The 55,935-nt window shown below is 72.0% G+C and carries 53 protein-coding genes (1 of these 53 running past the window's edge); 23 read left to right on the forward strand and 30 right to left on the reverse strand.

Annotated elements, in window-relative coordinates:
* Positions 1–315, forward strand: partial view of a heparan-alpha-glucosaminide N-acetyltransferase domain-containing protein gene (locus tag P2F65_RS14165; protein WP_275808936.1) — the 3' portion only. The gene continues 933 nt to the left of window position 1, outside the view; 315 of the gene's 1,248 nt are visible here — the last part of the coding sequence; its start codon lies beyond the left edge, outside the window; the stop codon is at positions 313–315.
* A 37-nt stretch (positions 316–352) separates the two neighbouring features.
* Here P2F65_RS14165 and P2F65_RS14170 read toward each other — a convergent pair whose 3' ends face one another.
* From P2F65_RS14170 to dapB, 3 genes are all read right to left on the reverse strand, one after another.
* Complete coding sequence (locus P2F65_RS14170; RefSeq protein WP_275808939.1) at positions 353–1,369, reverse strand: hypothetical protein; 1,017 nt, start codon at positions 1,367–1,369, stop codon at positions 353–355.
* Between the two features lie 130 nt (positions 1,370–1,499).
* Entirely contained in the window at positions 1,500–1,865 is a 366-nt protein-coding gene (locus P2F65_RS14175) for a hypothetical protein (protein WP_275808942.1), read from the reverse strand.
* Positions 1,865–2,656 carry a 4-hydroxy-tetrahydrodipicolinate reductase gene (dapB, locus tag P2F65_RS14180; protein WP_275808945.1) on the reverse strand — a complete coding sequence of 264 codons (792 nt, stop codon included), beginning with the start codon at positions 2,654–2,656 and terminating at the stop codon, positions 1,865–1,867. Before dapB ends, P2F65_RS14175 begins: the two co-directional genes overlap by 1 nt.
* Here dapB and P2F65_RS14185 point away from each other — a divergent pair.
* Positions 2,655–3,116, forward strand: a complete 462-nt coding sequence (locus P2F65_RS14185; protein WP_275808948.1) for an isoprenylcysteine carboxylmethyltransferase family protein — start codon at positions 2,655–2,657, stop codon at positions 3,114–3,116. The two genes, dapB and P2F65_RS14185, sit on opposite strands and share 2 nt — an antisense overlap.
* Positions 3,117–3,192: 76 nt before the next feature.
* Here P2F65_RS14185 and P2F65_RS14190 read toward each other — a convergent pair whose 3' ends face one another.
* The 4 genes from P2F65_RS14190 to rpsO form a co-directional block, all read right to left on the reverse strand.
* A complete protein-coding gene (locus P2F65_RS14190) occupies positions 3,193–5,733 on the reverse strand; it encodes an ExeM/NucH family extracellular endonuclease (RefSeq protein WP_275808951.1) in 2,541 nt (846 codons plus the stop codon).
* A gap of 162 nt (positions 5,734–5,895) precedes the next feature.
* Positions 5,896–7,119: an FAD-dependent oxidoreductase gene (locus P2F65_RS14195; protein ID WP_275808954.1), complete on the reverse strand. Its 1,224-nt coding sequence runs from the start codon at positions 7,117–7,119 to the stop codon at positions 5,896–5,898.
* 107 nt (positions 7,120–7,226) lie between these two features.
* Positions 7,227–9,668: a polyribonucleotide nucleotidyltransferase gene (locus tag P2F65_RS14200; RefSeq protein ID WP_275808957.1), complete on the reverse strand. Its 2,442-nt coding sequence runs from the start codon at positions 9,666–9,668 to the stop codon at positions 7,227–7,229.
* A gap of 178 nt (positions 9,669–9,846) precedes the next feature.
* Positions 9,847–10,116 (reverse strand): 30S ribosomal protein S15, encoded by a 270-nt coding sequence (rpsO, locus tag P2F65_RS14205; RefSeq protein ID WP_275808962.1) that lies wholly within the window; start codon positions 10,114–10,116, stop codon positions 9,847–9,849.
* 204 nt (positions 10,117–10,320) lie between these two features.
* Here rpsO and P2F65_RS14210 point away from each other — a divergent pair, with 204 nt between their 5' ends.
* Positions 10,321–11,781: a hypothetical protein gene (locus P2F65_RS14210; protein WP_275808965.1), complete on the forward strand. Its 1,461-nt coding sequence runs from the start codon at positions 10,321–10,323 to the stop codon at positions 11,779–11,781.
* Between the two features lie 36 nt (positions 11,782–11,817).
* Here P2F65_RS14210 and P2F65_RS14215 read toward each other — a convergent pair whose 3' ends face one another.
* The 8 genes from P2F65_RS14215 to P2F65_RS14250 form a co-directional block, all read right to left on the reverse strand.
* Entirely contained in the window at positions 11,818–12,375 is a 558-nt protein-coding gene (locus P2F65_RS14215) for a helix-turn-helix transcriptional regulator (protein ID WP_275808968.1), read from the reverse strand.
* A 179-nt stretch (positions 12,376–12,554) separates the two neighbouring features.
* Complete coding sequence (locus P2F65_RS14220) at positions 12,555–13,139, reverse strand: GNAT family protein (RefSeq protein WP_275808970.1); 585 nt, start codon at positions 13,137–13,139, stop codon at positions 12,555–12,557.
* A gap of 17 nt (positions 13,140–13,156) precedes the next feature.
* Positions 13,157–14,554, reverse strand: coding sequence for a dihydrolipoyl dehydrogenase (gene lpdA / locus P2F65_RS14225; protein ID WP_275808974.1), 1,398 nt, complete (start codon positions 14,552–14,554; stop codon positions 13,157–13,159).
* A gap of 42 nt (positions 14,555–14,596) precedes the next feature.
* On the reverse strand, positions 14,597–16,585 hold the full coding sequence (mrdA, locus tag P2F65_RS14230; RefSeq protein ID WP_275808976.1) for a penicillin-binding protein 2: 1,989 nt from the start codon (positions 16,583–16,585) through the stop codon (positions 14,597–14,599).
* On the reverse strand, positions 16,582–17,079 hold the full coding sequence (locus P2F65_RS14235) for a rod shape-determining protein MreD (RefSeq protein ID WP_275808979.1): 498 nt from the start codon (positions 17,077–17,079) through the stop codon (positions 16,582–16,584). The genes mrdA and P2F65_RS14235 overlap by 4 nt, the downstream gene beginning before the upstream one ends.
* Positions 17,076–17,918, reverse strand: a complete 843-nt coding sequence (gene mreC / locus P2F65_RS14240; protein ID WP_275808981.1) for a rod shape-determining protein MreC — start codon at positions 17,916–17,918, stop codon at positions 17,076–17,078. The genes P2F65_RS14235 and mreC overlap by 4 nt, the downstream gene beginning before the upstream one ends.
* A 4-nt stretch (positions 17,919–17,922) precedes the next feature.
* Positions 17,923–18,948, reverse strand: a complete 1,026-nt coding sequence (locus P2F65_RS14245; RefSeq protein ID WP_345803711.1) for a rod shape-determining protein — start codon at positions 18,946–18,948, stop codon at positions 17,923–17,925.
* Positions 18,949–19,071: 123 nt separating this feature from the next.
* Complete coding sequence (locus tag P2F65_RS14250) at positions 19,072–19,530, reverse strand: SRPBCC family protein (RefSeq protein ID WP_275808984.1); 459 nt, start codon at positions 19,528–19,530, stop codon at positions 19,072–19,074.
* Positions 19,531–19,710: 180 nt separating this feature from the next.
* On the opposite strand from P2F65_RS14250, the gene P2F65_RS14255 reads away from it, so the two are divergent.
* Positions 19,711–20,472 carry an SDR family NAD(P)-dependent oxidoreductase gene (locus P2F65_RS14255; RefSeq protein ID WP_275808986.1) on the forward strand — a complete coding sequence of 254 codons (762 nt, stop codon included), beginning with the start codon at positions 19,711–19,713 and terminating at the stop codon, positions 20,470–20,472.
* A 43-nt stretch (positions 20,473–20,515) separates the two neighbouring features.
* Here P2F65_RS14255 and P2F65_RS14260 read toward each other — a convergent pair whose 3' ends face one another.
* Entirely contained in the window at positions 20,516–21,781 is a 1,266-nt protein-coding gene (locus P2F65_RS14260; RefSeq protein WP_275808989.1) for an MFS transporter, read from the reverse strand.
* Positions 21,782–21,867: 86 nt separating this feature from the next.
* On the opposite strand from P2F65_RS14260, the gene P2F65_RS14265 reads away from it, so the two are divergent.
* The gene (locus tag P2F65_RS14265) at positions 21,868–22,389 is read left to right on the forward strand and encodes a MarR family transcriptional regulator (protein ID WP_275808992.1); all 522 of its coding nucleotides are present in this window, start codon (positions 21,868–21,870) and stop codon (positions 22,387–22,389) included.
* Positions 22,390–22,556: 167 nt separating this feature from the next.
* On the opposite strand, the gene ndk is transcribed toward P2F65_RS14265, so the two are convergent.
* Genes ndk through P2F65_RS14280 form a run of 3 tightly spaced genes read right to left on the reverse strand, consistent with a single transcriptional unit; the run spans position 22,557 to position 23,676 of the window.
* Positions 22,557–22,985, reverse strand: a complete 429-nt coding sequence (gene ndk / locus P2F65_RS14270) for a nucleoside-diphosphate kinase (protein ID WP_275808995.1) — start codon at positions 22,983–22,985, stop codon at positions 22,557–22,559.
* A 5-nt stretch (positions 22,986–22,990) separates the two neighbouring features.
* A complete protein-coding gene (locus P2F65_RS14275) occupies positions 22,991–23,407 on the reverse strand; it encodes a DUF4233 domain-containing protein (protein WP_275808998.1) in 417 nt (138 codons plus the stop codon).
* Positions 23,404–23,676 carry a hypothetical protein gene (locus P2F65_RS14280; protein ID WP_275809001.1) on the reverse strand — a complete coding sequence of 91 codons (273 nt, stop codon included), beginning with the start codon at positions 23,674–23,676 and terminating at the stop codon, positions 23,404–23,406. Before P2F65_RS14280 ends, P2F65_RS14275 begins: the two co-directional genes overlap by 4 nt.
* Positions 23,677–23,747: 71 nt before the next feature.
* Between P2F65_RS14280 and P2F65_RS14285 the strand changes: the two genes are divergently transcribed.
* The 4 genes from P2F65_RS14285 to P2F65_RS14300 all read left to right on the forward strand — a co-directional run bounded on the left by P2F65_RS14285 (position 23,748) and on the right by P2F65_RS14300 (position 25,860).
* Positions 23,748–24,371 (forward strand): cation transporter, encoded by a 624-nt coding sequence (locus P2F65_RS14285; protein ID WP_275809003.1) that lies wholly within the window; start codon positions 23,748–23,750, stop codon positions 24,369–24,371.
* On the forward strand, positions 24,368–25,411 hold the full coding sequence (locus P2F65_RS14290) for a zinc-dependent alcohol dehydrogenase family protein (protein WP_275809006.1): 1,044 nt from the start codon (positions 24,368–24,370) through the stop codon (positions 25,409–25,411). Before P2F65_RS14285 ends, P2F65_RS14290 begins: the two co-directional genes overlap by 4 nt.
* A 112-nt stretch (positions 25,412–25,523) precedes the next feature.
* Positions 25,524–25,661: a hypothetical protein gene (locus P2F65_RS14295; protein WP_275809009.1), complete on the forward strand. Its 138-nt coding sequence runs from the start codon at positions 25,524–25,526 to the stop codon at positions 25,659–25,661.
* Between the two features lie 58 nt (positions 25,662–25,719).
* Positions 25,720–25,860 (forward strand): hypothetical protein, encoded by a 141-nt coding sequence (locus P2F65_RS14300; RefSeq protein ID WP_275809012.1) that lies wholly within the window; start codon positions 25,720–25,722, stop codon positions 25,858–25,860.
* A gap of 45 nt (positions 25,861–25,905) precedes the next feature.
* Here P2F65_RS14300 and P2F65_RS14305 read toward each other — a convergent pair whose 3' ends face one another.
* Both P2F65_RS14305 and ileS read right to left on the reverse strand, forming a co-directional pair.
* Positions 25,906–27,309, reverse strand: coding sequence for a folylpolyglutamate synthase/dihydrofolate synthase family protein (locus P2F65_RS14305; protein WP_275809014.1), 1,404 nt, complete (start codon positions 27,307–27,309; stop codon positions 25,906–25,908).
* Positions 27,309–30,584, reverse strand: coding sequence for an isoleucine--tRNA ligase (gene ileS, locus P2F65_RS14310; RefSeq protein ID WP_275809017.1), 3,276 nt, complete (start codon positions 30,582–30,584; stop codon positions 27,309–27,311). The genes P2F65_RS14305 and ileS overlap by 1 nt, the downstream gene beginning before the upstream one ends.
* 278 nt (positions 30,585–30,862) lie before the next feature.
* Here ileS and P2F65_RS14315 point away from each other — a divergent pair, with 278 nt between their 5' ends.
* Complete coding sequence (locus tag P2F65_RS14315; protein ID WP_275809019.1) at positions 30,863–32,221, forward strand: FAD-linked oxidase C-terminal domain-containing protein; 1,359 nt, start codon at positions 30,863–30,865, stop codon at positions 32,219–32,221.
* Here the strand turns inward: P2F65_RS14315 and P2F65_RS14320 are convergent.
* Positions 32,209–34,788: a cation-transporting P-type ATPase gene (locus P2F65_RS14320; RefSeq protein WP_275809021.1), complete on the reverse strand. Its 2,580-nt coding sequence runs from the start codon at positions 34,786–34,788 to the stop codon at positions 32,209–32,211. The two genes, P2F65_RS14315 and P2F65_RS14320, sit on opposite strands and share 13 nt — an antisense overlap.
* Before the next feature lie 102 nt (positions 34,789–34,890).
* Between P2F65_RS14320 and P2F65_RS14325 the strand changes: the two genes are divergently transcribed.
* Entirely contained in the window at positions 34,891–35,430 is a 540-nt protein-coding gene (locus P2F65_RS14325; RefSeq protein WP_275809024.1) for an NUDIX hydrolase family protein, read from the forward strand.
* 25 nt (positions 35,431–35,455) lie between these two features.
* Here the strand turns inward: P2F65_RS14325 and P2F65_RS14330 are convergent, their stop codons facing one another.
* A complete protein-coding gene (locus P2F65_RS14330) occupies positions 35,456–36,211 on the reverse strand; it encodes a lysophospholipid acyltransferase family protein (protein WP_275809027.1) in 756 nt (251 codons plus the stop codon).
* Positions 36,212–36,275: 64 nt separating this feature from the next.
* Between P2F65_RS14330 and valS the strand changes: the two genes are divergently transcribed.
* Positions 36,276–38,933 (forward strand): valine--tRNA ligase, encoded by a 2,658-nt coding sequence (valS, locus tag P2F65_RS14335; RefSeq protein ID WP_275809030.1) that lies wholly within the window; start codon positions 36,276–36,278, stop codon positions 38,931–38,933.
* On the opposite strand, the gene P2F65_RS14340 is transcribed toward valS, so the two are convergent.
* Positions 38,864–39,571: a hypothetical protein gene (locus P2F65_RS14340; protein WP_275809033.1), complete on the reverse strand. Its 708-nt coding sequence runs from the start codon at positions 39,569–39,571 to the stop codon at positions 38,864–38,866. The two genes, valS and P2F65_RS14340, sit on opposite strands and share 70 nt — an antisense overlap.
* A 136-nt stretch (positions 39,572–39,707) precedes the next feature.
* On the opposite strand from P2F65_RS14340, the gene P2F65_RS14345 reads away from it, so the two are divergent.
* The 5 genes from P2F65_RS14345 to P2F65_RS14365 are packed head-to-tail and all read left to right on the forward strand — an operon-like array spanning position 39,708 to position 43,840.
* Positions 39,708–40,406: a DUF4129 domain-containing protein gene (locus P2F65_RS14345; RefSeq protein WP_275809036.1), complete on the forward strand. Its 699-nt coding sequence runs from the start codon at positions 39,708–39,710 to the stop codon at positions 40,404–40,406.
* Positions 40,403–40,909, forward strand: coding sequence for a hypothetical protein (locus tag P2F65_RS14350; RefSeq protein WP_275809038.1), 507 nt, complete (start codon positions 40,403–40,405; stop codon positions 40,907–40,909). The genes P2F65_RS14345 and P2F65_RS14350 overlap by 4 nt, the downstream gene beginning before the upstream one ends.
* The gene (locus P2F65_RS14355) at positions 40,906–41,934 is read left to right on the forward strand and encodes a MoxR family ATPase (protein ID WP_275809041.1); all 1,029 of its coding nucleotides are present in this window, start codon (positions 40,906–40,908) and stop codon (positions 41,932–41,934) included. The genes P2F65_RS14350 and P2F65_RS14355 overlap by 4 nt, the downstream gene beginning before the upstream one ends.
* Positions 41,931–43,319 carry a DUF58 domain-containing protein gene (locus P2F65_RS14360; RefSeq protein ID WP_275809044.1) on the forward strand — a complete coding sequence of 463 codons (1,389 nt, stop codon included), beginning with the start codon at positions 41,931–41,933 and terminating at the stop codon, positions 43,317–43,319. The genes P2F65_RS14355 and P2F65_RS14360 overlap by 4 nt, the downstream gene beginning before the upstream one ends.
* A complete protein-coding gene (locus tag P2F65_RS14365; protein ID WP_275809046.1) occupies positions 43,319–43,840 on the forward strand; it encodes a hypothetical protein in 522 nt (173 codons plus the stop codon). The genes P2F65_RS14360 and P2F65_RS14365 overlap by 1 nt, the downstream gene beginning before the upstream one ends.
* A 77-nt stretch (positions 43,841–43,917) precedes the next feature.
* Here P2F65_RS14365 and clpX read toward each other — a convergent pair whose 3' ends face one another.
* Complete coding sequence (gene clpX / locus P2F65_RS14370; RefSeq protein WP_275809048.1) at positions 43,918–45,201, reverse strand: ATP-dependent Clp protease ATP-binding subunit ClpX; 1,284 nt, start codon at positions 45,199–45,201, stop codon at positions 43,918–43,920.
* A gap of 312 nt (positions 45,202–45,513) precedes the next feature.
* Between clpX and P2F65_RS14375 the strand changes: the two genes are divergently transcribed.
* Both P2F65_RS14375 and P2F65_RS14380 read left to right on the forward strand, forming a co-directional pair.
* Positions 45,514–46,584 carry a TerC family protein gene (locus P2F65_RS14375; RefSeq protein WP_275809050.1) on the forward strand — a complete coding sequence of 357 codons (1,071 nt, stop codon included), beginning with the start codon at positions 45,514–45,516 and terminating at the stop codon, positions 46,582–46,584.
* 227 nt (positions 46,585–46,811) lie between these two features.
* A complete protein-coding gene (locus tag P2F65_RS14380) occupies positions 46,812–47,237 on the forward strand; it encodes a hypothetical protein (protein WP_275809053.1) in 426 nt (141 codons plus the stop codon).
* Positions 47,238–47,306: 69 nt separating this feature from the next.
* Here the strand turns inward: P2F65_RS14380 and P2F65_RS14385 are convergent, their stop codons facing one another.
* The 3 genes from P2F65_RS14385 to P2F65_RS14395 form a co-directional block, all read right to left on the reverse strand.
* Positions 47,307–47,948: an ATP-dependent Clp protease proteolytic subunit gene (locus P2F65_RS14385; protein WP_275810675.1), complete on the reverse strand. Its 642-nt coding sequence runs from the start codon at positions 47,946–47,948 to the stop codon at positions 47,307–47,309.
* Positions 47,949–48,016: 68 nt separating this feature from the next.
* Complete coding sequence (locus P2F65_RS14390; protein ID WP_275809056.1) at positions 48,017–48,631, reverse strand: ATP-dependent Clp protease proteolytic subunit; 615 nt, start codon at positions 48,629–48,631, stop codon at positions 48,017–48,019.
* 177 nt (positions 48,632–48,808) lie between these two features.
* A complete protein-coding gene (locus P2F65_RS14395; protein ID WP_345803712.1) occupies positions 48,809–50,140 on the reverse strand; it encodes an MFS transporter in 1,332 nt (443 codons plus the stop codon).
* A gap of 17 nt (positions 50,141–50,157) precedes the next feature.
* Between P2F65_RS14395 and P2F65_RS14400 the strand changes: the two genes are divergently transcribed.
* On the forward strand, positions 50,158–51,246 hold the full coding sequence (locus P2F65_RS14400; RefSeq protein ID WP_275809062.1) for a LacI family DNA-binding transcriptional regulator: 1,089 nt from the start codon (positions 50,158–50,160) through the stop codon (positions 51,244–51,246).
* Between the two features lie 7 nt (positions 51,247–51,253).
* Here the strand turns inward: P2F65_RS14400 and P2F65_RS14405 are convergent, their stop codons facing one another.
* Positions 51,254–51,676, reverse strand: a complete 423-nt coding sequence (locus P2F65_RS14405) for a hypothetical protein (RefSeq protein ID WP_275809065.1) — start codon at positions 51,674–51,676, stop codon at positions 51,254–51,256.
* 162 nt (positions 51,677–51,838) lie between these two features.
* Positions 51,839–53,206: a trigger factor gene (tig, locus tag P2F65_RS14410; protein ID WP_275809067.1), complete on the reverse strand. Its 1,368-nt coding sequence runs from the start codon at positions 53,204–53,206 to the stop codon at positions 51,839–51,841.
* Positions 53,207–53,336: 130 nt separating this feature from the next.
* Between tig and P2F65_RS14415 the strand changes: the two genes are divergently transcribed.
* From P2F65_RS14415 to P2F65_RS14425, 3 genes are read left to right on the forward strand one after another with little or no spacing between them, the layout of a single operon-like run.
* On the forward strand, positions 53,337–53,864 hold the full coding sequence (locus P2F65_RS14415) for a hypothetical protein (protein WP_275809070.1): 528 nt from the start codon (positions 53,337–53,339) through the stop codon (positions 53,862–53,864).
* 53 nt (positions 53,865–53,917) lie between these two features.
* Entirely contained in the window at positions 53,918–54,439 is a 522-nt protein-coding gene (locus P2F65_RS14420; RefSeq protein WP_275809071.1) for a hypothetical protein, read from the forward strand.
* Positions 54,440–54,484: 45 nt separating this feature from the next.
* Positions 54,485–55,906 carry an NAD(P)/FAD-dependent oxidoreductase gene (locus P2F65_RS14425; protein ID WP_275809074.1) on the forward strand — a complete coding sequence of 474 codons (1,422 nt, stop codon included), beginning with the start codon at positions 54,485–54,487 and terminating at the stop codon, positions 55,904–55,906.
* The last annotated feature ends 29 nt before the right edge of the window (positions 55,907–55,935 follow it).

Consider the following 55,935-nt stretch of genomic DNA (forward strand, 5'->3'; position numbering starts at 1 on the left):
GCCCTGCTGCTCTCCCGGGCGGTGCAGGCCACCCGCTGGACGGGCGCCGCCTGGGCCACCCTCTTCGGCGCCGGCGCGATGACCCTGACGCTCTACAGCCTGCACGTCGTGCTGCTCACGCCGGGCCGCTGGCCCGAGCCGACGCCCGCCAACTACACCCGGCACGCCCTGCTGGCCCTGGCCGTCGGGGCCGCCTTCACCCTGGCCGGCCGTCGTGGCCCGCTCGAGGCGGTGGCGCGCTGGGCGGCGGCCCAGGCTCGGCGCGCGGTCGTCCGCGGCCCGGCCGTGCCGACGGGGGACGGCCTGACCCGCTGAGCTCGCCCCGTCACCCCGCCGGGTCACGGCCGCACCGTCAGGGGTAGTAGCCGGCTCCGCCACCCCACAGGAAGGCGCTCCGCGCGGTGTTCCACCGTGTCGCGAGGTAGCTGCCGGTCCTGGGGCTGGTGTTGAAGAAGTCGTTCTTGTTGCAGTCCAGCCGCTCGTCGAGCAGCGTGGTGGCGCAGCTCGACCAGGTGGACACCCTCGACCCGCCGGCCCCGAAGTAGCACATGACGTCGCGCTCGTCGGTGCAGTGCAGGGAGGTGTTGCTGTGAGGGGCGCTCTTCTGCACCGCTCCGAGAGTGTGGAAGATCTCGTGCGCGACGGCATTGCCCGACCAGCAGCCCAGGTCGACCCGGGCGAACTGCGGACCCCGGTTGTTGCGGTTCTTGCGCCCGGCCTGGTCGTCGTTGTAGGTCTGGCCCAGCCCACAGATGGCCCTGGCGTCGGCGAAGACGACGTACTTGCGCGCGGTGCTGGTGTAGCCCCTGGCGCTCAGGGCGGAGACGGTGCTCGAGAAGCTTGAGGCGGCGGACGCCGGGAGGTTCACGACCGCCACGGACGGCTTGCAGTCCGACCCCGTGGCCAGCCGCAGCTGGCGGTAGCCGCCCGTCTGCTTGGCCGAGTAGTACACGATGTTGTTCGCGCGCAGCAGGGCGTCGACGATGTAGGGCCGCAGGGAGCCGATGCGGTTGGCCGAGGACCCGTAGTGGGCGTAGATCGCCTGCACGCGGTTGCCGCTCGTGCCGGGCGTCGTGCACGGGACGTTGCGCGGGCCGGTCACCGTCTTCGCGCCGATCGTCGCGGCCGCGGTCTCGGGCTTGAACGCGCCGTGCTCCTCCGCGACGGAGGCGACGGCGGGCGTGCCGGGGTCCGCTGCCGGGGTGGAGACGGGGTCGACGCCTGGGGCGACGGCGGTGGCGGCGACGCCCGCAGGGGCGGCGCTCGCGGAGGCCACCACGGACGCGCCGGGCAGTCCGAGGGGGGCGGCGAGGGCGGCAGCGGCGAGGACGCCGAGCGCCAGCAGGCGGGGGGAACGTAGCTGCGACACACCCGAAGCGTGAGGGACAAAGCAGGACAGACCCGGATTTTTTACCGACTCTATACGCTTTTCTGACGAGTTGCTGTCCTAGTCTTTACTCCAGCAATTGACGTAGTGTGCCACGCCTTCTGACGTAGGGCTAGGTCTGCTGACGGGCCCGCCGCCAGGCCCGGACCGCGGCTCGGTAGTGGCGCTGCTCCTCCTTGCGGTCGCGACGCACCCGGCAGTCCTCCGCCTGCTCGAGCTCGCGGTGCCAGGCGGCGTCACCCGGCTCGGGCTCACGGCCGCTGTTGAGGTCGGCCATCATCCGCGAGCCGTCGCGCGCCAGGAGCAGCAGCGGGACCATCGCCGCCACGAGCACCACCGGCAGGAGCACCACGCCGACGCCCAGCAGCACGGCGGCCGGACGGCCGTCCTGCACCAGCGCGACACCTCGCCACCCGATGGTGCCGGCGTAGAAGCCGAGGACGAGCAGGAGGACGACCGCGGTGACGCGCTCGCGCACTAGTCGCCCAGCCCCAGGTAGTGCTCCAGCCCCACGGTCAGGCCGGGGTGGTCTGCGACTGCCCGCACCCCCGCCAGCACACCGGGCATGAACGAGACCCGGTCGAAGGAGTCGTGGCGCAGGGTGAGCATCTCCCCCTCGCCACCGAAGAGCACCTCCTGGTGGGCGACCAGCCCGCGTAGCCGCACCGCGTGCACCGGTATGCCGTCGACGCGCGCCCCGCGCGCACCGCCCGGGTCGTGCGCGGTGGCGTCGGGGACCTCGCCGAGCCCGGCCTCGCTGCGCGCGGCGGCGATGAGCCGCGCCGTGCGGGCCGCCGTACCGGAGGGGGCGTCGAGCTTGTCGGGGTGGTGCAGCTCGATGACCTCCACCGACTCGTAGAACCGGGCGGCCTGACGGGCGAACTGCATCATGAGGATGGCCCCGATCGCGAAGTTCGGGGCGATGAGCACTCCGACCCCGGGCTTCTGGCCCAGCTGTTGCTCGAGGTCGGCGAGCCGCTCGTCGCCCCAGCCGGTCGTGCCGACCACCACGTGCACGCCGCGCTCGACGCAGTGCCGGACATGGCCGGGCGAGGCGTCGGGCACGGTCAGCTCCACGGCGACCTCGGCGCCACCGAGGTCCCCGAGGTCGTCGCCGTGGCCGAGCCGGGCGACGAGCTCGAGGTCCTCCGCGGCCCCCACGGCCCGGCACGCCTCGCTCCCCATGCGTCCCGATGCTCCGATGACGGCCACCCTGATCCTGTCGCTCACGGACGTCAGGGTAGCCACCCGGCATACAGTGCCCGTCATGGACACCAGTGGTGCACGGGTGAAGGTGCTTCCTCCCCTGCTGTTCCTGGTCGTCCTCGCCGGCGCGCTGGTCGCCGACAGGCTGCTGCCCCTCCCCCTCCCCGGCGGCGGGACACGAGTGGTGGCGGGAGTGGCGCTCGTGGTGGCGGGCCTGGCCGTGATGGCCTGGGCGGGGCGGGCCATGTGGGGCTCGCACACCACCGTGAGTCCGTGGGCCCGGGTGTCGGCCCTGGTGACCTCGGGGCCGTTCCGGTTCACCCGCAACCCCATCTACCTCGGCGACCTGCTGGTCTACCTCGGTGTCGCCCTGTGGGTCGGCACCTGGTGGCCCGTGCTGTTCCTGCCACTCCTCTTTCCTGCGGTGCAGTGGCTCGTCATCGGCCCGGAGGAGCGCTACCTCACCGCACGGTTCGGTGACGACTACACGGCATACCGACAGCGCGTGCGGCGCTGGATCTGAGCACCGGCTCTGCCACTGGGGACGGCACGAGGCGGGCCCAGCCGAACGGCTGGACCCGCCTCCCCTGCAGGACCGGCTACTTCGCGGCGTGGGCCTTGAGCCCCAGGACCACGGGGTCGTGGTCGGAGGAGCGGTACGGGTCGGGACGGTGGAAGTTCGTCCCGTGGTAGTTGAAGCGGCTGTACTCCAGGGCCACCGACTCGCCGGAGTTGATGTTCCAGTGGTCGGCGCCGGTGACGAGCTCGAGCGCCGCGTCGTTGACGAGCACGTGGTCGAGCGAGCCGGACAGGCCCGAGAACGAGTAGGAGTACGAGCCCTCGTCGAACTGCACACCGGCGTTGGTGTAGCCGGCTTCGTAGAGGACGTCCATCGGGTCCTCCATGGCGTACGAGTTGTAGTCGCCCACCATGACGACCGCCTCGGTGCTCGTCTCGTCGAGGACCGTGGGCACCCAGTCACGCAGTGCCTGTGCCTGGAGGATGCGCGAGGTCACCGACGAGCCCTGGCCGTCACCGGTGTCCTGGTCGCCGGGGAACGGGCCGGCCGAGCCCTTGGACTTGAAGTGGTTGACCACGACGAGGAACTTCTCGCCCTTGCCGTTCTTCTGCTTGAAGACCTGGGCGATCGGCTCGCGGGCGTTGCCGAAGGCCTGGCCCTCGGCGCTCTGGTCCCCGAGGGCCCGCGACTGGTCGACGCGCATGACGGACGCGGGCTTGTAGATCATCGCGTTCGTGATGACGTCCTGCTCCGAGGCCGGCGGCAGCTCGGTGGACGACGGCACGAACGCCCAGGTGCCCGCGCCCGCCTCGGTGTTGAGCGCCGTCACCAGTGAGGCGAGCGCCTCGTCGGTGGGCTCGCCGAGCGCGGCGGAGTTCTCGATCTCCATGAGGCCGACGACATCGGCGCCCAGCGCGTTGATCGCCGAGACGATCTTCTCCTGCTGGCGCTCGAAGTCCTGCGCGTCCCAGGCGCCGCGCTGGTCGCAGCCGGTGCGGACGTTGGTGCCGTCACCCGTGCGGTCGGTGTAGGGGTCGCACGCGGCGTCCTCGGTGCCGACCGTCGTGAAGTAGTTGAGGACGTTGAAGGAGGCGACCTTGATGTCGGCCGTGCCGTGCCGGTTGACGTCGTCGCTGCGCGGCGACGTGGTGCGGGTGTTGGTGAACTCCACCGGCGAGGCCTCGTTGTCAGGGCCCACGACCTGCTCGCGCGGCTGCAGCTTCCACCCGAAGCGGTAGTCGACGACCACGGGGTCGGTGAAGGCCACCGGCGCACCGACACGCACCGGCTCGTCCTGCGAGACGTAGGCCGGGGTGAGGTCGCCGTTGGTCAGGCACGGGACCGGTCGCGGGTCGCAGAAACCCGCCGAGAAGCTGGTGGCGAGGAAGTTGGTCGACGCGCCGTCGTCGAGGGTCACCGCGCGGGCGGTGTTGTCGGCCGCGACGGCCGTCGCCTCGGGCGACCCCGGTGCGGCCACCTCGGTGGGCTGGAGGAGCGGCTTGTCACCGGCAGCGAGACCGACCTCGCCGTACTGGTTGGTGCTGTAGGTGTTGGTCACCGTGAAGTCCCCGGACGGGTGGTAGAGCATGCCCTCGAGCGACTCGCGCTCGGCGTTGCTGCCCGGCCACGGGTTCGAGACCGGGACCACGTCGTCGAACGACTCGTCGGCGTCGACGATGTCGGCAGGAGCGGCCGTGATCTCCGTCAGGCCGTTGTACTCGCTGACCTTGCCGGTGACCTCGACGAAGTTGCCGATGACCGCGTCGGCGTCGAGCGACCCGCTCGGCTGGAACACGAAGATGCCGTCGGAGGCTGCGGACAGGTCGCGCTCGCCTCCGGTGCCCTCGGTCTGGAGGAAGAAGCCGCGGAAGCCGCCGGTCGGGTAGGCCGCGGTGACGACGCCCTTGGTCGTCACCTCCTGGCCGGCCAGCGGCGAGGACGAGCCGGTGCCCTGGATCTCGGCGATGGCGCGCTCGGCCGGTCCGGGCGGCGGAGGCGGCGGAGGCGGCGGCGACGCGCACGCGGTCCCGCACGCCTCGGGCGTCGGCGCGCCGGCGGCGAAGTCGAGCGCGTTGTCGGGTGTGTTCTGGGTGCCCTTGCGCGCCACGGAGGTCGTGTTCGTCGTCGCGGGGGCGGCCGCGCCGCCGGCGAAGTCGTTGGCCGACCCCCAGCCGACGAAGTCCAGCACCTGGGGCAGGTCGGAGCAGGCGTCCGAGCATCCGGTCAACGCTGCCGTCGTGTTGACCAGCGCCACCTTGCCGCCGGCGCCGCCCATGGCGATGGTGCCTTGGAGGTCCGAGGGCACGTCCTGGGCGCCGGTGTTGGCGCCGGAGGCCTGGCGGACCACCAGGGTCTCGCCGGCCGGCAGCACACCCGAAAGGGCTGTGACCTGGAAGGCGCCGGTCCCGGTGGTGGAGTTGTACTGCACCGACCAGCCGTCGAGGCTGCGCGGCTCGTCGCCCACGTTGACGAGCTCGATGAAGTCGTAGCGGTAGGTCGCGCCGCTGTTGCCTCCTCCGCCGTAGACCTCGTTGATGACGACGTCGGCGGCGGCGGACGGCGCCGCCCCTGCGGGGGCGGCCGCCACCATGCCAGCGGCCAGCGCTCCTGCGCCGGCCACTGCTGCGATCTGCCTGCGATGTACGCGCACAGCAAGTCCTCCACACACTGAAGATCCCCAGTAGAAGCGCTGCCGGCCGCGGATGGGGGCCTGGCGCGCCCGTGCAGTAGACCACGCACACCTCGGCGCGGGAACCGTTCCCGGGGACCCGGAAGGTAAAACTCAGGCAAAGTCTCGCAGCGGCACCGCGGGGTCGGCGAGGAGCGCACGGTCGACCCCTCGGCGCGCGCGGATGACGGCCTTGACGTCGTCGATGACGTCCCAGGTGTTCACCGCCATCCCTGCCACCACGCGGTCGTCACGCACCCAGAAGGCGAGGAACTCGCGGGCCGCGAGGTCACCGCGCACCACCACCTCGTCCTCGGGTCGCCCGAGCCCGATGTACTCCATCCCGAGGTCGTACTGGTCGGTGTAGAAGTACGGCAGCTCGTCGTAGGCCCCCTCCTGGTCGAGCATGGCGGCGGCGACCGCCGCGGGCTGGTTGAGCGCCGTGGCCCAGTGCTCGACCCGCACGTGCTCGTCGAGGAAGGGCAGGAAGTGGTTGGCGACGTCGCCGACCGCGAAGACGTCGGGGTCGCTCGAGCGCCCCTGCGCGTCGACCACGATGCCGTTGTCGAGACGCAGGCCCGCGAACTCCGCGAGCTCGATGTTGGGCAGCGCGCCGATGCCGACGACGACTGCGTCGGCCGGCACGGCAGTCCCGTCGGCGAGCCGCACGCCGCGCACCTGGCCGAGCTCACCCTCGATGGCGGCCGCCTCGACGGAGGTGCGCAGGTCGACGCCCTTCTCGCGGTGCAGGTCGGCGAAGACCGTGGCGAGCGTCGGCCCGAGCACCCGCACCAGGGGGATGTCGAGCGCCTCCAGCACCGTGACGGAGGAGCCGGCCTCGACCGCCGCCGAGGCCGCTTCGAGCCCGATCCAGCCGCCGCCGATGCTCACCACCCGTGCGCCGGGCCGGAAGGTGGCGCGCAGCCTTTCGCTGTCCTCGATCGTGCGCAGGTAGAGCACGCCGTCGAGCTCGGCCCCCGGCAGGTGCAGCTGGCGGGGACTGCTGCCGGTGGCGATGAGGAGCCTGTCGTAGCGCACCCGCTCGCCCGCGTCGGTGCCGATCTCGTGGTCGAGCAGGGCGAGCTCGGTGACCCGCGTCCCGAGGTGCAGGCCCACCCGGTGCTCGCGGTACCACTCCCGCGTGTGCACGAAGGCGTCGGCAAGACCCTCACCGGTCTTGAGGTAGCCCTTGGACAGCGGCGGCCGCTCGTACGGCAGGTGCGGCTCTGCTCCGTAGAGCTCCACCGCGCCCTCGAAGCCCTTCTCGCGCAGCGCCTCCACCGCCTTGGCGCCCGCGAGACCACCGCCCACGACGACGAACGTCCTGCTGTCGGCCATGCTCCAGCATCGGGCCAGCCGCCCCGGCTAGGCAACGCCTCGCCGCAAAGGCGACGGGCCGGCACACCGCAGTGGTGTGCCGGCCCGTCGCCGTTTCGTGCGTGGCGTCAGTTCGCCGCGTCCTCCGAGGAGGCGGGGGCGCCGCCCTCGTGGGCCTCGACCAGCTGGTCGGCCTCGGGGCTGCCGGAACCCTGCTCGGCGCGGTCACCGCGGTCGCCGCGGCGACGACGGTTGCGGCTGCGGCCGCCCTCGCGACGCTCGCCGCGCTCCTCGCGGTCACCGTCATCGGCCTGGTCGCCGGAGCCGGCCGCGCCGCCCTCGCCGGCCGCAGCAGCCTCGCCGGCCGCAGCAGCCTCGCCGCCCTCGCCCTCGGCCAGGACCGCGGCGAGCGAGAGCTTGCCGCGCGGGTCGATCTCCTTGAGCTCGACCTGGACCTTCTGGCCGATCGAGAGGACGTCCTCGACCGCGTCGATCCGCTTGCCGCCGACGAGCTTGCGCACCTCGGAGATGTGCAGCAGGCCGTCCTTGCCGGGCAGCAGCGAGATGAACGCACCGAAGGTCGTCGTCTTCACGACGGTGCCGAGGAAGCGCTCGCCGACCTCGGGCATCTGCGGGTTGGCGATCGCGTTGATCGCCGCGCGCGCAGCCTCGGCGGACGGGCCGTCGGTGGCGCCGATGTAGACGGTGCCGTCGTCCTCGATGGAGATGTCGGCGCCGGTGTCCTCCTGGATCTGGTTGATCATCTTGCCCTTCGGGCCGATGACCTCGCCGATCTTGTCGACCGGGACCTTCACCGAGATGACGCGCGGTGCGAACGGCGACATCTCGTCCGGGGCCTCGATGGCCTCGTTCATGACGTCGAGGATGTGCAGGCGGGCGTCACGGGCCTGGGTCAGCGCGCCGGCCAGCACCGAGGCGGGGATGCCGTCGAGCTTGGTGTCGAGCTGGATGGCCGTGACGAACTCGCGGGTGCCGGCGACCTTGAAGTCCATGTCGCCGAACGCGTCCTCGGCGCCGAGGATGTCGGTCAGCGCGGCGTACTGCGTCTCACCGTCGACCTCGTCGGACACCAGCCCCATCGCGATGCCGGCGACCGGGGCGCGCAGCGGCACACCGGCGTTGAGCAGCGAGAGGGTGGAGGCGCAGACCGAGCCCATCGAGGTGGAGCCGTTGGAGCCCAGCGCCTCGGAGACCTGGCGGATCGCGTAGGGGAACTCCTCACGCGTCGGCAGCACCGGCATGAGCGCGCGCTCGGCCAGGGCGCCGTGGCCGATCTCGCGGCGCTTCGGCGAGCCCACGCGACCGGTCTCACCGGTGGAGAACGGCGGGAAGTTGTAGTTGTGCATGTAGCGCTTGCGCGTCACCGGGGAGAGGGTGTCGAGCTGCTGCTCCATGCGCAGCATGTTCAGCGTGGTGACACCCATGATCTGGGTCTCGCCGCGCTCGAAGATCGCCGAGCCGTGCACACGCGGCAGGACCTCGACCTCGGCGCTCAGCGCGCGGATGTCGGCGAGGCCACGGCCGTCGATGCGCACCTTGTCGCGCAGGATGCGCTGGCGGATGAGCTTCTTCTGCACGGAGCGGTAGGCAGCGGAGATCTCCTTCTCGCGGCCCTCGAACTGCTCGGCGAGGGAGGCCTTGACGGCGTCCTTGATCTCGTCGATGCGGTCCTCGCGCTCCTGCTTGCCGGCGATGGTGAGCGCCTGCGTGAGGTCACCGGACACGGCGGCCTCGACGGCGGCATACACGTCGTCCTCGTAGTCGAGGAAGATCGGGAACTCCTGGACGGGCTTGGCCGACTTGCTGGCCAGCTCGGCCTGGGCGTCGCAGAGCGCCTTGATGAACTTCTTGGAGGCCTCGAGGCCCTCGGCCACGACCTCCTCGGTCGGCGCCTGCTTGCCCTCGTTCTTCACGAGGTTCCAGGTGGCGTCGGTGGACTCGGCCTCGACCATCATGATCGCGACGTCGTCACCGACCACGCGGCCGGCGACGACCATGTCGAAGGTCGAGCGCTCGGCGTCGGAGAAGTTCGGGAACCCGACCCACTGGCCGTCGATCAGCGCGACGCGGACGCCGCCGATCGGGCCGGAGAAGGGCAGGCCCGAGATCTGGGTCGAGGCGCTCGCGGCGTTGATGGCGAGCACGTCGTACTGGTGGTCGGGGTTGAGCGCGAGCACCGTGATGACGACCTGGACCTCGTTGCGCAGGCCCTTGGTGAAGGTCGGACGCAGCGGGCGGTCGATGAGGCGGCAGGTGAGGATCGCGTCCGTGGACGGGCGGCCCTCGCGACGGAAGAACGAGCCGGGGATCTTGCCCGCGGCGTACATGCGCTCCTCGACGTCGACCGTCAGGGGGAAGAAGTCGAAACCCTCGCGCGGGCACTTGCCTGCGGTGGTGGTGGAGAGGAGCATCGTGTCCTCGTCCAGGTAGGCGCTGACTGCGCCACCGGCCTGCTTGGCCAGGCGCCCGGTCTCGAACCGGACGGTGCGGGTGCCGAAGGAGCCGTTGTCGATCGTGGCTTCGGCGAACTGGATGTCTGGACCCTCCATTGGGCCCTCCTTTGTGTCTCTCAACGAGCCTCGTGCATCGTCGTTGTGCACGGGTTTTCTTCTCTGGTCATTCCTGTATGCAGTTGTCGCGGGCTGGGCCCGCCGGACCTGTGGTCCTGGTCCTCATACGAGAAGGAGCGGCCCGCGCGTGGTGCGGGACCGCTCCTCATCGGATGTCTTAGCGACGCAGACCGAGGCGCTTGATCAGCGAGCGGTAGCGCTCGATGTCGACGCTCTCGAGGTAGCGCAGCAGGCGACGACGCTGGCCGACGAGCAGCAGGAGGCCGCGGCGGCTGTGGTGGTCGTGCTTGTGCTCACGGGAGTGCTCGGTGAGGTCCTTGATCCGCTGGGTGAGCAGCGCGATCTGCACCTCGGGAGAGCCAGTGTCGCCCTCGGCGGTGGCGTACTCGGCCATGATCTTCTTCTTGACGTCAGCGCTCAGCGGCATGGGACGGCACTTCTCCTTCTGGTGATCGTTGCGCGGTGCGCCAGGGCTGGTTCACCTGGGCTCTCTGAATCCGCGGCCGGTCTACGGCAGGGATCAGGCTATCAGCGGCGGCCGAGCGGCCCTAATCGCGCGGCCAGCCGGCCACCTCGCGCTCACGCATGGGGTCCCCCTCGGCTGCCCCAGCGTGCCCTACTGTTCCGCTTCGTGCAGAGAACCGAGATCGACGGCGTCCCCACCTTTTGGGAGCAGGGCCCGGAGCCCTTCACCGGATCGCTCGTCTTCGGCGTTGGCGCCCGTCACGAGACCTTCCGCACCGCGCAGGTCACGCACCTGGTCGAGCACCTCGTCATGTCGACGATGCCCAGGTCCCACCTCGACCACAACGCGCGGGTCGAGATCGACACGACGACGTTCTACGCCACCGGCCCGCGCGAGGCCGTGGTCGACTTCCTGGAACGGGTGTGCCGTGCGCTCGCCGACCTGCCCCTGCACCACCTGGAGCGGGAGGCCGGCGTCCTCGAGGCCGAGGAGGGCTCGTCGGAGCACCCCGCACTGTGCTGGGCGCTGGACCGACGCTTCGGTCGGTCGGGTCCGGGACTGCTCAGCTGCACCGGGCCGGGGCCGAAACGCATCACGCAGGAGCAGGTCAGCGACTTCGCGGCCCGCCACTTCGTCTGCGCCAACGCGGTGCTGGTGATGACCGGGCCGCCACCGCAAGGCTTGCGCCTGCCGCTGCCCGGCGGACCGCGCCCGCTCGAGGACGCGGGGAAAGCCTCCGCCCTTCCCCTTCCGGCGCTGGTGCGCGACGAGATCCCGCATCCCACCCTGTCGTTCACCCTCCCGCGCGAGGAGTGGACCGGGTCGCTCGTCCGCATCCTCGCCGAGCGGGTGCTCGACGAGATCCGCCACCAGCGCGGCATCGCCAACGACGTCGACCTCGCCACGGCCCGGCTCGATGCCGACCGGACGATCCACGCCCTCTTCACGGACGGCCACGAGGACCAGGCGGCCACCATCGCGACCACCATCTGGTCCGCCCTGAGGGACCTCGCCGAGCGCGGTCCTTCGCAGGAGGAGCTCGACCACGACCGCGACGGCTACGCGACCTACATCCACGACCCCCGGGCCTGCGTGGCCTGGCTCGAGGGCCTGGCCTACCGGCACCTGCACGGGGAGCCGCTGCGGCTGCGTGAGGAGTCCCGCGAGCGCTTCGCCGCGGTCACCGTGGCCGACGTGCAGCGCTGGGCGCGCATGGCGCTCGACACTGCGCTGCTCGGTGTGCCGGAGGGCGTGCCGGACGATCTTGCGGACCAGCTCCCCGGGCTGTCGGACCTCACGGAGTGGGAGCGACCCTCGGATCCCCCCGTGGAGGGCGTTCGCTTCGGTCGCAAGCTGCTGGCCCTGTGCCCGCGTGACCTGTCGGTCACCGTGGGTGAGAGCGGCATCTCCCAGACGGCGCTCGGGCTCACGGTGTCGGCGCCGTGGCGCGAGGTCGTGGGCGTGGCTGCCGCGCCAGGTCTGCGTCTGGTGCTCCTGGAGGGCGGTGAGCAGTTCCTGCTGTGGCAGCGACACCTCAAGGACGCCGACCGGCTCTTCGCCCTGGTGGACGAGCGCACCCGCGACGTCTGGTTCGAGGCCAGCGAGAAGGAGATCCTCGACGACTGACACCCGGGTGCACGGCGTCCGCCTGTGCCTGACCACCTAGCCGTTTGGTGGGTCGGGCGGCTCGTCGGCGGGCTCGAGTCCCAGCCGTTCGCGGATCTCCGCCTCCGGATGGGACCACCACGGCGCGCGGCCGTGGCGGCGGTGGAGCCGACGGTACTCGAGCTCTCGAATGGCCGGATGACCGTCCTGCGCCTCACCGGCTCCCCTGGCGAGGTCTCTGCGCTCCCGCAGGTGGTACCAGCCCTTGGCCTCGGGGCGGTCGTGGCGGGGCGAGGTGACCCGCTCGGCCGGGACGGCGTCCGGGGGAAGGACGTCGAGGTGGGCGGGAAACCGCCGACCCGCGTTGTCGCGCACGCTGTCCTCCGCAAACCCGTGCAGCTCCTCGCCCCCGGGTGCGAGCACTGCGAGCCTCAGGCCCGCGGCAGCCAGGAGGCTGCCGAACACCGCCACCCGCACATCCCGATCCCCCGACTCGATGGCCGCGATGGTCGACTGCGCGACCCCGGACAACCGAGCCAGGTCGCGCTGGCTCAGGTCGGCAACCCTGCGGGCACGGACCAGTAGCGGTCCCGCCTCGAACGTCGGCTCCCCCATCTCCACCTCCCTTTGTGTTCGACCCACCGTGACACCGGGCTCTGACAGCAAGGGCTGGGCCGGCCGCTCGTGCTGCCACCGAAGGGCAGCGCGCCCGTGCCTACGACACTGATCCGGATGTGCGATCAGCGTCGTAGGCAGCCGAACACCTCTTGACGGCCGGCACTGCCGCCAGGCGATCAGGAAGCCGACGCGGTGGCCGAGGAGGCTGCCCGCCACTGGTCGGCGCGGATGCCGTAGAACGCCAGGTCGGTCCACTCCCCCTTGAACCACGACGCCTGCTCGAACAGGCCCTCGCGCCGCATGCCGAGCCGCTCGCACAGGCGCACGGACGCGTCGTTGCGCGGTTCCACCTTGGCCCAGACGCGGTGCACGCCGAGGTCCTCGAAGGCAGCGCGCATGAGGGCGCGGGCAGCCTCCGTGGCGAAGCCGTTGCCGGCGACGTCAGGGGCGAACACCCAGCCGAGCTCGACCTGGCGGCCGTCGGCCCCGCCGAGACCGTCGAGGTGGATGAGCACGTCGCCGACCACCCGCCCGTCGAGCTCAACCGCCAGGGTCAGAGCGGGCCGGTCGGCGTCGATGCGCCCGGCACTGGCCCGCTCGGCGACGAGGTCGGCGACCTCCTCGCGCGTCCGGGGCTCGCCCGGGATGAAGCGCACCACCTCGGCCACCGAGCGGTAGGCGAACACGTCCGCCTCGTCCCCGGGGCGGAAGCTCCGGAGGGCGAGGCGGTCGGTCGTGATGGGAAGCCGCACGCGCGGCATACCGGCGTCTCCTGGGTCTAGAGGTTGATCATGTGGCCGGCGATGCCCTCGACGGCCTCCTTCATGGCCTCCGAGAGCGTCGGGTGGGCGAAGATGTTGCGTGCCACCTCGTCGGCGGTGAGGTCCCACATCTGCGCCAGCGTCAGCGCCGGCAGCAGCTCGGTGACCTCGGGGCCGATCAGGTGGGCACCGATGATCTCGTTGTGCTCGGCGTCGGCCACGATCTTGACGAAGCCCACGCCCTCGGCCATACCGCGCGCCTTGCCGTTGGCGGAGAACGGGAACGACGACGTCTTGACGTCGTAGCCCTTCTCCTTCGCCTGCTCCTCGGAGTAGCCGAACGACGCGATCTGCGGCTGGCAGAAGGTCGCCCGCGGGATCATGTCGAAGTTGATCTCCTGCGTCTCCGCGCCGGCGATGGTCTCGGCCGCGACGACACCCATGGCCTCGGCGGTGTGCGCGAGCATGAGCTTGCCGGTGACGTCGCCGATCGCGTAGACGCCGTCGACGTTGGTGCGACCGCGCGCGTCGATGGCGATGGCCCCGCGGTCGGTGGTCTCGACGCCGGTGTTCTCGAGGCCGTAGCCCTCGAGGCGCGGGGCGAACCCGATGGCCTGGAGCACCTTGTCGGCCTCGAGCACCTGCTGCTCGCCGCCCTGTGCCGGGGAGACGGTGACGCGCACGCTCGAGCCGGTGTCCTCGATGGCCTCGACCTTGGTCGACAGCATCACCTTGACGCCGAGCTTCTTGTAGTGCTTGAGCAGCTCCTTGGAGACGTCGGCGTCCTCGGTCGGCACCATCCGGTCGAGGAACTCGACGATGGTCACGTCGACACCGAAGTTCTTCATGACGTAGGCGAACTCGACGCCGATGGCGCCCGAGCCGGCGATGATGATCGAGCCCGGCAGCTGGTCGGTGAGGATCTGCTCCTCGTAGGTGACGACGCGCTCGGAGAGCGAGGTGCCCGGGATGAGCCGGGTCGTGGCGCCGGTGGCGATGATGAGGTTGTCGCAGGTGACCGTCTGCGTCTGGCCGTCCGCGCCCTTCACCTCGACGGTCCTGGGGTCCTTGATGGTGCCCCAGCCGTCGAGCTCGGTGATCTTGTTCTTCTTCATCAGGTAGTGCACGCCCTTGGCGCTGGCCTCGGCGACCTTGCGGCTGCGGGCATGGGTGGCACCGAAGTCCATGGTGGCGTCACCGGAGATGCCGAAGGTGGCCTTCTCGTGCGTGATGATGTGGGCGATCTCGGCGTTGCGCAGGAGCGCCTTCGAGGGGATGCACCCGACGTTGAGGCAGACACCACCCCAGTACTTCTCCTCGATGACCGCGGCCTTCAGCCCCAGCTGCGAGGCGCGGATCGCCGCGACGTAACCACCCGGACCAGCACCCAGCACCACAACGTCGAAGTCAGCCATGGGGGCAGCCTACTGACTGCTCCCAGCCGTGCCCGCGGGACCTCACGGCAGCGTCCGGAGCACCTCGTGGATCGCTCTCGCGGCCGGCGCGGCCGTCTCACCTCCGGTGCCTCCCTGCGACACGACGACGGCCACGGCATACCTCGGTTCGTCGGCGGGCGCGTAGGAGACGAACCACGAGGTGTCCTGTGACCCGTAGACCTCCGCCGTGCCGGTCTTCCCGGCCACCGGCCAGACCCGGAGCGGGAAGCCGGCGAAGGCTCCCTTGGCGGTGCCCTCGGTGACGACCCCTTCGAGGGAGTCCTGCAGGAAGGACACCATCGCTGCGCTCAGCCCCACCGACCCGTCACGGTGGGGCCGGATCCGCTCCTCCGCTCCCCCACCGGGTGCGACGAACGCCCGGGCCACCTGCGGTCTCCACAGCGTCCCGCCGTTGGCGATGGCGGCGTACGCCCGCGCCATCTGCAGCGGCGTGACGGCGATGTCGCCTTGGCCGATCGAGAAGTTGGCGGCGTCGCCGGCCCGGAACTGGAAGCCGCTCTGGCAGTTCTCCTTCGCCAGCGAGGTCAGGTAGGCCGCCCGCGCACCGTCCGTGGCCTCCGGGTAGCCGGTGCGGGCCCTCCTGCAGGTGTCGACGCGGGTGTCCTCCCACGTCCGCCGCTTCCACTCCCGGCTCGGGATGCGCCCCGACTGCTCCCCCGGCAGGTCGACCCCGGTGGGCGCGCCGAGACCGAACTGTCGAGCGGTGCGCACGAACGGGTCTCGTGCGTCACTGCGCGCCTCGAGACCACCCTGGGCCTGCCACGAGCGGTAGGCGAAGTCGTAGAAGACGGTGTCGCACGAGACGACCAGCGCCTTCCGCAGCGAGATCGGCCCGTAGCCACGCGACTCGAAGTTGCGGAACTCCCGGCTGCCGATCCGGTAGCTCGACGCGCAGTCGTAGGTGCCGCCGAGCGGGTTGCCCGCCGCGACTGCAGCCGGCAGCGAGATCGCCTTGAACGTCGAGGCCGGCGCGAAGCCCGCCGCCGTCACCCGCGAGACCAGTGGCGTCCCGGCGTCGGGGTCGGTGAGCGCCGCGAGCTCGCGCTCCGTGATGCCCCCCGTCCAGACGGTGGGGTCGTATGCCGGGTGGCTGGCTGCCGCGACCACGCCGCCGTTGGTCACGTCGAGGACGACCGCCGCCCCGGCGTCGGCCTTCCAGCCTCGAGCGCGGGCCCTCGTCACCGCCTCTGCGAGAGCGCGCTCCGCGGAGCCCTGCACGCGCAGGTCGAGGTGCGTCAGCACGTCGCGGCCCGGCACGGCGGGCTCGGCGGACAGGGTGCTCGTCACCACCCCGCGCGGGTCGATGGCGACGGTGGTGCGGCCGGGCGTGCCGCGCAGCACGCCGTCGTACTGCTGTTCCAGCCCCGACCGGCCGACCATGTCGGTGTCACCGACGCGGCCTCGGCTCCCCTTGACGTCGTCGGCGCTCGCGCGGGCGAGGTAGCCCAGCACGTGCGCGGCCCCGGCGCGCCCGCGGGCCGGGTGGTCGCGCACCGGCCGGGCCTGGACGGCTACGCCCGGGAACTCGTCCTTCCGCTCGAGCAGGCTCAGGGCGCGGACCGGGTCGACGCCGGCGGCGAGGGCAACGGGTTGGAAGGGCGACCCGCCCCAGCACACGGGCGGGGGCGGGGCTCCCTGGGTGCCGCAGTCGCGCGTTCGCCCCCACAGCTGGTCGAAGGGCCGCCCGATGGCCTCGGCGACCTTGCGCAACAGCGCTTCACCGCCGTCATCGGCCTCGAGCAGCGCCTCGCGCTCGACGGTGACGAGAGCCTCGGAGGTGTTGTCGACCAGCGGTGTGCCGTTGCGGTCCAGGATGCGTCCGCGCACTGCGGGCTCGGTGACGACCCGGGTGTTCACGGTCGCGGCCGCGACCGTGTAGTGCTCGTGGTCGGCCAGCTGCACCTGGCCGAGCCGGCCGACCAGGGTGCCCATCAGCGAGAGCACCACCAGGCCGAACACCCAGGTGCGCCGCGTGACGTCGCGCCTCATGCCAGGTGCCGCCGCACGAGGACGCGCTCCGCGTGCACCAGGAGCGGGACCGCGACGAGGGCCACGGCCAGGGTGAATGCCAGGCGCAGCCCGAGCTCGGCCAGCGACACCGGCGCCGAGGACAGCACCGCCAGCACGGCCCGACCCAGGGCGAGCGCACCCGCCGCGCCGAGGACCACGACGGCGACCCACGCCATCGGCGTCTCCCCCTCGCGCCGGCCGGCGCCGGCGACGAGCCCGCCCACGGCATACAGGAGGGCGGCCGAGCCGAGCACCGGTGAGCCGGGGGGCATCAGGTCGACCACCCAGCCCGCCCCGAGCCCGAGCAGGGCTCCGCGCGACGGCCCGGCGAGCAGCGCGCCGGCCACCACGACCGGCAGCACCAGGTCGGGCGCCGTGGTGACGCCGCGCGCCCCGAGGGTGACCATGGCGAGGGCGGCCAGCACCAGGGCCACGACCCGGAGCAGGCCCAGCGCCGACAGTCCGCGGATCACCCCGAGCCTCCCTGCACCGGGGCCCGCGGGCTCGTGCGTGGCTCGGACAGCAGCACGCCGACGATGTCGAGGGAGGTGACGTCGACCGACGGCGTCACCGCGCCGGTGGCGGCGAACCTGCCCCCGGCGGAGTCGACCTCGGTGACCCGTCCCACCGGGATGCCGGCCACGAACGGGCGCCCTCCCACGCTGCCCATCGTCCTCACAGCGTCACCGACCTGCAGGGTGCCGCGCTCGACGAGCTCGAGGCCGAGCCGACTCGCCGGGCGCGGCTGGGCGCCGGCTGGCCCGGTGGCACCGGTCAGGGAGCCCAGTGTGCCTGCGCTCCCCACGCGGACCCCCACGGCGAGGTCGGCGCTGCCCACGAGGAGCACGTCAGCGGTCCACGGGCCGGCGGAGACCACCCGCCCGACAAGGCCCTGGGCGTTGACGACGGTGAGTTCGGGGCTGACGCCGTCATGCGACCCGATGTCGATGGTGACGCGCTCCGGCCCCGCGGCACCATGGGCGCCCACCGCCACGACCCGCGCGGGCACGAACCGCGCCCCACTCGCACCCGGCGAGTCGAGCAGCTCGCGGAGCTGGCGCGCCTCTTCGAGCCCGCGCCGCAGCTCGGCGGCCTCGAACCCCATCCGCTCCCGGCCGGCAGCCGCGTCGTCGACGTCGAGCCCGCCGGGCCCCCCGCGGCCCGCCAGCCGCTCGAGCGGGCCGAGTACCGCGGCCCCGGCCCCGCGCACGTGGGTGGCAGCCGGCCACTCGGCCACGTCGGCGACGACGACCGCAAGGGTCGCGGCGACGAGGACCAGCAGGAGCCGGCGGCGGGAGGGGCGTCGGCTCATCGTCTCAGTAGCGTCGGCTGTCGATGAGCACGCGCTCGAGCGTGGCGAACTCCTCGACGCAGCGACCCGAGCCGAGCACGACCGAGCGCAGCGGGTCGTCAGCCACCCTCACCGGCACACCGAGCTCGTGGCGCAGACGTTCGTCGAGACCGCGCAGCAGGGCACCCCCGCCGGTCAGCGTGATCCCGCCCACGAGGACGTCGCCCGCCAGCTCCGGCGGGCACACGTCGAGCGTGGCACGCACCAGCTCGACGATCTGCAGCACCGGGGCCTCGATGGCGCGGCGCACCTCCTGGCTCGAGACCGTCACGGTCTTGGGCAGGCCGGTCACCAGGTCGCGGCCGCGGACCCGGGTGCTGGTCTCCTGACGCAACGGGAACGCCGAGCCGGCCTGGACCTTGATGTCCTCGGCGCTGCGCTCGCCGAGCAGCAGCGAGTACTCACCCTTGACGTGCGCGATGACCGCCTCGTCGATCTCGTCACCGCCGACCCGCAGCGAGCGCGAGGTGACGATGCCACCGAGGCTGATGACAGCCACGTCGGTCGTGCCCCCGCCGATGTCGACCACCATCGACGCCGCCGTCTCGTTGACGGGCAGCCCGGCACCGATGGCGGCGGCCATGGGCTCCTCGATGACGTAGACACGTCGCGCGCCGGAGCGGACCGCCGCGTCCTCCAGCGCCCGACGCTCGACCCCTGTCACCTCGCTGGGCACGCACACGACCATGCGTGGTCGCACGAGCCGGGACGGGCGCACCTGGTCGACGAAGTAGCGCAGCATGCGCTCGGTGATGTCGGCGTCCGAGATCACCCCGTCGCTCAGCGGCCGCACCGCCCGGACGTGCCCCGGGGTGCGCCCGAGCATCTCCTTGGCGCGCGTGCCGGCGGCCAGCAGCCGCGACGTGCCGGCCTCCACGGCGACCACAGACGGCTCGTCCAGGACGACGCCCCGGCCCCTCTCGTAGACGAGGGTGTTGGCGGTGCCGAGGTCGATCGCGAGGTCTCTGCCCAGCGTCGTCCACCCCCGCACCCCACTCACGGGGGCGATGCTACGTGTGCTCCGCACGACGCGACGGGAGCCGCGACGTCGTGTCGCGGCTCCCGTCCTCGAGCGTCGTGACCGGAGCCGTGTCGGCACCGGCCGGGAACGAGGTCAGCCCTCGCGCGGCACCTCGCCCCGCCAGGCGCCCGTGGGGTGCGGCTGGGACTCGACGAGCTCCTTGAAGCGCTCGAGGTCCTTCTTCACCCGGCGCTCGACCACGCCGAGCTTGTCGCCCACGGTCTCGACGAGCCCCTCCGGCTCCATGTCGAGCTGCAGGTCGACCCGGGTGGTCTCCATGTCGAGCTTGTGGAAGTCGACCACTCCGGCGTGCTTCGTCTCGCCGTCTGCCTTCCAGGCGATGCGGGTGTCCGGCACCTGCTCGGTGATGGTCGCGTCGAACTCGCGCTCGACACCGGCGATCTTCACGCGCCAGTGCAGGTGCCGGTCGCCCACCTGGGTGACCTCCTCGACGCCGTCCATGAACTTCGGGAAGTCCTCGAACTGGGTCCACTGGTTGTAGGCGGCGGTGACATAGGTCTTGACGTCCACAGAGCCCTTGGCCGTGGTCATGGGTGTCCTCCTGACTTCGGGGTCGGTACCCAGCACGCTAGCCCTGGTGTGGGCAATGCACGCGGCGAGCGCGACCCCGGGCACCCGGGGGTGGGCCGTTGGCCTCTGGGACCAGGGTCCCGGCGCTGCGACGGTGCTGGTGGGACCACCGCGGGGGTGGCCGCCACCGAAGGAGGGACAGTGGGCGAGAGACTCGACGGACGCGTCGCCATCGTCACCGGCGCGGCCTCCGGCATCGGCAGGGCGATCGCCCTGCGCATGGCGGCCGAGGGCGCGGTCGTCATCGCCGCGGACCGCAATGCCGAGCGGCTCGATGAGCTCAAGGGTGAGGAGACCATGCCCGGCCAGGTGGTCCGGGTGACCTGCGACCTGGCGACCCCGGAAGGGGTCGAGGCCGTGGTCACGGCCGCCGGGGCCCACGGTGGTGCGGACGTCCTCGTCAACAACGCGGGGATCATGGACTGGTTCCTGCCCGCTGCCGACCTCGACGACGAGACCTGGGAGCGGGTGCTCTCGGTCAACGTCACGGCGCCCATGCGGCTGATGCGCGCGGTGCTCCCCGGGATGCTCGGGCAGGGCCGCGGCTCGATCATCAACGTCGCCTCGATCGCCGGGGTCACCGGTGGGGCGGCCGGCCTGGCCTACACCGCCTCCAAGCACGCGCTGGTCGGCATGACCCGCAACACGGCCTTCTTCTACGGCCCGCAGGGCGTGCGCACCAACGCCGTCTGCCCGGGCGGGGTCGAGACGCACATCGCCGAGGGTGGCGCCGTGCCGCGCGTCCCGTGGTCGTTCGAACGCCTCCAGGTCGGCTTCGGCCGAGCCCAGCGGCAGGCCCAGCCCGACGAGATCGCCTCGCTGGTCCTCTGGCTCGCCGGCGACGAGGCGGTCAATGTCAACGGAGCCATCATCCCCAGCGACGGGGGCTGGACCGCGGCCTAGCCTGGAAGGACTCGACCGCGGCCCCGGCTCGCCGGCGGGACGGTCAGGCCGCGAGCGCGGCATCCACGGTCGTGCTCGCGGTCGCCCGCTCGGGCCTGGCCCGGAGGCTGCACCGCAGACGCCACGCCGCGAAGACGGCCAATGCGCTGATCGCCACGTGCAGACCGATGAACAGCGACCCCAGCCCGGCTCCGAGCACGACCCCGGCCACCAGCGGCCCGACCGCGGACACGCCGGTCTGCAGCGCGGTGAAGATGCCGAGGGTCGTGCCGACCATGCCCTGCGGCGCGAGGCTGGCCGTGAGCGGGTTGAGCACGGGCGCGTACATCGTCTCGCCGACCGCGAACACGCCGAACGTCGTGACGAACAGCGCCGCGGCCAGGGCCGGGGTCTGCGACGCGGCCGCGAGCAGGAGCCACGACAGCGTCCAGATCGCGGCCACGCCCATGAGCAGGGTGGCAGCACCGCGCTGGGCCGTCAGGCGGACGACGACCATCTGCAGCGCGATGATGACGACGCAGTTGACCGCGGCGGCGATCCCGATGACCGTCTCCTCGACGTGGAGCACGGTGAGGGCGTAGGCCGGTAGTCCGCTCTCGAACTGGGCGTAGAAGCCGAGTGCGAGCGTGACGGTGACCAGCGCGGTCCACCTCAGCGCAGGGTTCGCCCAGATCAGGCGCAGCGCGGTGCGGGCAGCGACCCGCCCGGAGGACTCTGCCGCAGCCTCGACGCCGAGCTGCTCGTCGGCCACCGCAGGGGCACCGCGACCGGCGAGCAGGATCAGGAGCGCGGAGACCACGAACCCGGCCGCCGCCGTGGTGAACGCAGGCCACATGCCGTCGGCGCGGTCGAGGTCGACCATGTAACCGGCGGCGAACGCGCCGACCGCCATGCCCAGGGCCTGGCCGGTGAACTGCCAGGCGAAGACGCGGCGGCGGTCGGCTCCCCCGCCGACCCAGCGCAGGACCAGCACGGTCTGTGCCGGAGCCGCTGCCGTGATGCCCACGCCGAAGACGAACATGCCGAGCAGGAAGGTGGCCGGCGAACCGGCGACCACCAGGCCCAGGGCACCCAGGGCGGCCACCCCCTTGGCACCCACGGCGACGGCGACCGGGTTGACCCGGTCGGCCAGCCGGCCACCGACCGGTGCCGACAGCAGTGCGCCGATGGAGAACAGGCTGGATGCGGCAGCAGCCGCAAGGCTCCCCCAGCCACGGGTGTTCGCGGCGTAGGCGTACTGGTAGGGAAGAACGGTGCCCCAGCCGAGCATGGCGACGGCGGAGGCGAGGATGAGCAGACGGGCGCGCACGGGTATCGGTCGTTTCAGAGTTCGAAGTGGAATAATTCGAGATGCAAGATTTCGATTTCGAAATACTAGCATGACAGGATGGGCGCATGCCTGCCAAGAAGACCGCGTCGCAGTCGGCCCAGCGGCAGTACCAGGCGGCCGTGCGCGCCTACGTGGCGGCCGGTGGTGACGAGTCGGTGCAGCGGGTCATCACCGCCGTCTACGGCCTGACCCGCAAGCTCGACAAGTGGTACGGCCGCCAGCTGGCCGACCTCGGCCTGAGCCACGGCGAGTGGGCCGTCCTCGCCCACCTCGCCAAGGCCGGCGACTCCCCGGTGACCCCCAGCCAGCTCGCCGACGTCACCAGCTGCGCGGCATCGTCGATGACCCACCGGCTCGACCGGATGGCCGAGCGGGGCTGGGTGCGGCGTGAGCCCGACCCCGCGAACCGCACCCGGGTGCTCGTCACCCTCGACACCGCGGGGTGGGAGCTGTTCACGGCCGCCGTCCGTGAGGCGAACGTCGTCGAGTCCGACACCCTGGCCGGGCTCACCAAGGCCCAGCGCGAGACGCTGGCCTCCCTGCTCGAGGTGGTCATCGGCGGCCTCGACGACCTCGAGACCGCCTGACGTCTCTCAGCTGCCGCGTCCGCTCCGGGGCGAGCCGAGCGGGAGCGGCGGGGATGCCCCGAGAGCCCGTGGTTGGGCCTGGCAGGAGCACGGAGCGAAGCGGAGTGCGACCGGATAGGGCCGAGGGGCATCCCCGCCGCGGACGCGCCTGCTCAGGCGCAGTCCCGTCAGAGCTTGGGGAACCAGATCGCGATCTCGCGAGACGCGGACTCCGGCGAGTCGGAGCCGTGGACGATGTTCTCCTGGACCTTCCTGCCCCAGTCGCGGCCGAGGTCGCCCCGGATCGTGCCGGGCAGTGCCACGGTCGGGTCGGTGGCACCGGCGAGCGCGCGGAAGCCCTCGATGCAGCGGTTGCCCTCGATGACGACGGCGGCGACGTTGCCGCTCGACATGAACTCGACCAGCGGCTCGTAGAACGGCTTGCCCTCGTGCTCGGCGTAGTGGGCGGCCAGCATCTCGCGCGTCGGCGTCAACACGTCGAGGGCGACCAGGGCGTAGCCCTTGGCCTCGATGCGGCGGAGCACCTCGCCGGTGAGGCCGCGGGAGAAACCGTCGGGCTTGACCAGGACAAGGGAGCGTTCAGTCTGAGCAGTCACGGCGGTCAGCCTACCGACGGCGGTCGCGCGGACTCGTCGTGGGCCTGTGCCCTCCGCTGGGCCTGCAACGCGTCGATCCTGCTGCCCTGCACCATGCACAGCACCCACAGGGCCAGGAAGATCAGCCCCACGATGAGCATGGCCGGCACGACGAGCGCACTGAGCAGCGTGAGGGCCTGCACGACCCACCCCAGCGTCACCCCCCAGGGCCGGCGCACCAGGCCCGCGGCCACGACGCACAGCACCGCCAGTGCCGAACCCGTCGCCAGCCAGGCGCCGCCACTGTCGTCCCCACCGGCAGACGACATGGCCCGGGCCGCGAGGGCGCCGAAGAACACGATGATCGACTCGCCGGCGAGCACGGTGGCGAGCATCCGCCAGCTGAACGTGCCGAGCGTGCCGTAGAAGGTCAGGTGTCTCACGGCTTGCGCTGCCAGCTGCGGACGTCGATCGCCTGCTTCGCCTGCGCGAGCGAGGCGTTGGTGGCGTCGCGGTAGATCTTGATGGCGTTGATGGTCTTGCCCTCACTGAGCGCGTGGTCGATCGACTCCTGCACCCGTGGCGCCAGGTCGCTGACCGGCACGGGCGGCATGGGGTCCTCGGGCACCTGGCGGTCACGGAACTTGGTGACCAGCCAGAAGACCAGCACGACCAGCGCCAGGATCAGCAGCAGCTTGGTGAACGGGTGCATGCCCCAACCGTATGCCGTGCGCGCGGGGCCGCGCGCACCCCGCCCGGGCAGGTGCCTGATTGGATGAGCTCGTGGACGGACCCGCCATCACCACACGCCAGCTGCGCCGCACCGTGCTGCTGGTTGCGGCCCTCAACCTCGCCTACTTCTTCGTCGAGGTCGGCGTTGCGCTGGCGATCGGCTCGGTCTCGCTCTTCGCCGACAGCGTCGACTTCCTCGAGGACACCGCGGTCAACCTGCTCATCGCGCTGGCCCTCGGGCTGAGCGCGCACCGCCGGGCTCTGATGGGCAAGGCGATGGCGCTCATCATCCTGGTCCCGGCGCTGGCGGCTCTGTGGCAGGCGGTGGCGAAGTTCTCCGACCCCAGCCCCCCGGACCCGCTCTCCCTCGCGGTCACGGCAGGCGGCGCGATCATGGTGAACACCGTCTGCGCACTGCTCCTGGCCCGGATGCGCGCGCACGGCAGCAGCATGTCCCACGCTGCCTACCTCGCCGCCCGCAACGACGTCATCGCGAACGCCCTGATCATCGTGGTCGCCGGCCTCACGGTGTGGACGCTCTCGGGCTGGCCCGACATCGTCCTGGGCCTCGTGATCGTGGCGCTCAACGGCACCGCGGCCAAGGAGGTCTGGCAGCTCGCAGAGGAGGAGCGGCTGGCGGCCAAGGCGCTGGCCGGGGAGGAGCTCGACCCGTGAGGGCCGTCGCCTACACCGACTACGGCTCCCTGCCGAGGGTCGTCGAGGCGGCCGAGCCGGCATGCCCCGAGGACGGCGTCGTCATCGCGGTGCGCGCCACCGGCGTGTGCCGCTCGGACTGGCACGCGTGGAAGGGCCACGACCCGGTCACCCTCCCCCACACGCCCGGCCACGAGCTCGCCGGCGTGGTCGCGGAGGTCGGACCTGCGGTGCGCCGGTGGTCGGTCGGCGACCGGGTCACGGTGCCCTTCGTGTGCGGCTGCGGCACCTGCGACTGGTGCGCCGCCGGTGAGGCGCAGGTCTGCCCGAACCAGACCCAGCCCGGCTTCACCGGTCCCGGGTCCTTCGCCGAGCGGGTCGCGGTGCACGCTGCCGACCTCAACCTCGTGCTGCTGCCGGACTCCGTCGACTTCGTCACGGCAGCCTCGCTCGGCTGCCGGTTCGCCACGGCCTTCCGCGCGCTCACCGTCCACGGGCGAGTGGGCCACGGGGACTGGCTGGTGGTGCACGGCTGCGGTGGCGTCGGTCTCTCCGCGGTCATGATCGGCGCCGCCCTCGGTGCCAGGGTCGTCGCCGTCGACGTCTCCCCCGCCGCCCTCGAGCGCGCCCGGGCCGTCGGCGCCGAGGTGGTTGTCGACGCCCGTGAGCGCGCCGACGTGGCGGAGCGGGTGCGGGAGGCCACCAGCGGCGGAGCGCACGTCTCGCTCGACGCCCTGGGTGCCCCGGAGACCTCCGTGGCCTCGGTGCTCAGCCTCCGGCGGCGGGGACGCCACGTGCAGGTCGGTCTGCTGCTGGGCGACGCGGCGACGCCGCCGCTGCCGATGGACCGGGTGGTCGCGCACGAGCTGGAGGTCTACGGCTCCCACGGCATGGCGGCGCACGAGTACCCAGCCATGCTGGCGATGGTCGAGGACGGCCGGTTCCAGCCCGACCTGCTCGTCGGTGACGTCATCGACCTCGACCGGGCCGGCGAGGCACTGGCTGCGATGGACCGACCGCGCGCCGGGGCCGGCATGACGGTCGTCTCTCTCCCTGCATGACCGCCTCGTCGCGCCCGGGTCCTTCGGACCATGTCCGGCCGCGGCCACCGGGCGTACGGTCGACCTGAGGAGCCCCCGATTCGCAGGGCCTCCACACGGGAAGGCAGGAGTCATGGGCCAGAAGTCCAAGCCCACGCACGCGGCCAAGAAGCCGGGCAAGTCGATCAAGGAGCGACGGGCGGAGAAGCGGGCCAAGGCCGACTTCACGTCCACCCACCTCGACATCCACGAGCTCGCCAAGCACCGCTGACGGCGGGGGCGTACCGTCAGGGGGTGAGGCCACCCAGGCCTCCAGCCAGGGAGCAGCCATGAGTGACAAGTCGCCCCGTTCGCACATGTCCAAGAAGGCCGGCAAGTCCATCAAGGAGAAACGCGCCGAGAAGCACGCCAAGACCGACGCCAAGGCGTCGCACCACCTCGACATCCACGACCTGGGCAGGAAGCGGTGACATCAGGGCGGCCACGAACGGTGGCCTTGGCCGTCCTGACCTGACTCACACCTCGGTGGTGCCGAGCAGCATGCGGACCTCTGCGGCGGTGGTCACCGAGCCGGTGGCCACCACTCCCCCGCCGACTCCGCCCTCGTCGGCGAGGCCGGCGGCGGTGTCGAGCGCGTCCGGGAGCTGATGGACCACGGTCACGCGGTCCTCGCCGAAGATGTCCGCGGCGAGCTCGCCGAGCTCCTCGGGCCGCATGGCACGCGGCGACGTCGTCGAGGTGATGACGACGTGGTCGAACACGGGCTCGAGCACCTCGAGCATCTCGGTGGCCGGCTTGTCCTTGAGGATCGCGACGACCCCCACGAGTCGGGCGAAGTTGAACGAGTCCTCGAGCGCGTGGCGCAGAGCGAGCGCCCCGGCGGTGTTGTGGGCGGCGTCCACGATGACCGTGGGTGAGCGCCGGACGATCTCGAGGCGGCCCGGCGAGGCGACCGCGGCCAGCCCGGCTCGGACGACCTCCGGGTCGAGCCGCTGCTCTCCGCCGCCGAGGAAGGCCTCGACCGCGGCCAGCGCCAGCACCGTGTTGTGGGCCTGGTGCGCGCCGTGCAGCGGCAGGAACAGGTCGGTGTAGTCACCGGCCATGCCGCGCACCGAGATCTGCTGCCCGCCCACCCCGACCTCGCGGGTGAGGAGACCGAAGTCGTTGCCCTCGAAAGCGATCCGCGCGCGCACCTCGGTGGCGCGGTCGAGCAGCACCTGGGCGACCTCGGGCTCCTGCACCGCGACGACGGCCACCGCGTCGGGCTTGATGATCCCGGACTTCTCCCCCGCGATCTCCTCGAGCGTGGTGCCGAGGAAGTGCTGGTGGTCGAGCGCCACCGGGGTCACCACGGCGACCGAGCCGTCGGCGACGTTGGTGGCGTCCCAGCCGCCGCCCATACCCACCTCGACGATGGCGACGTCGACGGGGGCGTCGGCGAACGCGGCATACGCCACCGCCACGAGCACCTCGAAGAAGGTCATGCGCGGGCCGCCCTCGGCGACCGACCGGGCGTCGACCGTCTCGATGAACGGCAGCACGTCGTCGTAGGCGGCGAGGAACTTCTCCTCGGAGATCGGCTCACCCGACAGCGCGATCCGCTCCCGCACGGTGTGCAGGTGCGGCGAGGTGAACCGGCCCGTGCGCAGGCCCAGCTCGCGCAGCAGCGACTCGATGATGCGCGTCGTCGACGTCTTGCCGTTGGTGCCGGTCAGGTGGATGACCGGGTAGCTGCGCTGGGGGTCGCCGAGCAGCTCCATCACCGCGGCGATGCGGTCGAGGCTGGGCTCGAGGTCGTGCTCCGGCGCGCGGGCGAGGATCGCCTCCTCGGCCAGGCGCATCCGCTTCCGGACCTCGAGGTTGTGCGCGGCGGCCTGCTGAGCGGCGTCGGGGCGACCCGAGCGGTTCGTGCCCGCCATCAGAGCTTCATCACCTTGATGCGCACGGCCTGGCCGTCACCGACCGTGGCCTCGACCACGTCGGCCCGCTGCGGCAGGGCCTCGAGCTGCGGGGCGGACCCGAACTGCGAGGCGAGCGTCTCCTCGACGATGAGCGACTGGTGGGCCACCGTCGCCTCCCACACGTCCTGGTCGCCCGTGACGGTGAGGCTGATCCGGTCGCTGACCTCGAGGCCGGCGTCCCGGCGGGCCTGCTGCACGGCGCGGACGATGTCACGCGCCAGGCCTTCTTGGGCCAGCTCCGGCGTCACCTCGGTGTCGAGGACGACGAAGCCACCGCTGGGCAGCATCGCCGTGGCGCGCGAGCCGCCCGCCGCGGACTGGTCGACGACCGTCTCGAGGGCGTACTCGCCCTCCTGCAGCGCCAGGCCACCGGCCACCACCGTGCCGTCCTCGGCCACCGACCAGTCACCGCTCTTGCTGCCCTTGATGGCCTGCTGCACGTCGCGGCCCAGGCGCGGCCCGGCGGCACGGGCGTTGACGGTCAGCCTCTGCGAGACGCCGAAGTCGGCCTGGCTGGCCTCCGTCACGTCGCGCAGGGTGACGGTGCGGACGTTGACCTCGTCGGCGACGATCGCGCCGAAGTCCTTCAACGACGCGGCGTCCTGCACCACTACGGTGAGGTCGCGCAGCGGCAGGCGCACCCGCAGGCTGTTGGCCTTGCGCAGCGACGACGCCGTCGAGCAGACCTCGCGCGCGGTGTCCATGGCCGCCACCAGGGCGTGGTCGCTCGGCAGGTCCGAGGGGTCGGGCCAGTCGGTGAGGTGCACCGACCGCCCGCCCGTCAGGCCGCGCCAGATCTCCTCGGTGGTCAGCGGCAGCAGCGGAGCCGCCACCCGGCAGACGACCTCGAGGGCCGTGTAGAGGGTGTCGAACGCCGCCCCCGACACCGACGAGTCGGCGCCGGCGGTGTCCCAGAACCGGTCCCGGCTGCGCCGGATGTACCAGTTGGTGAGGACGTCGAGGAACGTGCGGGTCGAGTCGCAGGCGCCGGCGATGTCGTAGGCCTCGAGCTGGGTCTGCGCCTGCTCGACGAACTCGCGCAGCTTGGCCAGCAGGTAGCGGTCGAGCACGTCGGTCGACCCGGTGGACCACTTCGCCTCGTAGCCCTTCCCGCCGTTCGCGGCGTTGGCGTAGAGGCTGAAGAAGTACCAGGAGTTCCACAGCGGGATCAGCACCTGGCGCACGCCGTCGCGGATGCCCTGCTCGGTGACGACGAGGTTGCCGCCGCGCAGGATCGGCGAGCTCATGAGGAACCAGCGCATCGCGTCCGCGCCGTCACGGTCGAACACCTCGCGCACATCGGGGTAGTTCTTCAGCGACTTCGACATCTTCTGCCCGTCGGAGCCGAGCACGATGCCGTGGCTCACGCAGGAGGAGAAGGCGGGCCGGTCGAACAGCGCCGTGGCCAGGATGTGCAGCGTGTAGAACCAGCCGCGCGTCTGGCCGATGTACTCGACGATGAAGTCGCCCGGGAAGTGGTGCTCGAACCACTCGGCGTTCTCGAACGGGTAGTGCACCTGGGCGAACGACATCGACCCGGAGTCGAACCACACGTCGAGCACGTCCTCGACCCGGCGCATGGTGGAGTTGCCGGTCGGGTCGTCCGGGTTGGGGCGGGTGAGCCGGTCGATGAACGGCCGGTGCAGGTCCTTGACCTCGACGCCGAAGTCGCGCTCGAGCTCCTCGAAGCTCCCGTAGACATCGATACGCGGGTACTCCGGGTTGTCCGACTTCCACACGGGAATCGGGCTGCCCCAGAAGCGGTTTCGCGAGATCGACCAGTCGCGGGCATTCTCGAGCCACTTGCCGAACTGGCCGTGCTTGACGTGCTCGGGCACCCACGTGATCTGGTCGTTGAGCTCGAGCATGCGGTCCTTGAACTTCGTCACCTCGACGAACCAGGACGAGACGGCCATGTAGATCAGCGGCTGCCGGCAGCGCCAGCAGTGCGGGTAGGAGTGCGCGTAGGACTCGCGGCGCAGCAGCACGGTGCCCGGGGTCACCGCGCCGTGGTCGCCCGTGCCGCGGGTGGCCGCCTTGAGGTCGTCGATGATGAGCGCGTTGGCGTCGAAGACCTGCACGCCCTCGTAGTCGATGACCGGGTAGGCGAACTTGCCGTCGGCGCCGACGGGCACGACGGGCTTGATGCCCTCGCGGTCGGTCGTGACCTTGTCCTCCTCACCGAAGGCGCCGGCGTTGTGGACCAGGCCGGTGCCGTCGGTGGTGGTCACGTAGTCGTCGGCCACGATGCGGTGGGCGCCCCGGTGCCCCTTGAAGTAGGAGAACGGCGGCGTGTAGGACCGGCCCACGAGGTCGGATCCCTTGAGCCGCTCGACGATGCGCGACTCCAACGCCTCCGGGCTGTCGCCGCCGAGCTCGCGGGCGTAGGCCGGGAGCCGGGCCTCCGCGAGGACGTAGCGCTCCGTCGTGCCGGTGAAGTCCGACTCCACGACGACGTAGTCGATGTCCGGGCCCACCACGACGAGCAGGTTCGACGGCAGGGTCCAGGGCGTGGTCGTCCAGATGAGGGCCAGCTCGCCGGTCTCGAGGCGCAGGCCGACCGTGACCGAGGGGTCCTGGCGCACCTGGTAGACCTCGTCGTCCATGCGCAGCTCGTGGTTGCTCAGCGGCGTCTGGTCGTTCCAGCAGTAGGGCAGCACCCGGAAGCCCTCGTACACCAGGCCCTGGTCGTAGAGCTGCTTGAACGCCCAGATGACGCTCTCCATGTACTGCGGGTTCAGCGTCTTGTAGTCGTTGTCGAAGTCGACCCAGCGCGCCTGCCGGGTGACGTACTCGCGCCACTCGTCGGTGTACTTCAGCACCGAGCTGCGGCACTTGGCGTTGAAGTCCTCGATGCCGAGCTCGAGGATCTCGTCCTTGGTCTTGATGCCGAGCTGGCTCATCGCCTCGAGCTCGGCGGGCAGGCCGTGGGTGTCCCAGCCGAAACGCCGCTCGACGCGCCTGCCACGCATGGTCTGGTAGCGCGGAACGACGTCCTTGACGTAGCCGGTCAGCAGGTGGCCGTAGTGCGGCAGGCCGTTGGCGAAGGGCGGTCCGTCGTAGAAGACGAACTCGTTGGCGCCGTTCTCACCCATCTCGCGGTTCGCCACGGACGCCTGGAAGGTGCCGTCCTCGTCCCAGTACCTGAGGATGCGCTCCTCGATCTCCGGGAACCTCGGGCTCGCGGGGACGCTGGTGCTGGTCGGGTCGCTGGAGACCTTCGGGTAGGTCATTCGGCAGGTCCTTCGTCGCTCGTGTCGCTTCGACTTCCCACGAGGACGACGTCGCCGGGTCCTTCCCCGGCGGCACCGCGGTACCACCTCGCTTGCCGTACGCGCCGGAGGTGCCGACGGCATACGACCGCTCTGGTCCAGGCTGTGACGGGCCCTCCCGTCCGGTTCTACTGAGCACCCGCCCACCGGGCAGGTGGGTGCCGTTCTTCCGGAGGCTCGCCGGTGATGGCCGGGTCGACGCCGTTGGGACGCAGTCTAGCGGCGCCTAGGGTGGGACCGTGACCACGATTCCCGCCGCCGTCGCCGCCCGTCTCGTGACCGACCCCGACGTCAAGGCCACGTATGCCGTGGACGAGTCCGTGGGCGCGGTGCCGCCGGGCGACTTCGAGGTGGTGCGGGCCCGTGACCTCGCCGACGTGGTCGAGGTGATGCGGCACGCGCACGAGACGCGGACCCCGGTGGTGCCCCAGGGTGCACGCAGCTCGCTCACCGGTGGTTCAGTCGCCATCGAGGGCGGCATCGTGCTCAACGTCGAGGCGCTCGACACGGTCAGCGAGGTCGACCCGCTCGAGGGGCTGGCCGTGGCCGGGCCCGGCGTCGTCAACGCCGACCTCAAGGCCACGGTCGCCGAGCATGGCCTGTTCTACCCGCCGGACCCGGCCTCGTCGGCCTTCTGCACGATCGGCGGCAACGTCGCCACCAACGCCGGCGGGCTGTGCTGCGTGAAGTACGGCGTGACGGCCGACTACGTCCGTGGGCTGCAGGTGGTGCTGCCCGGCGGCGAGGTCATCCGCACCGGGCACCGCACCGCCAAGGGCGTGGCCGGGCTGAACCTCACCGGGCTCTTCGTCGGCTCCGAGGGCACCCTGGGCGTCGTGACCGAGGTGGTGGCCAGGGTCGTGCCGGCCCCCGACCCGGCGCTGACCGTGCTGGGCACGTTCGAGTCCCTGGAGGACGCGAGCACCGCGATCGCCGCCCTGCGACGTGAGCGCCACGTGCCGAGCCTCGTCGAGCTTATGGACCGCGCCTCGATCACCGCCGTCCAGGCCCTCGCCGACTACGGCTACCCGGGCGACTGCGAGGCGGCGCTCATCGTGCAGTCCGACCGGCCCGGCCACACCGCCGAGGACGTCGCGCTCTACGCCGAGATCCTCGAGAAGGCCGGGGCCAGCGAGGTCGCCGTCGCTGACGACGTGCAGGAGGCCGACCTCCTGCTCGCGGGTCGCCGTGCGCTCAGCCCCGCGCTGGAGGCCAAGGGCCCCCGCTTCCTCGAGGACGTCTGCGTGCCCGTGGGCCGGCTCACCGACCTCATCCGGGCCGGCCAGCGGATCGCCGCCCGCCGGGGGCTCGAGATCACCATGTCGGGGCACGCAGGCGACGGCAACCTGCACCCCAGCATCTTCTTCGACGACAAGGACGAGGCCAGCCGCGAGAACGCCGAGGGCGCCTTCGGCGAGCTGGTCGCGACGGCGCTGGAGTTCGGCGGCACCATCACCGGCGAGCACGGCGTCGGGTCGCTCAAGGCCAAGTGGCTCGCCCAGGAGCTCGGCGAGCGCGAGCTCGAGCGCCAGCGCGCGGTCAAGGCGCTGTTCGACCCCCGCGGGATCATGAACCCCGGCCGCGTCTACTGGTCCTGACCACGCCGAGCGCGTGCGCGGCGGGCCTTGTCGGCAGCGTCGACAGCCAGCACGAGCGGGGGCGCGGCCAGGGCCACCGCCCAACCGGCGGCAGGCGGGCCCGCCTGACCCAGCACCCCGGCCACGGCAGGAACCAGGAGCACGGCGAAGGAGAAGGCGAGCTCCGCGACCCCGGCTGGAAGCAGCAGGCGGTTGGTCGTCCAACCGAGCGCGCCCGGCCACCGGGTCGAGCTCCGGCAGGCGAACACGTTGGCCTTCTGGCCGAAGACGACAGTCATGAACGCCGCGCCCGAGGCCGCGAGCAACGCGTCGCCGGTCGGGAACCTCTCTCCGGGACTCCACCCCGCGGCCGCCATCGACACCAGGAACGCGACCATCGACAGCGCCGCGATGAGTGGCCCCAGAAGGCCGAACGCCCGCCGCAGCACCGTCCCGTTCATGAGCCGACCGGACACGGGCGGCCTGTCCAGGAGGTGACGAGCCGGCGGCTCGGCCCCCAGCGCGACTGCCGAGAGGGTGTCGGTCCCGATGTCGATCGCCAGGATCTGGAGGACGCCCAGTGCCAGCGGGAACGACCCGCCGGAGAGCGCCCACACCACGAACGGCGTCAGCTCGGCCACGTTGTCGGTCAGGTGGTAGGTGAGGAAGCGTCGGACGTTGACGTAGGTCGCCCGGCCCTGCTCGATGCCCGCGACGATGCTCGAGAACGCGTCGTCGAGCAGCACGAGGTCGGCCGCCTCGCGGGCCACGTCGGTGCCGGAGCGGCCCATCGCCACACCGATGTCGGCCTCGTGCAGGGCGGGCGCGTCGTTCACGCCGTCTCCGGTCATCGCCACGACGTGGCCCCCAGAACGCAGGGCCCGGGCGATGCGCAGCTTGTCCTCGGGCGAGACGCGGGCCACCACGATCCCGTCGTGGTCGAGCACCGCGGCCAGGACGCGATCGTTCGCGGGCAGCTCGGCGCCGACGAGCACCGGGTCGCCGGGGCGGCGCAGGCCCACCTGGTCGGCGATCGCGGCCGCGGTCGCCGGGTGGTCGCCCGTCACCATGGCCACGGCGACACCGGCGCTCCGGCAGGTCGCCAGCGCCTCGGGCACGTCGTCCCGGGGCGGGTCCTCCAGGGCCACGAGGCCCAGGAGGTGCAGCTGGCCCTCCACCTCGTCGGGTGTGCGGGCGACCTCGGCCGCGGCGGTCCCGGCCGCCAGCGCCAGCACTCGCAGCCCGCGCGCCGTCATCGCCTCCACCTCCGCCCGCCCGGCGTCGCCGTCGGCGCACAGCGGCAGGACGGTGTCGGGCGCCCCCTTGACGAACACGTCGCCGTCGAACACCACCGCCATGCGGCGCCGGCGCGGGTCGAAGGGGAACCGCATCACCGAGTGGTGGCGGTGACGGTCGTCGTCGGTGTCGATGCCCAGGCGCCGGGCGAAGACGTCGAGGGCCGCCTCCATGGGGTCGCCGTGGGCCCGCCAGCCCGCCGCCGTGTGGACGGCGTACCCGGTCGAGCACCGCATCCCGGCCAGGGCGAGGGCGACGCAGGCGTCGTGCGCGGCCGGGGCAGACCACGCCAGCTCGGCGGCGGGCTCGTACCCGGCACCGTCCACGGCGACCCCACCTGACGGGGTCCAGGCCTCGACGACGGCCATCCGGTTCTGGGTCAGGGTGCCGGTCTTGTCGGTGCAGATGAAGTCGGTCGACCCGAGCGTCTCGACCGCGTCGAGGTTGCGCACGAGGATCTGGCGCCGCGCCATCTGCTCCGAGCCCCACGCCAGCGACAGGGTCACCGTCGGCAGCAGCGCCTCGGGCACCAGGGCGACGGTGACCCCGATGGCGAAGATGAAGCCGTCGCGCAGCGGGTTGCCGACCAGGAGCGAGACCGCGAAGAAGAGCCCGCCCACGCCGAGGGCGATGACGGCGATCAGCCGCACGACGGCCTGCAGTTCCCGGGTCAGCGGGGTGACGGGCTTCGGGGAGGCGGTCGTGAGCCGGGCGATCCGGGCCAGGCGGGTCTGCCCCCCGGTGGCCACCACGACGGCGCGGGCCTCGCCCTCCACGGCGAAGGTCCCGGCATACAACGCCTCGTCCCTGCCCACCGAGGCCGCCTCGCTCTCGCCGGTGAGCATGGAGGTGTCGACGAGCAGGCGGTTGGCCATGGTGACGGTGGCGTCAGCCGGCACCCGGTCGCCGCTCTCGAGCAGCAGCAGGTCCCCCACGACGACGTCCTCGGCCTCGATGATCCGGCGGCGACCGTCGCGCCGGACGGTCACGCGGGTCGGCAGCATCGCTCGCAGCCGCTCGGCCGCCCGGTCCGCCCGGGCCCGCTGGGCGAAGGCGAAGAGGGCGTTGAGCACGATGACGGCGGCGATGGCCACCCCGAGCTCGGGCAGCCCGGCGAGCAGGGCGAGCCCGGCAGCCACCCACAGCATGAGCGCGAAGAAGTGGGTCAGCTCCTGGGCGAGGCGCCGCGCGACCGACGGTCGCCGTGGCTGGGGTAGCAGGTTCGGGCCGTGGGCGGCGCGCCGAGCAGCCGCCTCCGCCGAGCTGAGGCCGGTCGCGGTGGCTGCGGCCATGGGCGCCCCTTCCGCTCTCGGGGCCAGCATGTCGGCGGCGCGCGGCTCCCGGGGAGGGGCCTAGGTCCCGCGGGCCGGGCCCGTGGCTGGTAGAAACGCTGCATGAGCCCCCTGGAGCTGGAGCGCAACGAGTCGTGGCTGTCCCGTGAGGAGCTCGAGTCGGTGCGCGGCCGCATGCCGATCCTCTACGTCGACGCCGTGCCCGTGCGGGTCGACGCCACCGGGGCGGCGGTCCGCGTGGGGCTGCTGCTGCGGGCCTCGAGCGGAGGCAGCATCAACCGCGAGCTCGTCTCCGGTCGGGTGCTCTACCACGAGCGGGTGCGCGACGCCCTGACCCGGCACCTCGAGAAGGACCTCGGGCCGATGTGCCTGCCGCACATCCCGACCAGCCCGCAGCCGTTCACCGTGGCGGAGTACTTCCCCACACCGGGGGTGACGCCCTACCACGACCCGCGCCAGCACGCGGTGTCGCTGGCCTTCGTCGTGCCGGTCGCCGGCGACTGCGAGCCGCAGCAGGACGCGCTCGACCTCGCCTGGCTGAGCCTCGACGAGGCGGCCGATCCGGGGCTGCTCCAGGAGATGGACGGCGGCCACGGGGTACTGCTCCGACAGGCCCTGGCCCATCTCGGACACCGCGTCTGACGCCGGCTCGGCCGGCCCTCGAACGTCAGGCGGGCGCGGCGCCCCGGCGCCGGCGCACCTCCTCCTCGTCCATCGCGTTGGCCTCCTCGAGCGTGGGCGCCGTGCCCCCGAGCCGCACCGGCAGGAGGTGCCGCTCGGTCGGCGGCAGCGGCGGGTAGGCGTCCTGGTCGGCGTGCAGCTGGGCGGTCATCCGCTCGCGCAGGAGGGTGTTGGCCTCCTCCGCAGCCGCGGCCCCCTTCCCGACGGTGATCGGCTCGCCGACGGTCATGAAGATGGGGATGTTGGTGCGGCCCAGCCGCTTGGGGTGGCCCTTGGTCCAGACCCGCTGCGAGCCCCAGATCGTCACGGGGATGACCGGCACCCCGGCGGCCTGCGCCATGCGGATGGTGCCCGACTTGAAGTCCTTGAGCTCGAAGGAGCGCGAGATGGTCGCCTCGGGGAAGACGCCGACGATCTCGCCTGACTTGAGGGCGTCGACCGCGGCCCGGAAGGAGGTCGCGCCGGCCTCCCGGTCGACCGGGATGTGCTTCATCCCCCGCATGAGGGGCCCGGCCACCTTGTTGCGCCAGATGGACTCCTTGGCCATGAACCGCACCAGGCGTCCGGCGGGGCGGGCGGCCAGCCCGGCATACGTGAAGTCCATGTAACCGGTGTGGTTGATCGCGAAGACCGCACCCCCGGTGCGCGGCACGTTCTCGGCGCCCCGGATCCGGAACTTCAGGCCCTGCGCGGCGAAGACGAGGCGCGCGGCCCCGATGACGGTGGTGTAGACCGGCTCCATGGGCACACCCTAGAGGCCGGAACCGGTTGGTAGGGACGAGGGCGGTGATGGGAGGATTCCGCCCATGACCACCTCTGCTCAGACCACCCGCGCTGCCGCCATCCCGGAGAAGCCGTCGATCGACGGGCTCGAGGACAAGTGGGCGCCGGTATGGGAGGAGCAGGGCACCTACCGCTTCGACCGTGAGCGCGCCCTCGGCGGCCCCCGTGAGGCGGTCTACGCCATCGACACCCCGCCGCCCACCGCATCCGGCTCGCTGCACGTCGGCCACGTGTTCTCCTACACCCACACCGACTGCATCGCCCGCTACAAGCGGATGACCGGCCTCGAGGTCTTCTACCCGATGGGCTGGGACGACAACGGCCTGCCCACCGAGCGCCGCGTGCAGAACTACTACGGCGTCCGCGGCGACGCCACGCTCCCCTACGAGCCCGGCTTCGTGCCCCCGCAGGAGGGCGGCCAGGGCAAGAGCACCAAGGCGGCCGACCAGAAGCCGATCTCCCGGCAGAACTTCATCGAGCTGTGCGACATCCTCACCGTCAAGGACGAGGAGACCTTCGAGGCGCTGTGGCGCAGGCTGGGGCTGTCGGTCGACTGGAAGGTCAACTACCGCACCATCGACGCCAACTCCCGCGCCACCGCGCAGCAGGCGTTCCTGCGCAACCTCGCCCGCGGCGAGGCGTATGCCGCCGAGGCGCCCGGGCTGTGGGACGTCACCTTCCAGAGCGCCGTGGCCCAGGCCGAGCTCGAGGCCCGCGACTACCCCGGCCACTACCACCGGGTGGCCTTCCACCGGACGGACGGCTCCGGCCCGGTCTTCATCGAGACGACCCGCCCCGAACTGATCCCCTCCTGCGTGGCGCTCATCGCCCACCCCGACGACGAGCGGTATGCCGAGCTCTTCGGCACCACGGTCACCTCACCGCTGTTCGGGGTCGAGGTGCCGGTGCTCGCCCACCCGCTCGCCGAGATGGAGAAGGGCGCGGGCATCGCGATGTGCTGCACCTTCGGCGACCTCACCGACGTGCAGTGGTGGCGTGAGCTCGACCTGCCGACCCGCTCGGTCATCACCCGCACCGGGCGCATCCAGGCCGAGACGCCCGAGTGGATCGAGTCCGGTGAGGGCAAGGAGCTCTTCAGCGAGATCGCCACCAAGACGACGCACACGGCGCGCACGCTCATCGTCGACGCCCTGCGCGAGTCCGGCGACCTCGACGGCGAGCCCAAGCCGACCCAGCGCAAGGCGAACTTCTACGAGAAGGGCGACAAGCCGCTCGAGATCGTCACCTCGCGCCAGTGGTACATCAGGAACGGTGGCCGCGACGCCGAGCTCAACGCCGCGCTGGTCGAGCGGGGCCGCGAGCTCGACTTCCACCCCTCGTTCATGCGCACCCGCTACGAGAACTGGGTCGGTGGCCTCAACGGCGACTGGCTCATCAGCCGCCAGCGCTTCTTCGGCGTCCCGATCCCGGTCTGGTACCCCTTGGACGAGCAGGGCGATCCCGACTACGCCAACCCGATCGTCCCCGACGAGTCCGAGCTGCCGGTCGACCCGGTGGCGCAGGCGCCCCGCGGCTACGAGGAGTCGCAGCGCGGCCAGGCCGGTGGCTTCGTCGGCGACCCCGACATCATGGACACCTGGGCGACGTCGTCGCTCTCGCCGCAGATCGCGCTGGGCTGGCGGGAGGACCCGGAGCTCTTCGAGACGCTCTTCCCCATGGACCTGCGCCCGCAGGGGCAGGACATCATCCGCACCTGGCTCTTCGCCACGGTCGTGCGCGCGCACCTCGAGCACGGCTCGCTGCCGTGGACCAACGCGGCCATCAGCGGCTGGATCCTCGACCCCGACCGCAAGAAGATGAGCAAGTCCAAGGGCAACGCCGAGACGCCGGAGGACGTCGTGCGCCAGCACGGCGCCGACGCGGTGCGCTACTGGGCGGCCTCGGCGAAGCTCGGGACCGACGCCGCCTACGACACGGGTCAGATGAAGGTCGGCCGCCGCCTGGCCATCAAGGTGCTGAACGCCACGAAGTTCGCGTTGTCCTTTGGCGCAGCCGAAGCAGGGAACCACCCCAGCGCGGAGGTGCAAGGCGACCTGCACGACGCTGTCACCCACCCGCTCGACCGGGCCATGCTCGCCGGCCTCTCCGACGTCGTGGCCAAGGCGACCGCCGGGTTCGAGGCCTACGACCACGCCCGGGCGCTGGAGGTCACCGAGAGCTTCTTCTGGACCTTCTGCGACGACTACCTCGAGCTGGTCAAGGACCGGGCCTACGGCGGTCAGGGTGAGGAGGCCGCCGCATCCGCTCGGGCGGGTCTGCGCCTGGCGCTCGACGTGCTGCTGCGCCTGCTGGCGCCGTTCCTGCCCTACTCCACCGAGGAGGTGTGGTCGTGGTTCCACGAGGGGTCGGTGCACCGGGCCGCGTGGCCGACGGCGGCCGACCTCGGTGACCTCGGTGCCGCCGACGCGGCGCTGCTGGGTGCGGTCGGCGAGGCCCTGGCGGGCGTCCGCAAGGCCAAGTCGGAGGCCAAGGTCGGTATGCGCGCCGAGGTGTCGTCGATCGTGCTGGCCGGACCGCAGGACTGGTGCGACCGCGTGCGCACCGCCGAGGCGGACCTGCGCGCCGCCGGCCGGGTGACCGGAAGCCTCGACTACGCCGAGGCGGAGACCCCGGAGGTCCGCGACGCGGTGCTCATCCCCGTGGAGAAGCCGAAGGCCTGAACCCGGCGCGTGCCATCGGGCTGGACGGCGAACCACGGGACGTCCCAGCCCGACAGCCGCAGCCGGCGCTCGGCGAAGCTGTCCGCGTCGAGCAGGCTGACCAGGCCGGTGGCCGGGTCGTAGACGTCGAGGACCTGGTCGCCGTCGCCGGGCAGCACGAGCACCACGTGCCGGGGCAGCACGGCGCTGCCGGCGTACAGCAGTGCCGGCTCGCCCTCGTCGACCACGTCGACCAGGCGGGCGTGGGCCGCGCGCAGCCGGCTCCTCAGGTCGCCGCGCAGCACCTCCACCGTGTAGCGGGTGCCGCGGCGGGAGGCGCCGAACTCGAGCTCCTTCCTCGCGCCCCAGGGCGGGGTGCCCAGTGCCCTGGGCCAGGGCACGTTGAGGCGCCGACCCCCGGCATACAGGCGGTTGGTGCGGTTCATGACCACCCGCTCGTAGGCCGCGAACCGCTCCGCCTCGGTGTCTCCCGGAGGCGCGTCGACGCGCGGGCCCTCGCCGGTGGTGATCCAACGGGCGAACTGCGGGTTGACCAGCATGCGCGCCACGGTGAGGCAGGCTGCCCCACAGCTGACCGGGCTCTGCTGCACCGGGCCCTGGTCACCTGCGCGCAGGCGGTAGCCGTAGCCGGTGGTCATGGGCCCATCTTTGCCCGCTCGCCCACCGCCGTCCACCGTGCCGTGTGACAGACGGTGCGCCGAGCTGCGGCAAACAGGTAACAAACTCGTATCCGTGGGCCCGCGGTGTCGGCCCGGTCGCCTAGGGTCGGGCGTCGTGAGGCGGGGACGGTTGCTGATGCTGGTGGGGGCGGTCACCACGCTGTTCGTCGGCGCGTGGGTGGCCTCGGCCGGCCCGGTGGCCCTCTTCCGACGCCAGAACCTGAGCGGCTTCAGCGAGCGCAGCGCGCGTGGCTCGGACTTCGAGGAGTGGAGCAACGTGCCTCCACCGCCGAAGAAGATCTACAGCTCGGCCGACGCCAACGAGACCGTCGTCGCCGTCATCGTCTGGGGCCTGCGGCTCCTCATCGTCGCCATCGTGGTGACGGTGCTCTTCCTGGTGGTCCGCGAGCTCTGGCAGCGCCGGCCGGTGCCGGTCGAGGAGCCCGAGCCCGGTGCGGCGATCGAGACCCTGCCCGACGTGCTGCTCGAGGGCGCCGCGTCGCGCATGGAGCACCTCGAGACCGGCACCCCCACCGACGCGATCGTGGCGTGCTGGGTCCGGCTCGAGGAGGAGGTCGCCGCGGCGGGCCTGAAGGAGGACCGCTCCCGCACCTCCTCGGAGGTGGTCGCCGAGGTGCTCGCCGAGCACGACGTCGACGCCGTGGCCCTCGCCGAGCTCGCGTCGCTCTACCGCGAGGCCCGGTTCTCCGAGCACGCGCTGACCGAGGCGCACCGGGCGCGCGCCCGCGACGCGCTCACCACCGTGCACGTCGACCTGCGGCGGGCGGCGACGAAGGAGGCCCTGCGCGCATGAGCCCACGCTCCCGCAGCCGAGCGGACCTTCCGCCGGTCAACCCGCTGCTCATCGCGGCCGCCGGCGCGGTCGTGCTCGGCGTGGCCACCGTCGGCGTCTCCTGGCTGACCAGCCCCGGGCTGCTCCTCGCGACGCTCGCCGTCGTGGGCAGCGTCGCGGTGCTCACCCAGCGCCTCGCCCAGTCGCAGAAGCCGCTGCACTGGCAGACCCAGCTGCTCGACCCCGACGCCGAGCGCGGAGCCGACGCCCGCGTGTCCGGCCTGCGCCAGCAGGTCGAGCTGGCCGCGAGGGGCAGCACGGAGAGCCACGAGCGCCTGCACGCCCTGCTCGCCGGACTGGCCACCGAGCGCCTGCGTGACCACCGGGGCCTCGAGCCCTCCGACCCCGAGGCGGCGGCCCTGCTCGGCCCCGACCTCACGGCATACCTCGCCCGGCGCCCCACCGGACGCCTGACCACCGACCAGCTGCACCGCCACGTCCAGAAACTCGAGGAGCTCTCGTGACCACCGTCTACTCCCTCCCCCAGGTCTGCGACCAGGCCCAGCGCATCCTCGCCGAGGTGGAGCGCGCCGTCGTCGGCAAGCGACGGGCCGCCGAGCTCGTGCTCTCGGGCATCCTGGCCGGTGGGCACGTGCTGATGGAGGACTTCCCCGGCCTCGGCAAGACGCTGGCGGCGCGCTCCTTCGCGCAGGCGCTCGGGCTCGGCTTCGCCCGTGCCCAGTTCACCCCCGACCTGCTGCCGTCCGACCTGACCGGCTCGTTCCTCTACGACCAGCGCAGCCACGAGTTCACCTTCCGCCAGGGGCCGCTGTTCACCGGCCTGCTGCTCGCCGACGAGATCAACCGCACGCCCCCCAAGACGCAGTCGGCCCTGCTCGAGGCGATGCAGGAGGGCCAGGTGACGGTCGAGGGCGAGACCTTCCCGCTGCCCCAGCCGTTCCACGTGCTCGCCACCGCCAACCCCGTCGAGTACGAGGGCACCTACCCGCTGCCCGAGGCCCAGCTCGACCGCTTCCTGCTGCGGGTCAACTTCGGCTACCCGACGCCGCAGGAGGAGTGGGAGGTGCTCCAGCGCCGCATGGCCCGCCGCCGGGAGGCCCAGACCGTCGGCCAGGTCACCGACGCCGAGGGGCTGCTCGCCATGCAGCAGGCCATCGAGGGCGTCACCGTCGACGAGACCGTGGGCCAGTACTGCGTCAGGCTCGTCGACGCCACCCGCCGTCACCAGCACCTGCTCATGGGCTCCTCGCCGCGTGGCTCGCTCGCGCTGCTCCTGACCGCCCGCGCGTATGCCGTCGTGCAGGGCCGCGACTACGTCACCCCCGAGGACGTCAAGGCCGTGGCGCACGCCGCCCTCGACCACCGCGTGACCGTGCGGCCGGAGCTGTGGATGAACGAGGTGACCGCGTCGAGCGTGGTCGAGTCGATCCTGTCGTCGACGCCCACCCCCGGCGCCACGACCGTCGCGGCCTCCGCGGCGAAGCCCTCCGGGTTCGAGCGGCCGGCCTCGGCGCCCACCCGCCGGTGACCGCTCCCGCCGAGCTCGCCGAGGAGCTCGCCCCGGTCCGGGCGACGTGGCGGCCCACCCCCGCCCTCACCAGGGCCACGGTGGTGGGGCTCGCCCTCGTCGTCTTCGGCGTGCTCGTGCGACGGCCCGAGCTGCTCGTCCTCGGCACCCCCCTGTTCCTCGTCTCGCTGTGGTCGTTCACCACCCGGCCCGAGCAGGCCCCCGTCGTCGCCGCCGGTCCGCGCCACCTCACCCTCCGCGAGGGACAGGCCACCCGCTGGGTCGCCGAGGTGCAGCCGGGCCCGGGCGTCGAGGACGTCGGGCTGGCGCTGATGGGCACGCCGCACACCGAGTTCGAGCCGGCCGGCCGAGCCGTGGCGACGGCGAGCGACGCCCAGGGGCCGGTCACCGCGGCAGTCGCCTGCCGCACCACCCGGTGGGGCCGCCGTCAGCTCGGCCCGGCCGTGCTCAGCATCTCGAGCGCCTTCGGCTCCCACCGGTGGGCACCCGACGTCGTCGAGTCCCGGCCGGTGACCACGGTGCCGCTGCCCGACACCTTCGCCGCCCGGGTACCCGTGCCACGCCCCGACGGCCTCGTGGGGCAGAACCGCTCCCACCACCCCGGCGACGGCGGGGAGTTCGCCGACATCCGGCAGTTCCGCTTCGGCGACCGGCTGCGCCGGGTGCACTGGCCGGTGAGCATCCGCACCGGCCAGCTGCACGTCACGTCGACCTACGCCGACCAGGACTCCGAGGTCGTCCTGCTCGTCGACGCGATGCACGACATCGGCACCAGCCAGGGCGTGGGCGGGCGCAGCAGCAGCCTCGACAACGCCGTCCGCGCGGCCGGCGCCATCGCCGAGCACTACCTGCGCACCGGCGACCGGGTCGGCCTGCGCGTGCTCGGCGCCCGCGGGGTGCCCGCGCTCGACTCGGCCGCCGGCAGGAACCACCTGCGCCGGGTGCTCGACACGCTGGCGCGGACCACGGCTGCGCAGGGCACCGTCGCCGACGAGAAGCGGCTGCGCGGCCAGCTGCGCGCCCGGGTGCCCGCGGGCGCCCTGGTCGTCGTGCTGACCCCGGCCATCTCACCCGACGTGCTCGGCCACGCACTGGCCCTCTCGCGCCGCGGCATCTCCGTGATCGCCATCGACACCCTGCCCCCCGAGCTGGCCTCCGCCGACCTCGACCCGCACCTGCTCGAGACCCTCATGCCCGAGGCCGACAAGACGCCGGACGCCTCACGGCTCGCCTGGCGGATCCGGCTGCTCGAGCGCGAGCACGAGATGCGCCGGGCCCGCGAGGCCGGCGTGCCGATCGTGCCCTGGGCCGGGCCGGGCACCCTCGACATCGTGCTGCGCGACCTCGGCCGACGCTCGCGCGCCCCGCGGGTGGTGAGCCGGTGATGTCGACCTCCCACCGCGTGCTGCGCGTCGTCATGGCCCTGTCGTCGCTGGGGCTGGTCGCCCTCGTCTACGCCGCGGGCGGCGGCATCCACCTGCTCGCCCTGGCGCTCGCCGTGGCCACGCCGTATGCCGTGAGCCGACCCGAGTCGGTCGCGGTCATCCTGCTGCTCGCCGCCCACGCGGTGCACTGGGTGGGCTCGGCGCCGGTCCCGCGGGGCTGGGGATCCTGGCTGTGGCTCCTGCTCGGCGCGTGGCTCGCGCTGCTGGTGCACGTGAGCGCCGCGGCGGCGGTCACCTGGCCGTCGGGGGCACCGGTCCCCCGGGCCGCGCTGCGTCGCTGGGGGCTGCGTACGGCCGCGGTCGCCCTGGCCACCGTGCCGGTGTGGGCGGCGTCGGCGGCCACGCGCGACCAGAGCCTGCGCGGCGAGGCGTCGATGACCTACGTTGCCCTGGCCGGGCTGACGCTGCTCGGCGCAGCGCTCTACCTCATCGCGCGCCAGTCGCCCCTCGCCCGCCGCTGACCCCCGCGCGGCGAAGGTGCACGACGCATCGGTGCCGCGCGGCTGGGAGCCAGCTGCGCGGCATACCGGTGGGTGGGTCAGGCGGAGCGCTTGCGCGGCCGCTTGGCCGGCGCCTCGACCTCGTCGCGTCGCACGATGGTCGGCAGGACGTTCTCGAGCACGACCTCACGGGTGACGACCACCTTGGCGATGCCGTCGTCGCTGGGCACGTCGAACATCACGGGGAGCAGGACCTCCTCCATGATGGCGCGCAGGCCGCGGGCGCCGGTGCCCCGCTTGAGCGCCTGCTCGGCGACGGCCTCGATGGCCTCGTCGGTGAACTCGAGCTCGACGCCGTCGATCTCGAACATCTTCTTGTACTGCTTCACCAGCGCGTTGCGCGGCTCGGTGAGGATCTTGACCAGGGCGTCGCTGTCGAGCGGCGAGACCGTGGTGATGACCGGGAGGCGGCCGATGAACTCGGGGATCAGCCCGAACTTCATGAGGTCCTCGGGCATGACGTCGCCGTAGGACTCGGCGAGGTCCTTGGGCGTGTGCAGCTCGGAGCCGAAGCCGAGGCCCTTCTTGCCGTTGCGCGACTCGATGAGCTTCTCGAGCCCGGCGAACGCGCCGCCGACGATGAAGAGCACGTTCGTGGTGTCGATCTGGATGAACTCCTGGTGCGGGTGCTTGCGCCCGCCCTGAGGGGGCACCGACGCGGTGGTGCCCTCGAGGATCTTCAGCAGCGCCTGCTGCACGCCCTCGCCGGAGACGTCACGGGTGATCGACGGGTTCTCGCTCTTGCGGGCGATCTTGTCGACCTCGTCGATGTAGATGATGCCCGTCTCGGCCTTCTTGACGTCGTAGTCGGCGGCCTGGATCAGCTTGAGCAGGATGTTCTCGACGTCCTCGCCGACGTAACCGGCCTCGGTCAGCGCGGTCGCGTCGGCGATCGCGAAGGGCACGTTGAGCATGCGGGCCAGCGTCTGGGCGAGGTAGGTCTTGCCACAGCCGGTGGGGCCGATGAGCAGGATGTTGGACTTGGCGATGTCGACCGACTCGGCGTCCTTCTTGCTGGTGGCCTCGCCTGCCTGGATGCGCTTGTAGTGGTTGTAGACGGCCACCGCGAGCGCCTTCTTGGCGACGTCCTGGCCGATCACGTAGCTCTGGAGGAACTCGAAGATCTCGCGCGGCTTGGGCAGCTCGTCGAGGCCGAGCTCGGAGGACTCGGCGAGCTCCTCCTCGATGATCTCGTTGCAGAGGTCGATGCACTCGTCACAGATGTAGACGCCCGGGCCGGCGATCAGCTTCTTGACCTGCTTCTGGCTCTTGCCGCAGAACGAGCACTTCAGCAGGTCGCCACCGTCTCCCATGCGTGCCACGTGACGGTCCTCCTCTAGTGGGTGTGCAACTGCAACGACGTCGGGCAGACGCTACCCGTCCACCCGGCCTGCAGGCTCCATTGAACGCCCCGAGTCGGCCCTGAGTCGCGTTTGTCCGCTGACAGCGGACAAGACCTGCAGTTGCCTTCCGGGCGGATATTCGTATCCTTTTCAACGAGGGGAGTACTTCCCACGAGCCGCACCGGTCAGTACGAGCGTCCCAACGTCGCTCCCGGTGCGGCGCCGCGTTCGGCATCCCGGCCGACAGCGGTGAAGGAGACCTCAGCTCGTCACGACGACCTGAGGACCACCATGTCACCATCCCTCCTTGCCGCTGCCGCCGACCCCGGTGCCGCCGGCAGCTCCATCGGCACCCCCGCTCTCTGGGGCGTCAGCATCGCCGCCGTCCTGGCCCTCGTGGTCCTCGACTTCCTGCTCACCCGCAAGCCGCACGAGGTCTCCATGCGCGAGGCGATCGGCTGGTCGGCCTTCTACATCGCCCTCCCCGTGGCCTTCGGCGCCTGGATCTGGAGCCGGCACGGCAGCCAGATCGGGCTCGAGTACTACACCGGCTACCTGGTCGAGAAGTCGCTCTCGGTCGACAACCTGTTCGTCTTCATGCTGCTGCTGGCCGCGTTCGCGGTGCCGAAGGAGCTGCAGCAGCGGGTGCTGCTCATCGGCGTCGTCGGAGCGCTCGCCCTGCGCGGCGTGTTCATCGCCCTCGGCGCGCAGATGCTGGCCCACTTCGACTGGACCTTCCTGCTCTTCGGCCTGGTCCTCCTCGTCACCGGCGTGAAGCTGCTGCGTGACGCGGTGCAGGGCGCCGACCACGAGATCGACATCTCGCGGATGCGCAGCGTGCGACTGCTCCGGCGGGTCATGCCGGTCAGGGACGACTACCACGGCACGCGGATGACCGTCCGTGACAATGGCCGCCGGGCCCTCACCCCGCTGGCCCTGGTCACCGTCGCCATCCTCGCCACCGACATCGTCTTCGCCGTCGACTCCGTGCCCGCGGTCTACGGCATCACGGGCGACCCGTACCTCGTCTTCGCGACCAACGCGTTCGCCCTCCTCGGCCTGCGCGCGCTCTACTTCGTGCTCGAGGGCGCCCTGTCCAAGCTGGTCCACCTCGGCTACGGCCTGGCTGCGATCCTGGGCTTCATCGGCGTCAAGCTCGTGCTCCACTGGGCGCACGGCATCTGGCCGGCCACCCCGGAGGTGCCGACGCTTCTCTCGCTGGGCGTCATCGTGGGCATCCTCGCCATCGTCACCATGACCAGCCTGCGAGCCAGCCGGCGCGCCGAGCTCGAGGCCGCGGCGGCGCGCACGCAGGGCGCCGCCGAGCCGGAGCCCGAGGCGGAGCCCGCCGGCCGCCACTGACCGACCACCCCGGGCCCAGATGCGTGAGGGGCCGCCCGCTCCGTTGAGCGGGCGGCCCCTCGGTGGGCGGTTGACGGACCCCAGACGCCACCGTGCGCCTGGATGGTGACCAGTGCCCTGCCCCACCCGGGTGCGTGGAAATGACACCGGGGGTGCCTAGACCCGCATGGCTCGGCGCGCGACCGTGGAAGGGCAGGGATTGCCACCGAACCGCTGAGGAGAGAGCCATGAACACGGTGTTCCGTGTCCTCGCCGCGACGGGTGCAGCCAGCGTTGTCCCCCTCGCCCTGGCCGGGCCCGCCCAGGCCACCACGCAGAACCACGACTCCGGCTTCGGCTGGGTCAGGGTCTGCCAGAAGATCCACAACTTCGACCACGACCGCGACTACTGGGGCGACTACGGCATCCGCGACTCGTCCAACCGCCACAAGACCGTGACCCTCGGGGGCAGGGCCTACGACTGCGAGACCACGCGGGTCAGGACGGGCTGGACCAAGGTCTATGTCATCGACTTCCCGCGCCACGTCTCCTTCGACAGGCACCAGGACGACAGCTACTGGTTCAAGGTCAGGAAGGGCGACACCTACACCGTGACATTCAGCTACCACGCCCGGGGCAACAGCAAGAACTGGCACGCGGACCGCGCGGCCTGACCCTGCCCGGGGAAAAGGTACGCCGCCCGCTCGAGGTGAGCGGGCGGCATACGTCTGCCTGTGGCGAAGTCAGACCTCGAGGGAGGCCTTGCGGGAGGCGAGCACCTCGTCGATGAGGCCGTAGTCCTTGGCCTCGCTCGCGCCGAGGATCTTGTCGCGTTCGATGTCCTCGTTGACCTGCTCGGGCGTGCGGCCGGTGTGGTGCGCGAGGGTCTCCTCGAGCCACGTGCGCATGCGCAGCACCTCGTTGGCCTGGATCTCGATGTCGGAGGCCTGGCCGTAGTCACCGCCGGCGAGGGCCGGCTGGTGGATGAGGATGCGGGCGTTGGGCAGGGCGAACCGCTTGCCCGGGGCGCCGGCGCCGAGCAGCACCGCCGCCGCCGAGGCGGCCTGGCCGACCACGAAGGTCTGCACGTCCGGGCGGATGTACTGCATCGTGTCGTAGATGGCCGTCATCGCGGTGAACGAGCCGCCGGGGCTGTTGATGTACATGAGGATGTCGCGGTCGGGGTCCTGCGACTCGAGCACGATCAGCTGGGCGATCACGTCGTCGGCCGAGGCGTCGTCGACCTGCACGCCGAGGAAGATGATGCGGTCCTCGAACAGCTTGGTGTAGGGGTCGAGGCGCTTCATCCCGTAGGAGGTGCGCTCCTCGAACTGCGGCAGGATGTAACGGCTGCTCGGGCCCGGGACGTGCACGCCGCCGCCCATCTGCGGGAGGTGGAGGCCGCCGTTCTGGTTGTGCGTCATGGGATCTGCGTTCCTTCTCTGGCGGTCGGTCACTTGGTCCCGCCGGCACCCGGCGTCAGGGTGGCGTCGCTGAAGACGTGGTCGACGAAGCCGTACTCCTTGGCCTCCTCGGCGGTGAACCAGCGGTCGCGGTCGGAGTCCTTGGTGATCTGCTCGAGGCTCTGGCCGGTGTGCTCGGCGATGAGCTCGGCCATCTGCTTCTTGATGTGCAGCATCTGCTCGGCCTGGATCTTGATGTCCGACGCGGTGCCGCCGATGCCGCCCGAGGGCTGGTGCATCATCACGCGGGCGTGGGGCGTGGCATAGCGCTTGCCCTTGGTGCCGGCGCTGAGCAGGAACTGCCCCATCGAGGCGGCCAGGCCCATCGCCACGGTGGCGACGTCGTTGGGCACCCACTTCATGGTGTCGTAGATCGCCATGCCCGCGGTGACCGAGCCACCCGGAGAGTTGATGTAGAGCCAGATGTCCTTGTCGGGGTCCTCGGCGGCGAGCAGCAGGAGCTGCGCGCAGATGGCGTTCGCGTTCTCGTCGCGCACGTCCGAGCCCAGGAAGATGATCCGCTCCTTGAGCAGGCGGTTGTAGATGTGGTCGTCCAGACCACCCTGCGGCCCGTTCTGGGCCACGATCTCAGTGCTGCTCACCATGTCTCCGTTCAGGCTGGTTGCGCTTGCTGGCTGGTTGCTCACGCTGACCCTAACGCCCGCGTCCGCGGCGGAAGTCCCCGGATGTGTCGATGTTCGCCGTCAGCGCACAAGCCGGTATGCCGCGTCGGCACCGTCGCGTGCCCGCTCAGGCCCGCGCCCAGCGCGCCGGGAGGTGGGCTACTCGGCTGCGGCAGCCGCCGCCTCGTGCTGCGCGCGGACGCGCTCGGGCTCGCGGACGGCCGGCAGCACCAGCAGCGCCACGACGAGCAGGGCGCCCACGGCGAGCAGGGCCCTGAGGATGCCGAAGTGGTCACCGAGGTAGCCCAGGAGCGGGGGCCCGGCGATGAAGGCGGTGTAGCCGATCGTGGCGACCACCGAGATCCGGGCGGCGGCCCGCTCGGGGTCGTCGGCCGCGGCGCTCATGCCGACCGGGAAGCCCAGCGAGACACCCACACCCCAGATGGCGGCGCCGAGGTAGGCGAGCGGAACCGTGCCGAAGACGACGAGCAGGCTCCCGATGCCGGCGACGACGAGCATCACCCGCAGCACGGCCACCCGTCCGAAGCGGTCGAGCAGGCCGGTGCCGGCGATGCGGCCCAGGGTCATGAAGGACAGGAAGGTCGCGAAGGCCAGCACGCCGGCCCAGGTGGGAAGGCCGTAACCCTCGACGAACGCGACGGAGACCCAGTCGTTGGCGGTGCCCTCGGTGAAGGCGGCGACCAGCGTGAGCACGCCGATCATCAGGGTGCGGCGCTCGGTCCAGGCCGACAGCACGCCCAGGCGGGCACGGCCGCCGGAAGCGGCCGGGTCCTGCGCGCCGGACGCGGCGTCCGCGTCGCCCTCGGACTCCAGGGCGCGCGGCAGGAACGAACGGGTGGCCCACAGGCAGACGGCGACGATGACGACCACGGCGGCCAGCAGGTGAACCGTCAGGGGCACCTGCCGCCAGGCCATCAGGGCGCCGATGAGCGCGCTGACGACGGTGCCGCCGGAGAAGGCGGCGTGGAAGCGGGGCATGATGTTGCGCCCGAGCAGGCGCTCGACGCTGGCGCCCTCGAGGTTCATGCCGACGTCCCAGACCCCGACGCCGAGGCCGAGCAGGAACAGGCCGAGCGCGACCAGCCACCGCTCCCCCACGACGTCGACGCCGACGCCGACCACGGTGGCGCCGACCGCCGTCGAGCCGAGGCCGAGGGCCACCGAGCCGGCGGCGCCGATGCGGTGCGAGATCCACCCGGAGGCGGGAAGGCCCACGATCGACCCGGCCGAGAGGGCGAGCAGCGTGGTGCCGAGCTGGCCGGCGCTGAGGCCGAGGGTCTGCTTGACGTCGGGGATGCGCGACGCCCAGGTGGCGAAGGCCATGCCGTTCATCGCGAAGATGATGAAGACGGCGTTGCGGGCCGCCAGGAGGCGCTCGGTGCTGAGGGTGGGCTGCTGGGTCACGGGCACGGCTCGCTCGGAAGATCTGGTGGGTGGAAGTCGTGGTCGAATCGATTCGACCGAATCGATTCGATAGTGTGTCGCCCATGGCCGCCACCCGTCAAGCCCGCGCCACCCTGCGCGAGGTCGCCGACCGGGCCGGCGTCTCCACCTCCACGGCCTCGCTCGTGTTCAGCGGCAAGGGCCCGGTGGCGGACGAGACCGCCGCACGGGTGCGCAGGGCCGCGACGGACCTCGGGTACACCGGGCCCAACCCGCTGGCCTCCTCGCTGCGCCACGGCCGGGCCGGCGTGGTCGGCGTCATCGTCGAGGGACGCCTGCTGCACGCCTTCCGCGATCCGTTCGCCGTCAGCGTGCTCGACGGCCTCGCCCAGCAGCTCGACGCCATCCCCGCCGGGATGCTGCTCATCGCCCAGTCCCAGGACGACCCCGGGCGCATCGTCCCCCAGCTCGCCGGCTACGCCCTCGACGCGGTCGTGTTCTCGCTGTGCGGGCCCATGCACAACCCTGTGGTCGACCACCTCGCGGCGCGCGGCATCCCGATGGTCGGCAACGGCTCACCGGACGACCCGCGCGTGGCCCAGATCCGGCTCGACGAGCGCGGCGCGAGCGCCTCTGCCGCGCGCCACCTGCACGACCTCGGCCACCGCCGGGTCGGCCACGTCGCCATGCAGCTTCGAGCCGACAGCGCCACCGCGCCCTTCGTCTCGTCCGACCTCGCCTCGGCGGAGTACGCCGACGCCCGCGACCGCGCGCTCGGTTTCCTCGACGTCTTCGGCGACGGGGCGCCCATGGTCGAGACCGCGATCCCCGACGTCGACGAGGGCCGCCGCGCCGGCCGGCTGCTGCTCGACGTGCCACAGGAGCAGCGCCCCACCGCCGTCGTCGCACAGTCGGACCTGCTGGCGCTCGGCGCCATCCGGGCCGCCCAGGACCTCGGGCTCCGCGTGCCCGAGGACGTCAGCGTCACGGGCTTCGACGGCATCGACCTGCCCTGGTACGCCGGCACGCTGACGACGGTGCTGCAGCACGGCGAGGAGAAGGGCCAGCAGCTCGGCGCCATGGTCCAGGCACTGCTGACCGGGGACACCGTGGCCGACCTCGTCATGCCCACCGAGCTCCGGGTGGGCACCACGACGGCTCCCCCGGCGCCGACCCCCGGCGCCACCGCCTGAACGGCGGTCAGTTCCCCAGCGCCTGCGCGCCGCCCTCGGCACCCGCGCCCTCGGCGTGCCGGAGCGCCACGACGTGGACCGTCAGGAAGTGCCGGCCGTCGGGAGAGGTCATCGCCCCCTCGAAGTCGGCGAGCTCCTCGGTCACGATGCCCGCGTGGGCTTCCCACGCCGAGCCGGCGCGCAGCACGTCCCAGACGTGCTCGAGGCGGTACGAGGCCTCCCAGGCGGGGACCTCGGGTGCACAGCGGCACAGCGCGATGACCAGCTGGTCGGGGTCCGCGGTCGAACCGACCTCGACCTGGTCGAAGTAACCGCTCTCCTCGAGCTCGCCTCGCAGCCCGGTCTCGAGCTCGAGCACCTCGAGGGAGCCCGCGGGCACGGCGTTCTCCTGCACCGCGGTGCGGAGTTTGTGGAACGAGGTGACGTCCATGGCGCGATGGTCTGGCGGCCCGCGGTCGGCGTCCAGAGCCCAGACCAGATCCGTCCGTTCAGCGGACCGCAAGTCGGACAGGTCCGACTTGACGTCACGCACAACGGCGTAGGCCGCGGCTGGACAGTGTCCAGCCGCGGCCTACGTCGAAAGCGGGAGAGCTCAGGCCTTGTCGGCCGCACCCTCGGAGGCCTCGTCGGCACCCTCGGGCTGCTCGCCCTCGGCCGGCTCGGCGAGGTCCTCGGCCACGTGCTCGAGGCCCGGACGCTCGTTGAGCTCGTTCAGGTCGACGGTGTTGCCGTCGCTGTCGACGATCGTGACCTTCTCCAGGACCGCGGCAAGGGCCTTGCGACGGGCCACCTCGGCGACCATCGCGGGCACCTGGCCCTGCTGGTCGATCGCCTGGGCGAACTGGTTCGGGTCCATGCCGTACTGCTGCGCCGACATCACGAGGTACTCGATGAGCTCGGGCTGCTCGACGGAGACCTCCTCGGCCTCGGCGATGGCGTCGAGCAGGAACTGGGTCTTGAGGGCCTTGCGGGTGTTCTCCTCGACCTCAGCGCGGTGCTCGTCGTCCTCGAGGCGGTCCTCGTTCTCGAGGTGGGCGCGCACCTCGGCCTCGACGATGGAGTCGGGCACGGGGATCTCGACGGTCTCGAGGAGGTGCTCGAGCACCTTGTCGCGGGCCTGGACGCCCTGCTCGAACTTCTTCGCACGCTCGGCCTGCTTGATGACGTCGGCCTTGAGCTCGTCGAGGGTGTCGAACTCCGAGGCCAGCTGCGCGAAGTCGTCGTCGAGCTCGGGCAGCTCGCGGACCTTGACCGACTGCACGGTCACGGTGACGTCGGCGTCCTCGCCCTCGCGGTCGCCGCCGGCGAGCGGGGCGCTGAAGGACTTGGTCTCGCCGGCGGACATGCCGACGAGGGCCTCGTCCATGCCGTCGAGCATGTTGCCGGAGCCGACCTCGTAGGAGATGCCGGTGACGGCGTCGATCTCCTCGTCGCCGATCTTGGCGTCGAGGTCGATGGAGACGAAGTCGCCGGTCTCGACGGCGCGGTCGACACCCTTGAGGGTGCCGAAGCGCTCACGCAGCGACGTGAGGCGCTCCTCGATGTCCTCGTCGGCGACCTCGACCTTGTCGACCTCGTGCTTCATGCTCGCGTAGTCGGGCAGGGTGATCTCGGGGCGGACGTCCACCTCGACGGTGAACTTCAGCTCCTGGCCGTCCTCGGCCGGCACCTCGGTGACGTCGACCTCGGGCTGCCCGATCGGCCGCACGCTGTTCTCCTCGACGGCCTGGCCGTAGAACTGCGGAAGCGCCTCGTTGACGGCCTCCTGCAGCACGGCGCCGCGGCCGACGCGCTGGTCGATGATGCGGGCGGGGACCTTGCCCTTGCGGAAGCCGGGGACCTGGATCTGGGAGCCGATGGTCTTGTACGCCGCGTCGAGGCTCGGCTTGAGCTCCTCGAACGGGACCTCCACGGTCAGCTTGACCCGGGTCGGGTTGAGGGTCTCGACGGCACTCTTCACTGCGGGGTACTCCAGGATCGTGGGTGACAGGGGATGCCGGGGCCGACGCCGGGTGCGGCGTGCTGACCGGGCCAAAAGCACATCGTAGCCGTCCCGAGCCACAGCACCGAATGCGCCCTAGGGTGCTGACATGGACAGCAACGGCACACCGGCCCCACCAGCACCGATCGCCGCGCTGCGCACCCTGGCCGGCGCCCTCATCAGCGCCGTCGTCATGATCGGGGTGGTCGCGTTCATGGTCCTCGGAGCGGCGGGGTACCCGCCGGTCTGGGTGGCCGCTGCCCTGGGGGTCCTGGCCGTGGCCGCGCACGCGGTGGTCGAGGTCGTCGGCTACCGGTGGCCCGCGCTGCGACCCGGCACCGCGGCCGAGGAGGCGGCGGCGGCCGGCGTCGCGGCATACCGGTCCCTCATGATGGTGCGCTTCGCCCTGTGCGAGGCGGTCGCGATCATCTCCCTCGCCGCGGCCTTCGTCGTGGAGCCGCAGACCGCCAAGACCTACCTGGTGGGGGGCACGCTCTCGCTGCTGCTCCTGCTGTGGCACGTCTGGCCGAGTGAGCGCATCACCCGGCGGCTCGAGCAGGCGCTCGACCGAGAGGGGGGCCGCTCGGGACTGGCCGACGCGCTGCAGGGCCGGCAGCCGGGCAGCGCCCTGCTCTGAGTGGCCCTTCCGGGGGGGTTACCGCACCGCCCCTGCGGGTCTACCGTCGGCAGATGAGGCTGTTCAAGCGGGCGGCCACGACGTCTGTCGCGCCCGACCAGGAGGACCTCGTCGTGCGGCAGTACCGGTACCTGTTGCGTTCGGCGCCCACCGACGCCCTCGAGCACGTGCACCTCGAGGCGCTGGCCGAGGTGTCGTCCGACGACCGGGCCACGGTGCTCCGCACGGTGCAGGAGCAGCTGGTCGCCGGGCTGCGCCTGGAGCCCGACGACATCCCGCACCTCTCCCGCCTCGTGGTGCTCGGCGAACGGCGCTCCCCCGGCGCGCTGCTGCGGCACTGCCCCGCCGAACCGCTGCGGCGGCTGGCCGACGCGGCCCTGCTGTCCGAGGCGGCCTTCGGCCTCCTCACCGGGTATGCCGCGTGGGACGGGCTCGACCCGGAGCCGGCACAGGAGGAGGAGTGGCAGGCGCGCCAGCATCGAAACTGGAGCGACCCGGCGGACCACCCCTATGCCTTCGGCAACAACAACGGCTACCTGGGCACAGGCGGAGGCGGTGACGGCGGAGGCGGCTGAGCCGCTCGGCGGGCCGAGCCGTGCACGCCCCTTTATGTTCGGGGCATGGCTGACAACACGGTCCACCACACCTGGGACGTCATCGTCATCGGCGCCGGACCCGTCGGAGAGAACGCGGCCGACCGGGTCCGCAAGGCAGGGCTGACGGTCGCCATCGTCGAGAAGCACCTCGTCGGCGGCGAGTGCAGCTTCTACGCCTGCTCCCCCAGCAAGGCGCTGCTGCGGCCGGTGCTGGTGACGCAGGCCTCCCAGCGCGTGCAGGGCTCGAAGGGCGCCGAGGTCGACCGCGAGGGGGTGCTCGACCGCCGCGACACCTGGATCGACGGCCTGAGTGACCGGGGTGCCGTGGGCTGGCTGGAGAAGGTGGGCGTCGACCTGGTGCGCGGCTCGGGACGCCTGGTGGGTGAGCGTCGCGTGGAGGTCGACGGCCGGGTCCACGAGGCGCGGCACGCCGTCATCGTCGCCACCGGCACCGCACCGCTGGTGCCCGACCTCCCCGGCCTGCGCGACGCGAACCCCTGGACGAACCGGGAGGCCACCACCTCCCGTCGCGTCCCCGAGCGCCTGGTGGTGCTCGGCGGCGGCCCGGTGGCGTGCGAGCTCGCGGTGGTCTACGCCGCCCTCGGGTCGGCGGTCACGATCGTCGAGCAGCAGGACCGCCTGCTCGGCCGCATGGAGCCGTTCGCGTCCGAGGCCGTGTCCCAGGGCCTTCGCGACCGTGGGGTCGACGTGCGCACGGGCACGGCCGCGAGCAAGGTCTCGCGCCTCGGGCCCACCGGCGAGGTCACGGTCGAGCTCCAGCAGGGCGGCAGCCTCTCGGCCGACGAGGTCCTCGTGGCGGTCGGGCGCGTGCCCAACACCGGCGACCTCGGGCTCGACACCGTCGGTGCGCTCACCGACGACCAGGGCCACCTGCGGGTCAACGCGCGCATGGAGGTCGAGGGCGTCGCCGGCCCACGGCCGTGGCTGTATGCCGTGGGCGACGTCAACGGGATCGCCCTCCTGACCCACATGGGCAAGTACCAGGGACGCGCCTGCGGAGACCTCGTCGCGGCGCGCGCGACGGCCCGGCCCGTGGACGAGGCGTCGATGACCCCCTGGGCCGAGGACCTCGGGACCGTGCAGGTCGTCTGGACCGACCCGGAGGTGGCCGCCAGCGGCCTGACCGAGCAACAGGCCCGCGAGCGCGGCCTCCGGGTGCGGGTCGTCGACGTCCCGATGGACCAGGCCGCCGGCTCAGGGCTGCAGGCCGAGGGCTACCAGGGGCAGGCGCGCATGGTGGTCGACGAGGACGCCAGCACCATCGTCGGCGTGACGCTGGTCGGACAGGACGTCGCCGAGCTCATCCACCCGGCCACCATCGCCATCGTGGGCAGGGTGCCGCTGACGACGCTGTGGCACGCCGTGCCGGCCTTCCCGTCGATGAGCGAGATCTGGCTGCGCCTGCTCGAGAAGTACGGGATCTGACCTGCGCAACCGCGCGTCCGCTAAGCACC

Source organism: Knoellia sp. p5-6-4 (genome assembly GCF_029222705.1).
Taxonomy (GTDB): domain Bacteria; phylum Actinomycetota; class Actinomycetes; order Actinomycetales; family Dermatophilaceae; genus Pedococcus_A.

Excerpts from the sequence above, each read along its gene's own strand:
- P2F65_RS14365 (WP_275809046.1), top strand. The coding sequence starts at position 43,319 with ATGTCGACCTCCCACCGCGTGCTGCGCGTCGTCATGGCCCTGTCGTCG.
- P2F65_RS14320 (WP_275809021.1), bottom strand. The coding sequence starts at position 34,788 with ATGGCCGCAGCCACCGCGACCGGCCTCAGCTCGGCGGAGGCGGCTGCT.
- P2F65_RS14300 (WP_275809012.1), top strand. The coding sequence starts at position 25,720 with ATGAGTGACAAGTCGCCCCGTTCGCACATGTCCAAGAAGGCCGGCAAG.
- P2F65_RS14350 (WP_275809038.1), top strand. The coding sequence starts at position 40,403 with ATGAGCCCACGCTCCCGCAGCCGAGCGGACCTTCCGCCGGTCAACCCG.
- P2F65_RS14420 (WP_275809071.1), top strand. The coding sequence starts at position 53,918 with ATGAGGCTGTTCAAGCGGGCGGCCACGACGTCTGTCGCGCCCGACCAG.
- P2F65_RS14390 (WP_275809056.1), bottom strand. The coding sequence starts at position 48,631 with ATGGTGAGCAGCACTGAGATCGTGGCCCAGAACGGGCCGCAGGGTGGT.
- lpdA (WP_275808974.1), bottom strand. The coding sequence starts at position 14,554 with ATGGCTGACTTCGACGTTGTGGTGCTGGGTGCTGGTCCGGGTGGTTAC.
- valS (WP_275809030.1), top strand. The coding sequence starts at position 36,276 with ATGACCACCTCTGCTCAGACCACCCGCGCTGCCGCCATCCCGGAGAAG.
- P2F65_RS14405 (WP_275809065.1), bottom strand. The coding sequence starts at position 51,676 with ATGGACGTCACCTCGTTCCACAAACTCCGCACCGCGGTGCAGGAGAAC.
- P2F65_RS14375 (WP_275809050.1), top strand. The coding sequence starts at position 45,514 with ATGTCACCATCCCTCCTTGCCGCTGCCGCCGACCCCGGTGCCGCCGGC.
- P2F65_RS14340 (WP_275809033.1), bottom strand. The coding sequence starts at position 39,571 with ATGACCACCGGCTACGGCTACCGCCTGCGCGCAGGTGACCAGGGCCCG.
- rpsO (WP_275808962.1), bottom strand. The coding sequence starts at position 10,116 with ATGCCGCTGAGCGCTGACGTCAAGAAGAAGATCATGGCCGAGTACGCC.
- P2F65_RS14215 (WP_275808968.1), bottom strand. The coding sequence starts at position 12,375 with ATGGGGGAGCCGACGTTCGAGGCGGGACCGCTACTGGTCCGTGCCCGC.
- P2F65_RS14195 (WP_275808954.1), bottom strand. The coding sequence starts at position 7,119 with ATGGCCGACAGCAGGACGTTCGTCGTCGTGGGCGGTGGTCTCGCGGGC.
- P2F65_RS14305 (WP_275809014.1), bottom strand. The coding sequence starts at position 27,309 with ATGGCGGGCACGAACCGCTCGGGTCGCCCCGACGCCGCTCAGCAGGCC.
- P2F65_RS14295 (WP_275809009.1), top strand. The coding sequence starts at position 25,524 with ATGGGCCAGAAGTCCAAGCCCACGCACGCGGCCAAGAAGCCGGGCAAG.
- P2F65_RS14220 (WP_275808970.1), bottom strand. The coding sequence starts at position 13,139 with ATGCCGCGCGTGCGGCTTCCCATCACGACCGACCGCCTCGCCCTCCGG.
- P2F65_RS14330 (WP_275809027.1), bottom strand. The coding sequence starts at position 36,211 with ATGGAGCCGGTCTACACCACCGTCATCGGGGCCGCGCGCCTCGTCTTC.
- P2F65_RS14385 (WP_275810675.1), bottom strand. The coding sequence starts at position 47,948 with ATGGGCGGCGGCGTGCACGTCCCGGGCCCGAGCAGCCGTTACATCCTG.
- P2F65_RS14400 (WP_275809062.1), top strand. The coding sequence starts at position 50,158 with ATGGCCGCCACCCGTCAAGCCCGCGCCACCCTGCGCGAGGTCGCCGAC.
- dapB (WP_275808945.1), bottom strand. The coding sequence starts at position 2,656 with ATGACGGGCACTGTATGCCGGGTGGCTACCCTGACGTCCGTGAGCGAC.
- P2F65_RS14200 (WP_275808957.1), bottom strand. The coding sequence starts at position 9,668 with ATGGAGGGTCCAGACATCCAGTTCGCCGAAGCCACGATCGACAACGGC.
- P2F65_RS14425 (WP_275809074.1), top strand. The coding sequence starts at position 54,485 with ATGGCTGACAACACGGTCCACCACACCTGGGACGTCATCGTCATCGGC.
- P2F65_RS14185 (WP_275808948.1), top strand. The coding sequence starts at position 2,655 with ATGGACACCAGTGGTGCACGGGTGAAGGTGCTTCCTCCCCTGCTGTTC.
- P2F65_RS14265 (WP_275808992.1), top strand. The coding sequence starts at position 21,868 with ATGCCTGCCAAGAAGACCGCGTCGCAGTCGGCCCAGCGGCAGTACCAG.
- P2F65_RS14250 (WP_275808984.1), bottom strand. The coding sequence starts at position 19,530 with ATGACCACGGCCAAGGGCTCTGTGGACGTCAAGACCTATGTCACCGCC.
- mreC (WP_275808981.1), bottom strand. The coding sequence starts at position 17,918 with ATGAGCCGACGCCCCTCCCGCCGCCGGCTCCTGCTGGTCCTCGTCGCC.
- mrdA (WP_275808976.1), bottom strand. The coding sequence starts at position 16,585 with ATGAGGCGCGACGTCACGCGGCGCACCTGGGTGTTCGGCCTGGTGGTG.
- ileS (WP_275809017.1), bottom strand. The coding sequence starts at position 30,584 with ATGACCTACCCGAAGGTCTCCAGCGACCCGACCAGCACCAGCGTCCCC.
- P2F65_RS14380 (WP_275809053.1), top strand. The coding sequence starts at position 46,812 with ATGAACACGGTGTTCCGTGTCCTCGCCGCGACGGGTGCAGCCAGCGTT.
- P2F65_RS14415 (WP_275809070.1), top strand. The coding sequence starts at position 53,337 with ATGGACAGCAACGGCACACCGGCCCCACCAGCACCGATCGCCGCGCTG.
- P2F65_RS14325 (WP_275809024.1), top strand. The coding sequence starts at position 34,891 with ATGAGCCCCCTGGAGCTGGAGCGCAACGAGTCGTGGCTGTCCCGTGAG.
- P2F65_RS14280 (WP_275809001.1), bottom strand. The coding sequence starts at position 23,676 with ATGCACCCGTTCACCAAGCTGCTGCTGATCCTGGCGCTGGTCGTGCTG.